The sequence below is a fragment of the Mycobacterium sp. NGS66 genome, assembly GCF_059812225.1.
This window is the reverse complement of the sequence record NZ_JCALCG010000013.1, coordinates 56,206-112,812: the sequence shown is the minus strand read 5'-3', so window position 1 is coordinate 112,812 and position 56,607 is coordinate 56,206. Positions and strand designations below refer to the sequence as shown.

At 66.3% G+C, this 56,607-nt stretch carries 51 protein-coding genes, 1 tRNA gene, 1 other RNA gene and 2 pseudogenes (2 of these 55 cut by a window edge); 25 read left to right on the top strand and 30 right to left on the bottom strand.

Going from position 1 to position 56,607, the window contains the following annotated elements:
* Both AC5Y2L_RS21675 and AC5Y2L_RS21670 read left to right on the top strand, forming a co-directional pair.
* A protein-coding gene (locus AC5Y2L_RS21675) for a hypothetical protein (RefSeq protein WP_499944548.1) crosses the window boundary here: on the top strand, positions 1-826 show its 3' portion. It extends 287 nt beyond the left edge of the window; 826 of the gene's 1,113 nt are visible here — the last part of the coding sequence; the start codon falls outside the window, past its left edge; its stop codon occupies positions 824-826.
* A gap of 59 nt (positions 827-885) precedes the next feature.
* Positions 886-1,113: pseudogene (locus tag AC5Y2L_RS21670) on the top strand (carotenoid oxygenase family protein); the annotation flags it as partial.
* Between the two features lie 154 nt (positions 1,114-1,267).
* Here AC5Y2L_RS21670 and AC5Y2L_RS21665 read toward each other — a convergent pair.
* Positions 1,268-1,489 (bottom strand): hypothetical protein, encoded by a 222-nt coding sequence (locus tag AC5Y2L_RS21665; RefSeq protein WP_067379617.1) that lies wholly within the window; start codon positions 1,487-1,489, stop codon positions 1,268-1,270.
* Positions 1,490-1,646: 157 nt separating this feature from the next.
* Here AC5Y2L_RS21665 and AC5Y2L_RS21660 point away from each other — a divergent pair, with 157 nt between their 5' ends.
* The gene (locus AC5Y2L_RS21660; protein ID WP_499931757.1) at positions 1,647-2,126 is read left to right on the top strand and encodes a hypothetical protein; all 480 of its coding nucleotides are present in this window, start codon (positions 1,647-1,649) and stop codon (positions 2,124-2,126) included.
* Positions 2,127-2,265: 139 nt separating this feature from the next.
* Here AC5Y2L_RS21660 and AC5Y2L_RS21655 read toward each other — a convergent pair whose 3' ends face one another.
* From AC5Y2L_RS21655 to AC5Y2L_RS21625, 7 genes are all read right to left on the bottom strand, one after another.
* Positions 2,266-3,123 carry a TIGR03619 family F420-dependent LLM class oxidoreductase gene (locus AC5Y2L_RS21655; protein WP_499931759.1) on the bottom strand — a complete coding sequence of 286 codons (858 nt, stop codon included), beginning with the start codon at positions 3,121-3,123 and terminating at the stop codon, positions 2,266-2,268.
* Positions 3,120-3,773: a PaaI family thioesterase gene (locus AC5Y2L_RS21650; RefSeq protein ID WP_499931762.1), complete on the bottom strand. Its 654-nt coding sequence runs from the start codon at positions 3,771-3,773 to the stop codon at positions 3,120-3,122. Before AC5Y2L_RS21650 ends, AC5Y2L_RS21655 begins: the two co-directional genes overlap by 4 nt.
* The gene (locus tag AC5Y2L_RS21645; RefSeq protein WP_499931765.1) at positions 3,770-6,751 is read right to left on the bottom strand and encodes a bifunctional [glutamine synthetase] adenylyltransferase/[glutamine synthetase]-adenylyl-L-tyrosine phosphorylase; all 2,982 of its coding nucleotides are present in this window, start codon (positions 6,749-6,751) and stop codon (positions 3,770-3,772) included. The genes AC5Y2L_RS21650 and AC5Y2L_RS21645 overlap by 4 nt, the downstream gene beginning before the upstream one ends.
* 17 nt (positions 6,752-6,768) lie before the next feature.
* On the bottom strand, positions 6,769-8,109 hold the full coding sequence (gene glnA, locus AC5Y2L_RS21640) for a type I glutamate--ammonia ligase (protein ID WP_499931767.1): 1,341 nt from the start codon (positions 8,107-8,109) through the stop codon (positions 6,769-6,771).
* Positions 8,110-8,323: 214 nt separating this feature from the next.
* Positions 8,324-9,889 (bottom strand): alpha/beta hydrolase, encoded by a 1,566-nt coding sequence (locus AC5Y2L_RS21635; RefSeq protein WP_499931770.1) that lies wholly within the window; start codon positions 9,887-9,889, stop codon positions 8,324-8,326.
* A gap of 100 nt (positions 9,890-9,989) precedes the next feature.
* A complete protein-coding gene (locus AC5Y2L_RS21630; protein ID WP_499931773.1) occupies positions 9,990-11,549 on the bottom strand; it encodes an alpha/beta hydrolase in 1,560 nt (519 codons plus the stop codon).
* Between the two features lie 31 nt (positions 11,550-11,580).
* Positions 11,581-12,972 carry a WS/DGAT/MGAT family O-acyltransferase gene (locus tag AC5Y2L_RS21625; RefSeq protein ID WP_499931775.1) on the bottom strand — a complete coding sequence of 464 codons (1,392 nt, stop codon included), beginning with the start codon at positions 12,970-12,972 and terminating at the stop codon, positions 11,581-11,583.
* A 136-nt stretch (positions 12,973-13,108) separates the two neighbouring features.
* Between AC5Y2L_RS21625 and panB the strand changes: the two genes are divergently transcribed.
* Positions 13,109-13,972, top strand: a complete 864-nt coding sequence (panB, locus tag AC5Y2L_RS21620) for a 3-methyl-2-oxobutanoate hydroxymethyltransferase (RefSeq protein ID WP_499931777.1) — start codon at positions 13,109-13,111, stop codon at positions 13,970-13,972.
* A gap of 1 nt (position 13,973) precedes the next feature.
* On the opposite strand, the gene AC5Y2L_RS21615 is transcribed toward panB, so the two are convergent.
* A complete protein-coding gene (locus AC5Y2L_RS21615; protein ID WP_499931779.1) occupies positions 13,974-14,897 on the bottom strand; it encodes an NADP-dependent oxidoreductase in 924 nt (307 codons plus the stop codon).
* Positions 14,898-15,067: 170 nt separating this feature from the next.
* Here AC5Y2L_RS21615 and AC5Y2L_RS21610 point away from each other — a divergent pair, with 170 nt between their 5' ends.
* A complete protein-coding gene (locus tag AC5Y2L_RS21610; protein WP_499931782.1) occupies positions 15,068-16,543 on the top strand; it encodes a CYTH and CHAD domain-containing protein in 1,476 nt (491 codons plus the stop codon).
* A 72-nt stretch (positions 16,544-16,615) separates the two neighbouring features.
* Here AC5Y2L_RS21610 and AC5Y2L_RS21605 read toward each other — a convergent pair whose 3' ends face one another.
* Complete coding sequence (locus AC5Y2L_RS21605) at positions 16,616-16,792, bottom strand: hypothetical protein (RefSeq protein ID WP_499931785.1); 177 nt, start codon at positions 16,790-16,792, stop codon at positions 16,616-16,618.
* Between the two features lie 172 nt (positions 16,793-16,964).
* Between AC5Y2L_RS21605 and AC5Y2L_RS21600 the strand changes: the two genes are divergently transcribed.
* On the top strand, positions 16,965-17,465 hold the full coding sequence (locus tag AC5Y2L_RS21600) for an Rv2253 family sensor-like surface protein (RefSeq protein ID WP_499931788.1): 501 nt from the start codon (positions 16,965-16,967) through the stop codon (positions 17,463-17,465).
* Between the two features lie 46 nt (positions 17,466-17,511).
* Here the strand turns inward: AC5Y2L_RS21600 and rnpB are convergent.
* Positions 17,512-17,931: RNase P RNA component class A (gene rnpB / locus AC5Y2L_RS21595), an RNA gene on the bottom strand.
* Between the two features lie 123 nt (positions 17,932-18,054).
* Between rnpB and AC5Y2L_RS21590 the strand changes: the two genes are divergently transcribed.
* Together AC5Y2L_RS21590 and AC5Y2L_RS21585 are read left to right on the top strand one after the other, a co-directional pair.
* Complete coding sequence (locus AC5Y2L_RS21590) at positions 18,055-18,765, top strand: 2OG-Fe(II) oxygenase (RefSeq protein ID WP_499931792.1); 711 nt, start codon at positions 18,055-18,057, stop codon at positions 18,763-18,765.
* A gap of 18 nt (positions 18,766-18,783) precedes the next feature.
* Entirely contained in the window at positions 18,784-19,722 is a 939-nt protein-coding gene (locus AC5Y2L_RS21585; protein ID WP_499931795.1) for an epimerase, read from the top strand.
* 105 nt (positions 19,723-19,827) lie between these two features.
* Here AC5Y2L_RS21585 and AC5Y2L_RS21580 read toward each other — a convergent pair.
* Both AC5Y2L_RS21580 and AC5Y2L_RS21575 read right to left on the bottom strand, forming a co-directional pair.
* Positions 19,828-20,188 (bottom strand): annotated as a pseudogene (locus AC5Y2L_RS21580) (winged helix-turn-helix domain-containing protein); the annotation flags it as partial.
* 300 nt (positions 20,189-20,488) lie between these two features.
* The gene (locus AC5Y2L_RS21575; RefSeq protein ID WP_499931797.1) at positions 20,489-20,863 is read right to left on the bottom strand and encodes a hypothetical protein; all 375 of its coding nucleotides are present in this window, start codon (positions 20,861-20,863) and stop codon (positions 20,489-20,491) included.
* Between the two features lie 328 nt (positions 20,864-21,191).
* Here AC5Y2L_RS21575 and AC5Y2L_RS21570 point away from each other — a divergent pair, with 328 nt between their 5' ends.
* Positions 21,192-22,715 carry a molybdopterin-dependent oxidoreductase gene (locus AC5Y2L_RS21570; protein WP_499931799.1) on the top strand — a complete coding sequence of 508 codons (1,524 nt, stop codon included), beginning with the start codon at positions 21,192-21,194 and terminating at the stop codon, positions 22,713-22,715.
* Positions 22,716-22,719: 4 nt separating this feature from the next.
* On the opposite strand, the gene AC5Y2L_RS21565 is transcribed toward AC5Y2L_RS21570, so the two are convergent.
* Positions 22,720-22,917, bottom strand: a complete 198-nt coding sequence (locus AC5Y2L_RS21565; protein WP_499931801.1) for a hypothetical protein — start codon at positions 22,915-22,917, stop codon at positions 22,720-22,722.
* Between the two features lie 79 nt (positions 22,918-22,996).
* Between AC5Y2L_RS21565 and AC5Y2L_RS21560 the strand changes: the two genes are divergently transcribed.
* Both AC5Y2L_RS21560 and AC5Y2L_RS21555 read left to right on the top strand, forming a co-directional pair.
* A complete protein-coding gene (locus AC5Y2L_RS21560; protein WP_499931804.1) occupies positions 22,997-24,136 on the top strand; it encodes an amidohydrolase family protein in 1,140 nt (379 codons plus the stop codon).
* 69 nt (positions 24,137-24,205) lie between these two features.
* Positions 24,206-25,462 carry an HNH endonuclease signature motif containing protein gene (locus AC5Y2L_RS21555; protein ID WP_499931806.1) on the top strand — a complete coding sequence of 419 codons (1,257 nt, stop codon included), beginning with the start codon at positions 24,206-24,208 and terminating at the stop codon, positions 25,460-25,462.
* A 17-nt stretch (positions 25,463-25,479) separates the two neighbouring features.
* On the opposite strand, the gene AC5Y2L_RS21550 is transcribed toward AC5Y2L_RS21555, so the two are convergent.
* The gene (locus tag AC5Y2L_RS21550; protein ID WP_499931810.1) at positions 25,480-28,089 is read right to left on the bottom strand and encodes a flavin-containing monooxygenase; all 2,610 of its coding nucleotides are present in this window, start codon (positions 28,087-28,089) and stop codon (positions 25,480-25,482) included.
* A gap of 79 nt (positions 28,090-28,168) precedes the next feature.
* A complete protein-coding gene (locus AC5Y2L_RS21545) occupies positions 28,169-28,555 on the bottom strand; it encodes an Mce/MlaD family protein (RefSeq protein WP_499931813.1) in 387 nt (128 codons plus the stop codon).
* A 74-nt stretch (positions 28,556-28,629) separates the two neighbouring features.
* Here AC5Y2L_RS21545 and AC5Y2L_RS21540 point away from each other — a divergent pair, with 74 nt between their 5' ends.
* Entirely contained in the window at positions 28,630-30,126 is a 1,497-nt protein-coding gene (locus AC5Y2L_RS21540; protein WP_499931817.1) for a flavin-containing monooxygenase, read from the top strand.
* A gap of 234 nt (positions 30,127-30,360) precedes the next feature.
* A complete protein-coding gene (locus AC5Y2L_RS21535; RefSeq protein ID WP_499931820.1) occupies positions 30,361-31,428 on the top strand; it encodes an alpha/beta hydrolase in 1,068 nt (355 codons plus the stop codon).
* 118 nt (positions 31,429-31,546) lie between these two features.
* Here AC5Y2L_RS21535 and AC5Y2L_RS21530 read toward each other — a convergent pair whose 3' ends face one another.
* Genes AC5Y2L_RS21530 through cobC form a run of 4 tightly spaced genes read right to left on the bottom strand, consistent with a single transcriptional unit; the run spans position 31,547 to position 35,535 of the window.
* Positions 31,547-32,662 carry a bifunctional RNase H/acid phosphatase gene (locus AC5Y2L_RS21530; protein ID WP_499931822.1) on the bottom strand — a complete coding sequence of 372 codons (1,116 nt, stop codon included), beginning with the start codon at positions 32,660-32,662 and terminating at the stop codon, positions 31,547-31,549.
* The gene (locus AC5Y2L_RS21525) at positions 32,659-33,396 is read right to left on the bottom strand and encodes a zinc ribbon domain-containing protein (protein WP_499931825.1); all 738 of its coding nucleotides are present in this window, start codon (positions 33,394-33,396) and stop codon (positions 32,659-32,661) included. Before AC5Y2L_RS21525 ends, AC5Y2L_RS21530 begins: the two co-directional genes overlap by 4 nt.
* Positions 33,386-34,519, bottom strand: coding sequence for a Nif3-like dinuclear metal center hexameric protein (locus tag AC5Y2L_RS21520; RefSeq protein WP_499931828.1), 1,134 nt, complete (start codon positions 34,517-34,519; stop codon positions 33,386-33,388). Before AC5Y2L_RS21520 ends, AC5Y2L_RS21525 begins: the two co-directional genes overlap by 11 nt.
* On the bottom strand, positions 34,516-35,535 hold the full coding sequence (cobC, locus tag AC5Y2L_RS21515) for an Rv2231c family histidinol phosphate aminotransferase CobC (protein ID WP_499931831.1): 1,020 nt from the start codon (positions 35,533-35,535) through the stop codon (positions 34,516-34,518). Before cobC ends, AC5Y2L_RS21520 begins: the two co-directional genes overlap by 4 nt.
* A 162-nt stretch (positions 35,536-35,697) precedes the next feature.
* On the opposite strand from cobC, the gene AC5Y2L_RS21510 reads away from it, so the two are divergent.
* From AC5Y2L_RS21510 to AC5Y2L_RS21500, 3 genes are read left to right on the top strand one after another with little or no spacing between them, the layout of a single operon-like run.
* Entirely contained in the window at positions 35,698-36,357 is a 660-nt protein-coding gene (locus AC5Y2L_RS21510; protein WP_499931833.1) for an HAD-IA family hydrolase, read from the top strand.
* Positions 36,350-36,856, top strand: coding sequence for a low molecular weight protein-tyrosine-phosphatase (locus AC5Y2L_RS21505; RefSeq protein ID WP_499931836.1), 507 nt, complete (start codon positions 36,350-36,352; stop codon positions 36,854-36,856). The genes AC5Y2L_RS21510 and AC5Y2L_RS21505 overlap by 8 nt, the downstream gene beginning before the upstream one ends.
* Entirely contained in the window at positions 36,844-37,671 is an 828-nt protein-coding gene (locus AC5Y2L_RS21500) for an SURF1 family cytochrome oxidase biogenesis protein (protein ID WP_499931838.1), read from the top strand. The genes AC5Y2L_RS21505 and AC5Y2L_RS21500 overlap by 13 nt, the downstream gene beginning before the upstream one ends.
* Before the next feature lie 98 nt (positions 37,672-37,769).
* Here AC5Y2L_RS21500 and AC5Y2L_RS21495 read toward each other — a convergent pair whose 3' ends face one another.
* Positions 37,770-38,729 carry a cobalamin biosynthesis protein gene (locus AC5Y2L_RS21495; protein ID WP_499931840.1) on the bottom strand — a complete coding sequence of 320 codons (960 nt, stop codon included), beginning with the start codon at positions 38,727-38,729 and terminating at the stop codon, positions 37,770-37,772.
* 62 nt (positions 38,730-38,791) lie between these two features.
* On the opposite strand from AC5Y2L_RS21495, the gene AC5Y2L_RS21490 reads away from it, so the two are divergent.
* Both AC5Y2L_RS21490 and AC5Y2L_RS21485 read left to right on the top strand, forming a co-directional pair.
* Positions 38,792-39,607, top strand: a complete 816-nt coding sequence (locus AC5Y2L_RS21490) for an oxygenase MpaB family protein (RefSeq protein ID WP_499931842.1) — start codon at positions 38,792-38,794, stop codon at positions 39,605-39,607.
* A gap of 111 nt (positions 39,608-39,718) precedes the next feature.
* Positions 39,719-40,111 carry a VOC family protein gene (locus tag AC5Y2L_RS21485; RefSeq protein WP_499931844.1) on the top strand — a complete coding sequence of 131 codons (393 nt, stop codon included), beginning with the start codon at positions 39,719-39,721 and terminating at the stop codon, positions 40,109-40,111.
* A 58-nt stretch (positions 40,112-40,169) separates the two neighbouring features.
* Here AC5Y2L_RS21485 and AC5Y2L_RS21480 read toward each other — a convergent pair whose 3' ends face one another.
* The 7 genes from AC5Y2L_RS21480 to AC5Y2L_RS21450 all read right to left on the bottom strand — a co-directional run bounded on the left by AC5Y2L_RS21480 (position 40,170) and on the right by AC5Y2L_RS21450 (position 44,823).
* Entirely contained in the window at positions 40,170-41,294 is a 1,125-nt protein-coding gene (locus tag AC5Y2L_RS21480; protein WP_499931846.1) for an epoxide hydrolase family protein, read from the bottom strand.
* 87 nt (positions 41,295-41,381) lie between these two features.
* Complete coding sequence (locus AC5Y2L_RS21475) at positions 41,382-42,092, bottom strand: sensor domain-containing protein (RefSeq protein ID WP_499931848.1); 711 nt, start codon at positions 42,090-42,092, stop codon at positions 41,382-41,384.
* Between the two features lie 310 nt (positions 42,093-42,402).
* Positions 42,403-43,032: a nitroreductase family protein gene (locus AC5Y2L_RS21470; RefSeq protein WP_499932397.1), complete on the bottom strand. Its 630-nt coding sequence runs from the start codon at positions 43,030-43,032 to the stop codon at positions 42,403-42,405.
* Between the two features lie 117 nt (positions 43,033-43,149).
* A tRNA-Val gene (locus AC5Y2L_RS21465) sits at positions 43,150-43,221 on the bottom strand.
* 49 nt (positions 43,222-43,270) lie between these two features.
* Entirely contained in the window at positions 43,271-43,732 is a 462-nt protein-coding gene (locus tag AC5Y2L_RS21460) for a peroxiredoxin (RefSeq protein WP_499931850.1), read from the bottom strand.
* Entirely contained in the window at positions 43,732-44,154 is a 423-nt protein-coding gene (locus tag AC5Y2L_RS21455; RefSeq protein ID WP_499932400.1) for a DUF3052 domain-containing protein, read from the bottom strand. The genes AC5Y2L_RS21460 and AC5Y2L_RS21455 overlap by 1 nt, the downstream gene beginning before the upstream one ends.
* An 81-nt stretch (positions 44,155-44,235) precedes the next feature.
* Positions 44,236-44,823, bottom strand: a complete 588-nt coding sequence (locus AC5Y2L_RS21450) for an Rv2240c family protein (protein ID WP_499931852.1) — start codon at positions 44,821-44,823, stop codon at positions 44,236-44,238.
* A 168-nt stretch (positions 44,824-44,991) separates the two neighbouring features.
* Here AC5Y2L_RS21450 and aceE point away from each other — a divergent pair, with 168 nt between their 5' ends.
* The 7 genes from aceE (at position 44,992) to AC5Y2L_RS21415 (ending at position 54,705) form a co-directional block, all read left to right on the top strand.
* Positions 44,992-47,784 carry a pyruvate dehydrogenase (acetyl-transferring), homodimeric type gene (gene aceE / locus AC5Y2L_RS21445; RefSeq protein WP_499931854.1) on the top strand — a complete coding sequence of 931 codons (2,793 nt, stop codon included), beginning with the start codon at positions 44,992-44,994 and terminating at the stop codon, positions 47,782-47,784.
* Between the two features lie 56 nt (positions 47,785-47,840).
* Positions 47,841-49,148 carry a PucR family transcriptional regulator gene (locus tag AC5Y2L_RS21440; RefSeq protein ID WP_499931856.1) on the top strand — a complete coding sequence of 436 codons (1,308 nt, stop codon included), beginning with the start codon at positions 47,841-47,843 and terminating at the stop codon, positions 49,146-49,148.
* Between the two features lie 140 nt (positions 49,149-49,288).
* Positions 49,289-50,206 carry an ACP S-malonyltransferase gene (locus AC5Y2L_RS21435; RefSeq protein ID WP_499931858.1) on the top strand — a complete coding sequence of 306 codons (918 nt, stop codon included), beginning with the start codon at positions 49,289-49,291 and terminating at the stop codon, positions 50,204-50,206.
* A gap of 69 nt (positions 50,207-50,275) precedes the next feature.
* Positions 50,276-50,623, top strand: coding sequence for a meromycolate extension acyl carrier protein AcpM (acpM, locus tag AC5Y2L_RS21430; protein ID WP_499931860.1), 348 nt, complete (start codon positions 50,276-50,278; stop codon positions 50,621-50,623).
* A complete protein-coding gene (gene kasA / locus AC5Y2L_RS21425) occupies positions 50,620-51,870 on the top strand; it encodes a 3-oxoacyl-ACP synthase KasA (protein ID WP_499931862.1) in 1,251 nt (416 codons plus the stop codon). The genes acpM and kasA overlap by 4 nt, the downstream gene beginning before the upstream one ends.
* A 74-nt stretch (positions 51,871-51,944) precedes the next feature.
* Entirely contained in the window at positions 51,945-53,198 is a 1,254-nt protein-coding gene (gene kasB, locus AC5Y2L_RS21420) for a 3-oxoacyl-ACP synthase KasB (RefSeq protein WP_499931864.1), read from the top strand.
* An 85-nt stretch (positions 53,199-53,283) separates the two neighbouring features.
* Complete coding sequence (locus AC5Y2L_RS21415; protein WP_499931866.1) at positions 53,284-54,705, top strand: acyl-CoA carboxylase subunit beta; 1,422 nt, start codon at positions 53,284-53,286, stop codon at positions 54,703-54,705.
* Between the two features lie 83 nt (positions 54,706-54,788).
* Here the strand turns inward: AC5Y2L_RS21415 and AC5Y2L_RS21410 are convergent, their stop codons facing one another.
* Both AC5Y2L_RS21410 and AC5Y2L_RS21405 read right to left on the bottom strand, forming a co-directional pair.
* Positions 54,789-56,366 carry an FAD-dependent monooxygenase gene (locus AC5Y2L_RS21410; protein ID WP_499931869.1) on the bottom strand — a complete coding sequence of 526 codons (1,578 nt, stop codon included), beginning with the start codon at positions 56,364-56,366 and terminating at the stop codon, positions 54,789-54,791.
* Positions 56,367-56,444: 78 nt separating this feature from the next.
* Positions 56,445-56,607: the 3' portion of a TetR/AcrR family transcriptional regulator gene (locus AC5Y2L_RS21405; protein WP_499932403.1), read on the bottom strand. It continues 464 nt past the right edge of the window; 163 of the gene's 627 nt are visible here — the last part of the coding sequence; its start codon lies off the right edge, out of view; it ends in the stop codon at positions 56,445-56,447.

Genomic DNA, 56,607 nt, shown 5'->3' with positions numbered 1-56,607 from the left:
TTGCGTCCTGGGATTCCTGATTTATCGGCGACTGATGAAGAAAAAGGTCGTCATTAGCGTTACCCCCACCGGCCTGACTGTCGACCAGCGGCCAGGTGACGTTTTCTCATTCCAGGACGCCCAGCTCGGTCAATGGAGTGCTGGGGGGCGCGGATCGGGCAGAGCGCTTGTCTTGGTAGCCGGCGCGCACCGATTTGTCCTGGGCGAAACCGGGTCTCGTGCCAGCGAAGCGCCGACCTCTGGGCCACAAGTGGACGTTTTAGATCTCGAGGCCTGGATAGACCCTCAAACCTTGAACGGGCTGCTCGCTGTCGTCGGCAAACGACAGGCGCGGGAGGTACGCGAGCCCGCACCGGCGCAGCGGGCCGATCAGACCACAACGAACGCTTCGCTGCAGACCAGGCGGCCGCTCAACTGGGCGGTGCTGATACTTGGCGGGTTCGGCCTGCTGGCGTTGGTGTGGGCCGGGCTCAACACCCTGCATGTTTATTGGGACTCGGCATATCAGTATGAGCTCGGCACCCCCACCACGGCGACCATCGACCACTGCCACCAATCGAGCAGTAAGGGACACCTCATTACCTGCACAGGTACCTGGACTGTCAACGGACACACCCAATCCGGCCCGATCGACAACGGCGTCTTCATGGGCAACAGGAAATTCGCCGCCGGATCATCCCTGGCCGTGCACGTCAAAGACGGCACCGCCTACACGTCCCACACGATTGGTTCATCGATCTTGCCTGTGGGTTTCTTCGGGTTAGCACTGATCGGAGGCTGCGCATTGTTTATTCGAGGTGTGTGGAGCGCGCGCAGGGCCCGGTAGGAAAGTCGGCTGGTGCGTAACGTTCCTCGGTTTTCCTGGCGCGGCCAGGTGTATCAGGACGCTCCTTCGGCCCCGAAAAGGCGTTGGGCGAGTTCGTATTCCACCCCTCATCACCCGATGCTGCCAAAGACGACGGGGTGCTGATGGGTTATGTGTATGACCGGCCTACCGACCGCAGCGAATTGGCGGTTCTGGACGCGCAAACGCTTCAGGACATCGCGCGGATTAAACTACCGCATCGAGTCCCTGCCGGCTTCCACGGCAACTGGGTGCCGAGCGTCAACTAAAGAAAGCGCCGAAAGTTGAGCGGCGCGCACACCGTCGGCGACCCAGTCGGCCCGCGCCGCACCGTGACACTTTAACCGCGCGCACCTGCAGCGGCGTGCCTTCAGTGTCGCGGGCCGTACGACCGCGCGCGGAGTTAGCCCCACCCCGCGAGTCCTACATTTTGGGGCGATGACCGATGATTCCCCGCGACATTCGCACCGGCGTCCCGTCGACCATCTCGACCACCTCCAGCCACGCGCCCGGAGCCACGTAGTGCCGGTTGATGTCCTCGCGCTTCATCTGAATGATCAATACGCCGGCATCGGTGACCTCGAAGCTGTCGAATGCGCCGTAGTCCCGCGTCTCGCCGTTGGCGAACACCACCGTAAACACCATGCGTTGCAGTATGCGTGCCCCCGCGAGCAGACGCAAAATCGCCCAAAACCGGCACGAACAATGGGATTTTGCGTCTGCTCGCCCAGTACTTGTCTACTCACCGGACTGCGCCCAGCATTATGGGGCGCTGACTCCTATCCGGTGAGACCATTTTGTAATGGACGACGACTATCCGGAAGACCGAATCGCCGATCTGGACCCGCATGGCGCCGAGGCGCGGCGAGGTATGAAAAGTAGCTCGGGCGGGAACCGGATCGGCGCACTTCTCTATCTGGCGCTCATGGTTGGTGGGTTCCTTTGGGGCGCATACGACTTCAACGAGTACCAGAACGGTACGCCGACGACCGCGACGGTCACTCAATGCACCCTCGGGGGCCGGGGCGGTCATTGCGAGGGCACCTGGAGCATCGGCGGAGCGTCGTATACCGGCAACATCAAACACGGGCGGCTCTTCGTCGCCCCGTCCGCGGGTTCAACGCTGGATGTTCATGCGAATGGCGGTACAGCCTATACGGCAGGGGCATCGCTCCCCGGGTTCGGGGTTGCAGCCCTGCTCGGCGGACCGGCGTTCGTCGCGCTCATCTGGTGGTTTCTCCAACGTCGGCCTGCGGGCCGACCCCCTGGGACGAGTTACTAGAGGTGCGTTCCTCCGCGAGATCAACCGGGCCGGCGGCCCAGGATTCCCCGCACCACGGCTGGCTCCGCGAGCAGACGCAAAATTACCCAAAACGGGCACGAGAATGGGGATTTTGCGTCTGCTCGCGCTACGGCTCGCGCTAGTCCAACGCGAGATCCTTGCGGAACCGTCGCATGCCGTCGATCTTGTCGGCCAAGGAAGAGCCCGGCCCGGCGTAGAACATCCACGGCATGGTGATGATGCCGGTGATACCGGCATCTGCGGCACGCTGGTAGTCGGCCGGGGTGAACGCGTCGGTCAGAGGCGTCAGCACCGTGAAATCGTCCATGGACAAACCATTTTCGGCCCGCAGTTCGCGTAGCCGACCAACCGCTTCGATGGCGCGGTCGGTCTTGATCAGGTCGCCGATCCAGCCGTCGTTGCGGGCGGCGCGGCGCAGTGCGACCTCACTGAGCCCACCGACGTACACCGGGATCGGCGGCGGCGTCGGCTGCATCTCTAACCGCGGAGCCTGAAAGAACTCGCCGTCGAACTGCGTCCAGCCCGGTTCCCACAGCGTCCGCATCAATTCGAGAATTTCATCCGTGCGTTTCCCGCGCGCCGCGAACTGCTCACCCATCAAGGCGAATTCTTCGCGGCACCAGCCCACCCCGATGCCCAGCTCCACCCGCCCGGACGCCAAAACTGCCGCGGTGCCAATGGCTTTCGCCGCCGAATAGGGATTGCGCATCGCTGGGATGTAAACCGTGGTGACGAATCGCAGCCGCTCGGTGACTTGGGCCAGCGCGCCGACCAGCACCCAGGGATCCGGCCAGTCAGTGAAGGGCTGCCAGCGCCGTTGCCCGTCTTTGGTATACGGATACGGGGTCTGCAGCGTCTCTAGGTTCACTACATGGTCGGGGATGCCGATGCCGTCGTATCCGAGTTCGTCTGCGGCCCTGGCGATTTCGATGATCTCGCGGGTGTTCAGAAAGGCGCTGCTGACGTAGAACTTCATTGCCCGCGTTGCCCGTCCCGTGCCCAGGCCGGCTCGATGAAGACTCCTTCGGCCTCGACGGTGACCCCGGCAGCATCCGAAATAGAGCCGCGGGCAAATACTTTCACGCCTTCCCTGCGCTCGATCCAGGCGTCAGAGCGCAGCGGCCCGAGCGGCGTGCCACGCAGGTACTTGACCGTGATGGTTCCGGTGAACCGCGGCTTGGACAAGCCTTCGCTGGCCGCCTCGCCCAGCATGTGGTCCAGCACCAGGGCGCTGACGCCGCCGTGCACCAGCTTGGGTGGACCCGCGTATGCCGTCCCGAGTACGAACTCGCTCCAGCAGCGTCCGCCGCCCAGATGATTGACGACGATCGGCGGGGCGATCGGGTTGCACACGCCGACGACGGCGTTACCCAGTGGCAGTGGGCGATCGTCCACGCGGTAACTCACCCCGACCGGGCGGGTGCGTCGGCGCAGTGACTGGGTGACCGCCTCTAGCGCGACCAGCGCCTGCGCGACGACGTCATCGTCGGCCTCGGTGCGGATGGTGGCGTCGATGAGTTCACGGACTGCGTCGGCCAAGGGAGCATAGAGTGCCGTCACCCGCTCGGCCTCTGCGGCGGTCAACACCTCGAACAGGGCGTCAAGCGCGCCGGCGTCCTGACTCAACTGCCGAAAACCTTGCGCACCACGGCTTTTGCCCGCCGAGTGACCCGCAGATAGTTGTCCAAGAACTCGCCTCCGTCGTCGTTGGGCCAGCCCGCGGCGACAGCGACCGCGTTGAGCTGACGGCCCGGTCCGGGCAGCTGATCGGTGGGCTTCCCGCGGACCAGCACCAGCGCATTGCGGGCCCGGGTAGCGGTCAGCCACGCCTGTCGTAGCAGGTCCACGTCCTCGGCCGGGACCAGCCCGGCCTCGGCGATCACGTTCAGCGATTGCAGCGTCGAGGTGTTGTGCAGCGCCGGAATCTCGTGGGCGTGCCGCAGCTGCAACAACTGCACGGTCCATTCGATGTCGGCCAGTCCCCCGCGGCCCAACTTGGTGTGCGTGTTGGGATCCGCGCCACGCGGCAGTCGCTCGGACTCCACACGCGCCTTCATCCGGCGAATCTCCCGCACCGCCTCGGCGGACACGCCGTCGGGCGGATAGCGCGTCTTGTCGGCCATCAGCAGGAAACGCTGACCCAGATCGGCATCACCGGCAACCGAATGAGCGCGCAGCAACGCCTGGATCTCCCATGGCTGCGCCCACTGCGCGTAGTAGGCCTCGTAGGAGGCCAGGGTGCGCACCAGTGGGCCGCTGCGGCCCTCGGGCCGTAGGTTGGCGTCGAGCTCTAAGGGCGGGTCGACGCTGGGGGTTCCGAGCAGCGCCCGAACCTGCTCGGCGATCGTCGTCGACCACCGGATCGCCACCGCGTCGTCGACGCCTGGTGTCGGCTCGCAGACGAACATCACGTCGGCGTCGGACCCATAGCCCAGTTCGGCGCCACCGAGCCGGCCCATGCCGATCACCGCGATCACCGCCGGAGCGTTGCCGTCCTCGGGCAGGTTGGTGCGAATGATCGCGTCCAGCGCGGCCTGCAGCACCGCCACCCATACCGACGTGAGCGCCTCGCACACCTCGGTGACCTGCAGCAGGCCGAGCAAATCGGCGGACCCGATGCGGGCCAACTCACGGCGGCGCAGGGAGCGAGCGGCGGCGATCGCCCGCACCGGGTCGCTGTGTCGGGCCGCCGACGTGATCAGCCCGCGCGCCACCGCCGCCGGGTCGGCTTCCAGCAGCTTCGGCCCGGCCGGCCCGTCGCCGTACTGCTGGATGACCTCGGGCGCACGCATCAGCAGGTCCGGCAGATACGCCGAGGTTCCCAGCACATGCATCAGCCTTTTGGCGACCGCGGGCTTGTCGCGCAGCGTCGACAGATACCAGGTCTGGGTTGCCAGCGCTTCACTGAGCCGCCGGTAGGCCAGCAGGCCGGCATCGGGGTCGGGGGCGTACGACATCCAGTCCAGCAGCCTGGGGAGGAGGACCGACTGCACCCGTCCGCGCCGTCCGCTCTGGTTGACCAGCGCAGACATGTGCTTGAGCGCGGTCTTGGGGCCTTCGTAGCCCAGCGCGGCGAGCTGGCGCTCCGCGGCCTCTGGCGTCATCCCGCCGCCGGCGATCACCAGGCCCGCCGGCCCGATCGACTCCAGCAGCGGCTGGTAGAAGAGCTTGGCGTGCAGGCGGGACACCCGCACGTTCTGGTTCTTGAGCTCCTCGCGCAGCACCCCCGCCGCGTCGTGGCGGCCGTCGGGCCGGATGTGGGCGGCCCGCGCCAGCCAGCGCACCGCTTCGTCGTCGTCGAATTCGGGCAATAGGTGGGTGCGTTTGAGGCGCTGCAGCTGCAGCCGATGCTCGAGCAGCCTCAGGAATTCATAGGACGCGGTCAGGTTGGCCGCGTCCTCGCGTCCGATGTAGCCGCCCTCACTCAACGCCTGCAGCGCGTCGACCGTGGACGCGACGTGCAGCGACTCGTCGCTGCGCCCGTGCACCAGTTGCAGCAGCTGCACGGCGAACTCCACGTCGCGCAGCCCGCCGGTGCCCAGCTTGAGCTCGCGGCCCCGGACGTCGGCGGGCACCAGCTGCTCGACCCGCCGGCGCATGGCTTGCACCTCGACCACGAAATCTTCGCGCTCGCACGCCACCCACACCATCGGCATCAACGCGTCCAGGTAGCGCCGGCCCAATTCGGCGTCGCCGACCGCCGCCCGGGCCTTCAACAGCGCCTGAAACTCCCAGGTCTTCGCCCAGCGCTTGTAGTACGCGACGTGCGACTCGACCGTGCGGACCAGCTCACCGCTGCGCCCTTCCGGTCGCAGCCCGGCGTCCACCTCGAAGAACGCGGCCGACGCCACCCGCATCATTTCGCTGGCGACCCGGGCCGTGAGCGCGTCGGCGCGCTCGGCGACGAAGATGACGTCGACGTCGCTGACGTAATTCAGTTCGCGCGCACCGCATTTGCCCATGGCCATGACGGCGAGCCGCGGCGGCGTGCCGTCACCGCACATGGTCGCCTCGGCAACTCGCAGCGCCGCCGACAGTGCCGCATCAGCGGTGTCCGACAGCTGCGCGGCCACCAGCGTGAACGGCAACACAGGTTCGTCCTCGACCGTGGCGGCCAGGTCCAGCGCGGCCAACACCAGCAGCTGGTCCCGATACAACGCGCTCAACCGAGGCACTACGGAATTCGGCGCGGCCAGTGCCTCGTCGACACACTCGTTGAACGCCTGGGCCAGCTGCTCGGGGGTGGGCAATATGCCCTTGCCGCGCAGCAGTTTCCAGGACTGCGGATGGGCCACCAGGTGATCCCCCAGCGCCAGCGACGAGCCCAGCACGGCGAACAACCGACCGCGCAGACTTCGGTCGGTGAGCAGGGCCGCGTTGAGCTCGTCCCAGTCGGTGTCCGGGTTTTCGAAGAGCCGGATCAGGGTTCGCAGGGCCGCGTCGGCGTCCGGGGCGCGCGACAGCGACCAGAGCCGCTCGACGTGCGCTTGGTCGTCATGCTCATACCAGCCCAGCTGGGCCAGACGCTCGCCGGCGCGGGGGTCGACCAGTCCGAGTCGCCCGGCACTGGGCAGCCTGGGTCGCTCCGTCGCGGGCTTGGTCATGGAACGACGGTAGCGCACTACAGCGACAGGTAAGTCCTCAGCTCATAAGGGGTGACGTGGCTGCGGTAGTTCGCCCACTCCCGGCGCTTGTTGCGCAGGAAGAAGTCAAACACGTGCTCCCCCAACGCTTCCGCGACCAGCTCGGAGGCCTCCATCGACCGCAGCGCGCTGTCCAGGCTGGACGGCAGCTCGCGGTAGCCCATCGCGCGGCGTTCCTCCGGCGTGAGGTCCCAGACGTTGTCCTCGGCCTGCGGTCCCAGCACGTAGCCCTTCTCCACCCCACGCAGTCCGGCAGCCAGCAGCACGGCGAACGCCAGGTAGGGGTTGCACGCCGAGTCCGGGCTGCGCACCTCGACCCGCCGCGACGAAGTCTTGTGCGGCGTGTACATCGGCACCCGCACCAGCGCCGACCGGTTGGCCGCCCCCCACGACGCGGCGGTGGGCGCCTCACCGCCGACCACCAGCCGCTTGTAGGAATTGACCCACTGATTTGTCACCGCGCTGATTTCAGAGGCGTGTTCGAGGATTCCGGCGATGAACGACTTGCCGACATCCGACAGCTGCAGCGGGTCGTCGTCGCTGTGGAAGGCGTTGACGTCGCCCTCGAACAGGCTCATGTGCGTGTGCATGGCCGAGCCGGGGTGCTGGCCGAACGGCTTGGGCATGAACGTCGCCCGTACGCCTTCTTCCAGCGCGACCTCTTTGATGACGTAGCGGAAGGTCATCACGTTGTCGGCCATCGACAAGGCGTCGGCGAACCGCAGGTCGATTTCCTGCTGGCCGGGCGCGCCTTCGTGGTGGCTGAACTCCACTGAGATGCCCATGAACTCCAGCGCCTCGATCGCGTGCCGACGGAATGTCGAGGCGGATTCGTGCACCGCTTGGTCGAAGTAGCCGGCGTTGTCGATCGGAACGGGCGACGAACCGTCGTCCGGGCCGGGCTCTAGCAGGAAGAACTCGATTTCCGGGTGTACGTAGCAGGAGAAGCCCAGGTCGTTGGCTTTGGCGAGCTGACGGCGCAGCACGTGCCGCGGGTCCGCCCAAGACGGCGAGCCGTCGGGCATGGTGATGTCGCAGAACATCCGCGCTGAGTGGTGATGGCCGGCGCTCGTGGTCCAGGGCAGCACCTGGAAGCTGGACGGATCCGGGTGGGCTACGGTGTCGGATTCGGATACTCGGGCGAAGCCCTCGATCGAGGAGCCGTCGAAGCCGATGCCTTCTTCGAACGCGCCTTCCAGTTCGGCCGGCGCGATCGCGACCGACTTGAGGTAGCCGAGCACGTCGGTGAACCACAGCCGCACGAAGCGGATGTCTCGCTCCTCGAGCGTGCGGAGGACGAATTCCTTCTGTCGATCCATACCCGAACAGTAGGCACCTTCTGTTAACAGTGTGTTACCGGTCCCCGGTCAGGCGCATTGCGCGCGTCGCGCGTGAACTGACGGCGTTGACGGTGAACTCAGGGCGTCGGCTGTGTATCCGGGGCGGGGAAAATCGCCAGAATCCGCCCTGCGCTCACGTCGAAAATCCTGCGCTCACACTCAAAACCGTTAGCTCACACTCAAAACCGCCGGCTCACGGCTGGCAGTGCAATGTCGGCGGCGGCACCGTCAGGTCGACGAAGTAGCGCGTCACCGCGCCGTCGACGCATGGGTTGCCGTTCAGCACCGCGGTGTGCTGGGTCCCGTCGTAGGTGATCAGCGGGGCGCCCAGTTGGTTGGCCAGGTTCACCCCGGCCTGGTACGGCGTGGCCGGGTCGTGTGTTGTCGACACCACCACCACCTTGCCGAACGGGACCCGGGGCGCGGCATGCGGCGCCGTCGTCGCCGGCACCGGCCACAACCCGCATAGGTCGCGCGGCGCGTGACCGGTGAACGGGCCATAGCTGAGAAACGGCGCGGCCTGGCGGATCTGCTGGTCGGCGGCCACCCAGCTGTCCGGGTCCGTCGGCGACGGCGCGTCCACGCACCGGATCGCGTTGAACGCGTCCTGGTCGTTGCTGTAGTGCCCGTGCTTGTCGCGGCCGTCGTAGTCGTCGGCCAGCATGAGCAGGTCGCCGGCGTCGGTATGACGCTGCAGCCCGAGCAGACCGCTGGTCAAGTACTTCCAGTGCGTCGGCGTGTAGAGCGCGTTGATGGTGCCGGTGGTCGCGTCGGCGTAGGACAGGCCGCGCGGATCCGAAGTCGGGCCGGGCTTGGCGACCAGCGGGTCGACCAGGGCGTGATAGCGGTTGACCCACTGGGCCGGGTCGGTGCCCAGCGGGCAGGCCGGCGAACGGGCACAGTCGGCGGCGTAGTCGTTGAACGCGGTCTGGAATCCCGCCATTTGCTTGATATTTTCCTCGATCGGGCCCACCGTCGGGTCGATGGCACCGTCGAGCACCATGGCCCGGACATGGTCGGCAAACCGCTCGAGGTAGGCGGTGCCCAGCTCGGTGCCGTAGCTGAAGCCCAGATAGTTGATCTGCTCATCGCCCAGCGCCTGACGCACCATGTCCATGTCGCGCGCGGCGGACGCGGTGCCGATGTTGGCCAGGAAGGCGGTGCCCATCTTGTCGGCGCACTCTTTGGCCAGCTGCTGGTAGACCTGCTCGATGTGCGCGACTCCGGCCGGGCTGTAGTCGACCATCGGATCCCGCCGGAAGGCGTCGAACTCGGCGTCGGTGCGGCAGCGCAGCGCCGGCGTGGAATGGCCCACCCCGCGCGGGTCGAAGCCCACCAGGTCGAAGTGGCTTCGTAGTTCGGTGCCGTCCAAGTCCGGTGCCAGGCCCGCGGCCATGTCGACGGCGGACGCCCCTGGGCCGCCGGGATTGACCAGCAACGACCCGATGCGCTGGCCGGTTGCCGGAATCCGGATCACGGCCAACTTCGCTTGGGCGCCACCGGGATTGGCGTAGTCGACGGGAACCGACACCGTCGCACATTTTGCGGTGGGGATGTCGTGGGTGTCGCCGAGGAACTCGCTGCAACTGCCCCAGTTCGGCTGCGTTACGGTCGGCGGCTGCGGGCTTTGCGTTTGGCCCGCACCGGGTCCCGGCTCGGGCGTGGCAGCGGCTAGCGGCTGGCCAGCGACCAGCATCGCCCCGGCGAACAATGAAAGAAGCGCCGAGCTCAACGGTCTGCGGCGCGACATGGCTGTCATCGTTGCAGCCACGGATTCCCGCCGCGACGCGAAATGGTCACGCCTTGATCACAGCGCTCGCAATGACATAACGGCACAACCACTCTCAGCACTTGCACTCTCAGCACTTGGCGCCGGCCGGTGGCGTGGCGCCGTCGATGAGGTATGCCGTGATGTAGTTGTCGACGCAGTTCTCGCCCTGGAAGACCACCGTGTGCTGAGTGCCGTCGTAGGTGAGCAGCGAGCCGTGTAGCTGGTTGGCCAGGTCCACCCCGGCCTGGTAGGGCGTGGCCGGGTCGTGCGTGGTGGAGACCACCACGGTCGGAGCCAGTCCGGGCGCCGAGACGGTATGCGGCTTGCTGGTGGGCGGTACCGGCCAGAACGCGCAGGTGCCCAGCGGGGCGTGTCCGGTGAACTGCCCGTAACTCATGAACGGCGCGAGCTCTCGGGAGCGGCGGTCTTCATCGATGACCTTGGCCCGGTCGGTAATCGGCGGCTGGTCGACGCAATTGATCGCCACCCGCGCGTCGGTGGCGTTGCTGTAGTGGCCCTTGGCGTCACGGCGCATGTACATGTCGGCCAGCGCCAGCAGGGTGTCGCCGTGTCCGTCTCGCAACTCGGTCAGGCCGTCGGTCAGGTGGTGCCACAGCGTCGGCGAGTACAGCGCCATGATGGTGCCGATGATCGCGTCGCTGTAGCTGAGCCCACGCGGGTCCTCGGTTTTTGCCGGCCTGCCGACCATCAAATTGTTCGGGTCGACCAGCGGGTCGACCAGGCTGTGGTAGACGTCGACGGCCTTGGCCGGGTCGGTGCCCAGCGGACAAGTCGGCTTTTTCGCGCAATCCGCGGCGTAGTCGTTGAAGGCGTCCTGGAATCCCTTGGCCTGACGCAGGTCTGCCTCGATGGGGTCGGCATTCGGGTCGACGGCGCCGTCGAGGATCATCGCCCGCACGTTCTGCGGGTAGGCCTCGGCGTAGGCAGAGCCGATCCGCGTGCCGTACGAGTAGCCCAGGTAGGTCAGCTTGGCGTCGCCCAGCGCCGCCCGGATGGCGTCCAGGTCCCGAGCGACGTTGACGGTCCCGACATTGCGCAGGAAGTTCAGCCCCATCTTGGTGATGCAACGGGCGACAAACTCCTTGGTTTCGTCCTCGCTGTGCTGCACGCCGGCCGGGCTGTAGTCGACCTGGGGCTCGGTCCGCAACCGGTCGTTGTCAGCATCGGAGTTGCACCAGATCGCCGGCCGCGACAAGCCCACTCCACGCGGGTCGAACCCGATGAGGTCGAACCGTTCGCGCACCTTGGGCGGCAACGTCTGGACGATGCCGAGTGCGGCCTGGACGCCGGACTCCCCCGGGCCGCCGGGATTGATGACCAGCGAACCGATCTTGTTTCCCGTCGCGGGAAAGCGAACCAGCCCGAGGACCGCGGCATCGCCGTTGAGGTGGTCGTAGTCGACCGGCACGGCGAGCTTGCCGCACACCGCCCCCGCGGGCAGCTTCCCCGGACCCGTGGTCCGACAAGCCGACCACGCAATCGGCTGACCAAGCCTGGGGCCGGCCATTACCGGGCGCCCGTCAACGACGCGGAGGCAGCCTCCGAGCAGCATCGCCACGGCAGCGATCGCCGCCCAGAGCAACAGCGTGCGCGCGATTTTTCCGCGGCGAGACAGGCACATGCCCACATATGCTGCCAGAGGACACGCAAGACGCCGGTTACCGGCTAGCTGCCAGCAGTTCTTCCATCGCGACGGCGAAGTCGTCGGCCATCTCCCACAAGTCCGGCAGCAGTTCCGGGCACGAAATCAGGCCCACATCCAGCGTCCCGTTCAGCGACATCACCGTCACGTTGAGACCGGCACCGTGGAAGATGGGCCCCAGCGGGTACATCGCCTTGACCTCGCAACCCAGCAGGTACAGCGGGTCTTGGGGTCCCGGCACGTTGGAAACCACCAGGTTGTGCACCGGCAGGCTCTCGGTAAGGCGTGTCCTGGCGAAGAGCCGCATCGCGATCCCGAACACGGCTGGCGCGGCGAATTGCGTCCAATCCTGCAACAGCGTGGCGCCGATGTCCGAATTATGTTCTTTGGCAACCGAATTCGCTTGGGCGATGGCTTTCAGCCGCTGTGCCGGGTCGGCGATGTGGGTTTCCAGGCTGCAGAACATTCCCGAAACCTGGTTGCGCCCAGCGCGATCCGATTTGCCGTGCACCGAGACCGGCACCGTGGCCACCAGCGACGTGGCCGGCAAGGCGTTGCGATCGGCCAGATAGTGCCGCAGCACGCCGGACACCAAGGCCATCACCACGTCGTTGACCTTGACACCGAAGTGGTTCTTCACCTTCTTCACGTCGTCGAGGTCCAGTTGGGCATACGCGACGTTGCGTCGGCCGGTGATGCTGGCGTTGAACATCGTCGGCGGTGCGGCGAAGGGACGCGCCATCGTCTGGCCGTCCAGCGCTCGCTTTATCGTCGTCACCACCGAGGACACCGTTTGCGGCATCACGTTGGCCAGCTGCAATGGGCGAGTGGCGAATCGGAGCAGTCCGCCCGCGGCGATCTGCCAACCGCTGCCGCCGCCGACGCCCTGTACCGGGTCAGGCGCGGGCGCATCGGCTTCGGTGGTGCACAGCGCAGCCATCAGGTTGGCGCCGGTCACCCCGTCCACCCCGGCGTGGTGCACCTTGGTCATCACCCCGAGGCGGCCCTTCTGATGGCAATCCGTCCCCGCCACGCCTTCGATGACCCACATCTCCCACAGCGGTCGCCGGCGATCCAGCGGCAAGGAGGCGATGTGCCCACAAATCTCCGATATCTCTGCTCTGCCGCCGGGTGCCGGCAAACCGATGCGGTGCAAGTGGCGGTCGATCTCGAAATTCTCGTCATCCACCCAGACCGGGTGGTCCAAGTTCAACGGACTGTCGGCAAGCTTTTCCCGGAACTGCGGCATCGCTTTGATCCGCAGCGACAACGCCTCGCGCAGCCGGTCAAACGTATAGCCACCCGGCATGGTCGACGTGTCGAGCTCCATCACCGAGCAAACATGCAAGGGCTGCGAGTCGGTCTCCAGGTACAAGAAGCTGGCGTCGAGTCCGCTGAGCCGCTGCATCCGACGATGGTATGTGTCACAGCGGCCCGGCGGTGACAGGGGCGGCTGTGAGATGGCAGACTGTGGTGGTCAGACGAACCCGGGGACCCACGCTAGGGCCACGAGGATCGACCGGACTACATCACTGGGGACAAAGATGTCTACTGAGCAACACGTCTATGGGGCTAACCCGTCCACTGCGCCCGATTCAGCGCCACCGGCGCCGCGAACCAAGATCCGCACCCACCACCTGCAGAAATGGAAGGCCGAAGGGCACAAGTGGGGCATGCTGACGGCCTACGACTACTCGACCGCCCGGGTCTTCGACGAGGCCGGCATCCCGGTACTGCTGGTCGGTGACTCCGCGGCCAACGTCGTGTACGGCTACGACACCACCGTGCCGGTTTCCATCGACGAGCTCATCCCGCTGGTCCGCGGCGTGGTGCGAGGCGCCAAGCACGCGCTGGTGGTCGCCGATCTGCCGTTCGGCAGCTACGAGGGCGGACCGGCCGCAGCGCTGGCGGCCGCGACACGCTTCATGAAGGAGGGCGGCGCGCACGCGGTCAAGCTCGAAGGCGGTGAGCGGGTAGCCGAGCAAATCGCGTTTCTGACCGCCGCCGGCATCCCGGTGATGGCGCACATCGGCTTCACGCCGCAAAGCGTCAACACGCTCGGTGGATTCCGGGTGCAGGGCCGTGGCGATGCCGCGGAGCAGACCATCGCCGACGCCATCGCGGTCGCCGAAGCCGGTGCGTTCTCCGTCGTCATGGAGATGGTGCCGGCCGAGCTGGCCACTCAGATCACCGGCAAGCTCACCATTCCTACCATCGGGATCGGAGCCGGCCCCAACTGCGACGGCCAGGTTCTGGTGTGGCAGGACATGGCCGGGCTCAGCAGCGGCAAGGCCGCCCGCTTCGTCAAGCGGTATGCCGACATCGCCGGTGAATTGCGCCGCGCCGCAACGCAATACGCAGAAGAGGTGGCCAGCGGAGTGTTCCCCGCCGAAGAGCACTGCTTCTGATTCACTCGACCTGCAGCACGATCTTGCCGCGCAGGTGCCCGGCTAGGCCCTGATCGAACGCGGCGCGCGTCTGAGCCAGTGGGAAGACCGATTGCACGAACGGGCGCAGTGCACCCGCGTCGATCAGCCCGGTCAGCTCGCGCAACTCCGAGCGGCTGGGCTGCACGATGAAGAACATGCCGGGCCGCTGGCCCGCGGGTGGCGGGCCCGGTTCCTCGACGATCGAGATCAGCCTGCCGGCGGCTGTCAGCACCGTCCAGGATCGGCTCAGTGTCTCCCCTCCGACGGTGTCCAACACCAAATCGACGTCGCGGACCACCGCTTCGAACGGCTCGGCGGTATAGTCGACGAACTGATCCACACCCAGCTCGCGCAGGAAGCTCTCGTGCCGCTGCGACGCCGTCACGATGACGTGCGCCCCCTTCCACCGGGCGAGCTGCACCGCCAAAGATCCCACGCCGCCGGCGGCGCCGTGGATCAGCACCCGCTGACCTGCTTGCAGTTGACCGTGCCGGAACAACGCCTGCCAGGCCGTCAGCCCGGACAGCGGCACCGCGGCCACTTCGACCGGATCGAGGGTTTTCGGTGCGGGCGCCAGGTCAGCCGCCGGGACTACGACGAATTCGGCGGCACAACCATCGCGGGGAAAGTCGATCAGCCCGTAGACGCGATCGCCCACCACGATGTCGTCCACTCCAGTGCCCACCGAGTCGACCACTCCGCATAACTCGTGGGCCGGAATGCTCGGCAGCCGCGAGTTCCCGCTGCGGTCCTGATAGGTCTCCGCCCAGGTGAGCTCGGTCGGCGTGATGCCGGCAGCCTGGACCCGCACCCGCACTTCCCCAGCCGTCGGCTCCGGCAGCGCCGCGTCTTCATACCTGAGCTGCTCGGGACCTCCCCGGGCATGCAAACGAATTGCCTTCAATCGCAAATCCCATCTTCAGCGGGTAGCCGGCTCGAGCGGTCACCGCGACCGCAAAACCATATGCGCTGTGCACATCACGCGTGGACGGAACAAGTAGCAACGGTCTTCGGGACTCCGTCGCTTTGATATGGCACGCTGTGGATGCTTCATCCTCGACCACGGAGCCAACGATGCCTGGAAATGCGCGCCATCTGGAGGTGGAACGCAAGTTCAACGTCGTCGAGTCGACGGTGTCGCCGTCGTTCGAGGGCATCGCCGCGGTGGCTCGAGTCGAGAAGTCGCCGGTCAAGTCGTTGGATGCGATCTACTTCGATACCCCGACACAGGACTTGGCACGCCACAAGATCACGCTGCGGCGCCGCACCGGTGGCTCCGATGCCGGCTGGCATCTGAAGCTGCCGGCCGGGCCGGACGCGCGCACCGAGATCCACGCCCCGCTGACCGCCGGCAACGGTGTGCCCGACGAGCTGCTCGACGTCGTGTTGGCGATCGTTCGCGACCGTCCGGTGGAGCCGGTCGCGCGGATCACCACCCAGCGCGAAAGCCAAGTGCTGTACAACGCGGACGGCGAGGCACTCGCGGAGTTCAGCAACGACCACGTGACAGCGTGGACCATCAGCGACGCAGCCGATAACGGCCCGGCTCAACAAGAGTGGCGCGAGTGGGAAGTGGAGCTCGTCAACGGCGCCGCCGACAGCGAATTGTTGAACCGGCTGAGCAATCGACTGCTTGATGCCGGAGCCGCGCCGGCCGGTCACGGCTCCAAGCTGGCGCGGGTGCTGGCCGCCACGTTGGAGCGCAACGGCAGCCGGCCGCCCGCCGACCCGGTGCACCGCGCGATGGCCGAGCAGGTCGACGAGCTGCTGGTCTGGGATCGCGCCGTGCGCGCCGACGTCGACGACGCCGTTCACCAAATGCGGGTGACCACCCGCAAAATCCGCAGCCTGCTGCGGGATGCCCACGATTCGTTCGGGTTGACCGAGGGCGCGTGGATACTCGACGAACTGCGCGAGCTGGCGGGCATTTTGGGCGTGGCGCGCGACGCCGAGGTGCTCGCCGAGCGCTACCAGCGTCAACTGGACCAGCTCGCGCCCGAATTGGTGCGCGGACCCATCCGGCAGCGTCTGGTCGAGGGAGCACGACGGCGGTATCAGACCGGTCTGCGTCGGTCGCTGATCGCGATGCGCTCACCGCGATATTTCCGGCTGCTGGACGCCCTCGACGCGATGGTCGACGAGATCCCGGCCAGCCAGTCAGACGCCGAAGCGGAGCCGGTGACCATCGACGCGGCGTACAAACGAGTCCGCAAAGCTGCCAAAGCGGCCGCGGCCCAACTGACCCCCCACGAGCGCGACGAGGCGCTGCACCGAATCCGCAAGCGTGCCAAGCGACTTCGCTATACCGCGGCGGCAACCGGGGCGGAGCAGGTGTCCGAACGGGCCAAGGCCATCCAGGCGCTGCTCGGCGATCACCAGGACAGTGTGGTGAGCCGCGAGCACCTGAGCCACCAGGCCATGGTTGCGCATACCGCGGGCGAGGACACGTTCACCTACGGCGTGCTCTATCAACAGGAAAGCGATTTGGCAGAGAGTTGCCGTCAACAACTCGACGACGCGTTACGCAAGCTCCACAAGGCGGTGCGTTAAGGCTGCCGAGCAGACGCAAAATCCCCCTTTCTGCGCCCGGAATGGGGGACTTTGCGTCTGCTCGCCGTGGAATCAGTTGCGGTCAGAGGGATACTCCCAAATGTTCGTGTGATTCAACTCGTGGTGGTGCGCGCACACCATCACCTTGCCCTGTCCGTCCGTGACGGGCGGTGCGCCCAGCGGACACTGGTCACCCGGCGCGGGCGCCAGCGGTGCCACCATCAGCGCGACAATCATTGCGTATTTCATCGTTGCGCTCCTTCTCGCTGCCAATAACACGATGCGACCACCACCAGAGTTCGCCGTTAGCAGTCGTTAATTGATGCGCCCGCGTGCGCTCGGAGAAAGCGGGTTCCGGCATTGTGGGCGATGCAAAGGCATAACAGTATGAAGAAAGGGGATACGGACCCAGGAGGAACTGATGGCCTCAGACAGGGCGGGCAATCTGGCCGGTTTATGCGTCGCGTCGCTGGCGCTGGCGCTAGTGCTTGCCCCAATTGCCTCGGCCGATGCTGCGTCCTGGAACGGCCAATACGCGATCACGTTCATTGTCGGCCCGAAGGATGGGACGAGCGTGGCGGCCTCTCAGCCGGAAGTGCAGTACACCGATGTCTACACATTCCATTCGAGCTGTGCGAGCGGGAAGTGCATCGCGACGATCGTTGGCGGCCCTCCGCCGAGAAACCCGACGGTTCCACAACCGGTTCAATTCACCTGGGACGGGTCGTCATGGACGCAAACCAGCGATTTCCAATGGGACTGCATGATGCCCGACACCTCTATCGAATGGAGCCCGGCCCGAGGCACGACCCGCTACACGCCCCAACCCAACGGGTCACTTGCGGGCACCATGCACACCGAAATCCTGAGCGGTGCGTGCCAGGGCACCCTTGACATCAACATGACGGCCGAGCGCGTGTGACCGCCCGTGCGCCTTCGCACCCGGCGTGCAGCTCAGGAAGTTTGCTGGGACGAGTTGGCCTGTAAGCCGGATTCTGTTCCTCACCGCCACGGCGTAAGCAACGGCGGCAAGGCGGCGACCATCCATCTGGACACACCGTTGCCGGGTGCCTCGAGCGGTCTACCCGCAGGCATCGGGCGAGCAACCCTCGAACGCCTGCGCGGCTACACCTTCCGGCGCAACCTTCTTGACCTTGCTTCGGGTGGGGTTTGCCTAGCCATCCCGGTCACCCGGAATGCTGGTGCGCTCTTACCGCACCGTTTCACCCTTACCACCGCGGGGGTGGCGGTCTGTTTTCTGTGGCACTTTCCCGCGAGTCACCTCGGATTGCCGTTAGCAATCACCCTGCTCTGTGAAGTCCGGACTTTCCTCGACCCGACGCCGGATCTCTCGAACCGGTGCGAGCCGCGGCCGCCCAGCCAACTCGTCCGCGACGGACAGGGTACTCGCTGCGGCGTACGGCGGCCACTAGCCGAGAAAGAACGGCCCGTCGGTTTTCACCGGATTTGGCCCTCCTGGTAGAACAGCCACAGACAGGACTGGAGTATTGATGGGCCAGTGGGAAAAGCGCGTCGACTCCGGCGATTGGGACGCCATCACCGCAGCGGTCAACGAATACGGCGGCGCCCTGCTGCCCAAGCTGATCACCACCAGCGAAGCGACGCGGCTGCGCAAGCTCTACACCGACGACAGCTTGTTCCGCTCGACCATCGACATGGCGCCCAAGCGGTACGGCGCCGGACAGTACCGCTACTTTCAGGCGCCCCACCCTGAGCCGATCGAGCGCCTCAAGCAGGCCCTGTATCCGCGACTGCTGCCGATAGCGCGCGACTGGTGGGCCAAGCTGCGCCGCGACCCGCCCTGGCCGGACACGCTGGACGAGTGGCTGGCGAAATGCCATGCCGCCGGCCAAACCAGGTCGACTGCCCTGATGCTGAAGTACGGCACCGACGACTGGAATGCCCTGCACCGGGACCTTTACGGCGATCTGGTGTTCCCGCTGCAGGTGGTGATCAACCTCAGCGATCCCACCCGCGACTACACCGGCGGCGAGTTCCTACTCGTGGAGCAACGGCCCCGGGCCCAATCTCGGGGTACCGCAATGCAATTGCCGCAGGGGCACGGGTTCGTGTTCACCACCCGGGAGCGGCCACTGCAGTCCAAGCGGGGCTGGTCGGCGGCGCCGGTGCGGCACGGCCTTTCGACGGTCCGCTCCGGAGAGCGCTATGCCATGGGGCTGATTTTCCACGACGCCGCCTGACGACTATCGTCGCGGGGCGTGAACACTCCCCCGGAACGCTTGAAGGTCGTGCTGGCCGGCGGCAGCGGATCGTTGGGCCGGCGCATCGCAGCCGACCTCGGAGGCCGCGGCCACGACGTGGTCGTGCTGACCCGCCGTGTCAATCCGGCATTGGACGTGCGCCAACTGCCATGGGACGGGCGCACTCTCGGCGACTGGGCCAGCGAACTGGACGCACCCAACACCGCCGTCGTCAACTTGGCCGGCAAGCTGGTGGACTGCCGGCCCACCAGCCGCAACATTGCTGAGCTCAGGGACAGCCGGGTGCTGGCCACCAGAGCGCTCGTCGAGGCCAGCCGGCAACTCGAACATCCACTCGCACACTGGGTTCAGGCCAGCACCACCGCAATCTGGTCGGACGCCGGCGAAACCCGCTGCGACGAAGCCACACCGCTGCCGACCGGGCTACCGCAGATGACCGGGGTGGCCGAACCCTGGGAACGGTCCTTCGACGGAGCCAACACACAGCATGGCGTGATCCTGCGAACGGCGGTGGTGCTCGACCGCGACTCCCCCGCGCTGGCGCGTCTGGTCGGCCTCACCAAGTACGGCTTGGGCGGACGAGTCGGTAACGGGCGCCAATGGTTTTCTTGGATTCACTTGTCGGACTGGCTGGCAATCGTGCGCGCGTGCCTGGGCCTGACGCCCGGCGTGACCATTCCGCCCGGGGTGCTCGTCGCCGCCGCCGATCATCCGGTGCGCAACCGCGACCTGATGGCCACCATGCGGCGGCAACTGCACCGACCGGCGGCACCGCCCACCCCGGCGGCGCTGGTGAAGCTCGGAGCGGTGGTGTTGCGTACCGATCCCGCGCTCGGGCTGACCGGACGCCATGCGACCTCGAAAGTATTGCCGGGCACCGGGTTTGAGTTCGAATTTCCGACGCTCGACGACGCACTAGCCGATCTGTTGAGTTAGCCGAAGTGGCCGCAACTCAAGCTCCTCGACCGCTGCCGGTTGCCCGCAGTACCACCGCTCTCATCCGGCGTCCAGTTCGGCTCGCGCCCGGTCGATCTGGTCAATCTCCAGCATCGAGAACCGTGTGCGCCCCGCCGACCGGTCGGCCACCAGCAGCGATTTACGCACCAACGCATCGAGCCGATCCAGGATGGCGTATTCGTCGTCGTGGTCGAATCCTTCTACGGGCACAAGCGCTTTCGAGGTCGAAGCCACCGGCGAATACCGAACACCGATGCAACAGCACCTTTTCCGCGCTCTCGAGCAGGTCATAAGACCACGACACCGCGTGGCGCAATGTCTGGTGGCGTTCCAGCCCGCGCCGTGACCCGACCAGCAGCCGAAAACGATGATCCAGACGATCGCGTACTTCGCTGGCGGTCATCGACGTCATTCGCGATGCCGCCAGCTCGATAGCCAACGGAATGGGCCTCGATGGCCGCGTCGACGGCGGACTGTGGTGATGCGAACGCAGCGGCCACGTCATCACCGGAATGACTGAACACAAATCCACCGTGGTCCTCAATCGCCGAGTGCAGGACCTTGTTGTGCGCGGCCAGTGCCGACCGCATCGCGTCCGCGTCCGACTCCCACCGACGGGTCGAACCCTCGATATCGGTGAACAGGAAGGTCACCGCCCCCGAAGGGGGCATCCCTGCGGACACCCGATCAGGATGTCACAGAAGTCCCACGTCAATAGGGGTTTCGCGACCGAGTTTGACGGTCGCTAGCGGGCGCTGAGCCACCACGCATATAAAGAGGCGAGGTCTGGGCCGTCCACGTTCACCACCACCAGATCCGCGGTCCTGGTCCATGTCAGCATGGACAGGCTCTGCTGCGGGTAGAAGCCGTGTCCGCACTTCACCAGTCCGCCCTGCCAGGCGACCGGCCCCGGATCGGTCGTTCCAGGGCATGGGATCGAAGCACCGTAGTGATCGAAAGTTGTATTGAGGTCGGCCATATTTCCGTACAGCGAATAAGTGGCCGCATTGGGTCCGCCCGGCCGAGTGTTGCGGCCGCAGCCGAGCCGCGCGAGGAAGGGGTCCTCGGGGTATTGCTTGCTAGCCCGGCAGTCGGCCGGCGTGTAGCCGCCCGACAGCAACGCGAACAGTTTGTCGTTATTGGCTTGGTTGTCTGGTTCGGCGGTCGCCGTGGTTGACGAGCCTAGTGATCCAATCAGAAATACGCATACCGCAGTTATTGCTCTTGCCCCCCGCATTAAGGCGTGCATCGCAACTCCACTGCCGGTAGTTCGGCGACCGGACAGCCGAAATGATATGCCTTCGCCGGTGCGTGCACATCAAGTTTCAACATAGCCGGAACGCCTACCCTGCTGATTAGCTGAGCGATCGCCTCGACGCATTGCGCAACTTCCCCTGTGCTGCAAGGTGTTTGCGCTCAGAGGTCGCCAAACGAGTACAGTGGCTCCGATGGCTGTCCCTCCGTCGAATGAGCGAATGATCGCAGGCGTTGCCGCCGCGTCGGTCTCGCTCGGGGTAGCCCAACTGGTGGGCATCCCGTTCGGTGCGCGGGCGGACGCGCGCACCGCGATCAGCTCCGCCGTCGTCGACCTGACCCCAGGTCCGATCAAAGAGTGGGCAATTCAGACCCTGGGCTCGATGGACAAGCTTTTCCTGGCCGTCGCCGTGCTGGTCGTGATCGCCGTAATCGCGGCAATCGCGGGGACCCTTGAGACCCTGCGCCGTCCGGTCGGCAGTGCGATGATCGCTGCAGCGGCCGTCCTCGGTTGTATCGCAGTGCTGTCGCGGCAGGGTGCGACGACGCTGGACACCATCCCCACCATCGCTGGCGCCGTCTGCGGCGTCGCGACCCTGCGCCTGTTCACCCGACGGTACTGGTACGGCCAGAGAGACGAGCCGAAGGCCGACCGGCGCCGCTTGGTAATACTCGGGTTGCTCGGCTTCGGAGTGGTCAGTGGCGTAGCGGGTGCGGTCATTACCCGCTTGGTCCATTCCGTATCCGCTGACCGCAACAGCGTCGCGCTCCCCCGGCCCCGCACGCCGGCGCCGCCGATACCTGCCGATGTGCAACCGAACGGCGTTGCGCTACCAAGCTTTATCACGTCGGCCGCCGACTTTTACCGGGTGGATACCGCACTGATTATTCCTCAGCTCAGCCGTCGCGACTGGCGACTGCGCATCCACGGCATGGTGGACCACGAAGTCACCTACAGCTTCGACGACCTCGCCAAGTTCGACGTCGTCGAAAAAGCGGTTACGTTAACCTGCGTCTCGAATCCCGTTGGCGGGAACCTGATTTCGACCGGTATGTGGACGGGCTACCGGATGGCGGACTTGCTGGCGGCGGCCGGTGTGCACACCGACGCCGACATGGTGCTGTCGACGTCGATCGACGGGTTCACCGCCGGCACCCCGGTGCAGGCGCTCACCGACTGCCGCGAGGCCCTCCTAGCGGTTGGCCTCAACGGTCAGCCGCTACCGATCGAGCATGGTTATCCGGCCCGGCTGGTGGTACCGGGGCTCTACGGATATGTGTCAGCCACGAAGTGGGTGGTCGAGATGGAGCTGACCCGCTTCGACAAAGCCAAGGCCTACTGGACGCGACAGGGCTGGGCCGCGCGCGCGCCCATCAAAACCGAGTCGCGGATCGATGTGCCCAAAGGTGGTCAGAAGGTGCCGATCGGACCCGTGGTATTTGGCGGAATCGCGTGGGCCCAAAATCGCGGCGTGCGAGCCGTGGAGGTTTCTATCGACAACGACGGATGGCAGCCCGCTGAACAGGGCGCGAGCTATTCCAACGAGACGTGGCGGTTGTGGAGGTTCCCCTGGCAAGCGAAAAGTCTTGGGAGACATACGATCACCGTGCGAGCCACCGATAACACCGGGGCGGTCCAAACCGCCGATCAGGTCGGCAGCGTCCCAGACGGCGCCACCGGTTGGCACACCGTGGATTTCACCGTGGTGCAAAGATGAAGCGCTAGCTCGAGAGCTTCCGCCAGCTGAATACCGCAATTCCGACGCCTATCAGCGCGGTGATCGGACCGATGACCGACCAGGTCGTGGTGTTGCTCATCGGGCTCCCTTGAAGCACTCCAAAGCCCTGCAACGCCCAGATCAGACCGAACACCGCGAGGAGCAACCCGACGGCGAAGGTAACGACGAAAGTCCTTCTCATACCGGGATGCTATGTGCTGGAAAGCGCGCAACGCACGGGCACCTTGACGCAGCCCAGTGCCGGTGGGACAACTGGCGGTGTGACTCCCATCATCGACTCGGACCAGCACCTCTACGAGAGCCGAACCCTGTGGGCCGATCACATCGAGCCCGCTGCACGCGACGATGCGCTCAGCCTCGTCGACGACGAACTCGGCTACACCTGGCTCAGCTGGCACGGCGTCCATCTCGCCCTCGCCGACGTCCACCTTCCCGGCAACACCGCGTCCTGCGGGGAACACCGCAACCGTCAACGGGCCGGCAAACCCCCGTCCTACGGGTACGACGAAGCGTTGCCGGCCGCCTACTGGGAACCCGCGTCGCGGCTTCGCTGGCTGGACGAAGCCGGACTCGACGAGGCGGTCGTGTTCCCAAATTTCGGCCTGCTCTGGGAGCGCCGGCTGTCGCCGTCGCTACCGGCGATGACCGCCAACATGACCGCGTGGAACCGATGGTGCGCAGCCGTGCAAGCCGACGGAGCTGGACGGCTGCATCCCGTCGCACATCTGACGTTGCGCGACCCGGAATGGCTTGAGGCCGAGCTGAATACGCTGGCCGACGCCGGAGTCAGACTGGCCATGATCGGCGCCGGCCCGGTGGACGGCCGGGAACTGTCGCACCCGCAGCACGACCGGATCTGGTCGGCATTCGTCGACCACGCCGTCACGCCGGTGTTCCATGTCGCCGATCAGGTGCGCGTCTTCGACGATTGCTGGTATCCGGACGACCAAAGGGGTGACTTGGCGGCTACCACCGAAGCGGTATTTCTCTGGGTGCCGCCCGCACTGGCGTTGTCCGACCTGATCCTGCACGGAGTTTTCGACCGTCATCCAGGTCTGCGCTTTGGCGTGGTCGAGCTCAGCTCCGCGTGGGTGCCACAGTTTCTCATGATGTTGGACGGTGCATCCGCCTTCACCTCCATGCTCAACGGCGAGCCGGTGGCCAAACTGTCCCGACGCCCGAGTGAGTACTTTCTCGACCATGTCCGGGTGTCCTCCTTCTCGTACGAGAACCCCAAGCAGCTGGCCAAGATGACCGGCGACGTGTTCATGTTCTGCAGCGACTATCCACACTCCGAGGGAACCGCGACGCCGCTGGCTGACTATCGGCAAATGGGTTGCGAGGCAGAACAAATGCCCGGACTCTTCCACACCAACGTCGACTCGTTGCTCAACCGATAGCCGGGCGGCATATCCGCTGGTGCGGCTTGATAGCCCGGATTTGTCGTACCCAACTGTCATGATGCGGGTATGTCTTCGACCGCTTCGGCTGGCGCCGCGAAATTGCTTCCTGGTGAGCGGCTTGATGCGTTGTTTGAGGAGCTGGCGGAGTTGACCGGTCAGCGCAATGCGATTGATGGGCGCATTGTGCAGATCATCGCGCAGGTGGATCGCGAGCAGTTGTGGGGGTCGACCGGGGTGCGGTCGGTGCCGGCGTTGGTGGCCTGGAAGACCGGGGTGTCGTTGGCCAACGCCCACACCATCGCCGCGGTGGCCGATCGGCTGGAGGAGTTTCCGCGCTGCGTGGCGGGCCTGGTCGAGGGTCGGCTGTCGCTGGATCAGGTCGGGCTGATCGCGCAGCGCGCCGCCGAGGGATCCGATGAGCACTATGCCCAGCTGGCCGCGGTGGCCACGGTCAGCCAGTTGCGCACCGCGCTGAAGTTGGCACCGCGACCCGCGCCCGAGCCGCGCCCCGACGAGCCGGAACGCTCGATCGTCAAGACCGGCGATGAGCGGTCCACATCGTGGCGGATCAAACTTCCGCCCCTCGATGCCGCGAAATTCGACGCGGCCCTGGCCTCGCATCGGGATGCGCTCATAGCGCAGTGGAAACGCGACCACGGCGAGGCTCAGCCCCGCGGCGAATCGGATCAGCGGCCGCCGTTGCCGACCACCGCCGATGCGTTCATGAGTCTGGTCGAGGCCGGGTGGGACACCGAGGCGGCGCGTCGCCCCCATGGCCAGCACACCACCGTGGTGGTGCATCTGGACGTCAAAGAGCGACTCGCCGCGCTGCATCTAGGTCCGCTGCTTTCCGACGCCGATCGCCACTATCTGACCTGCGATGCCACCGCCGAGGTGTGGTTCGAACGCGACGGACACGTCATCGGCGCCGGGCGCAGCACCCGCCAGATCAACCGGCGGCTGCGCCGCGCGCTCGAGCACCGCCATCCCAGCTGCGCGGTTCCCGGCTGCGGAGCCACCCGCGGGCTGCACGCCCACCACATCCGGCATTGGGAAGACGGCGGGAAAACCGACCTGGACAACCTCATCCTGGTCTGCCCGTACCACCATCGGCTACACCACCGCGGCCTGATCACCATCACCGGACCCGCCGACGCTCTGGTCGTCACCGACAGCGACGGCCGAACCCTGACCAACGCCTCACTAGCCCGACCACCCACCCAACCCCCGCCCAACGTCCCACCGTGTCCCGGACCCACCGGCGAACGCGCCGACTGGTGGTGGTACGACCCATACCAACCACCACCACCGGCCAACAACTAGGCCGGGCCTAGAACTCCTTAGGCGGCGGGCTCGGGTGTGCGCACGGTCACGAAAAACCCGCGCAGCGCATCCGCCATCCGCGCCCGGACCGGCGCACCCGAGATGATCACGTCGACCATCCCTATCGACTGATGGATGTGGCCACGCGCGCGGACGTGCTCCGTCGGGACCCCGGCAGCATCGAGCGCAGCGGCGTATGCCTCGCCGTCGTCGCGCAGCGGGTCGAACTCGGCGGTCACCACGATCGCCGGCGGCAGCCCCGATAGATCAACAGCACGCAAGGGTGCGACACGTGGATCGGCCCGATCCGCCGCATCGACGTAGTGGTCGTAGAACCACCGCATCATCGGCGTGGTCAGGCCGTAACCGTCCGCATTCTCGATGAAGGATGCACTCGTCGTGTCGCCGGACGTCGTCGGCGTCAACAACGCCTGCCCGACGATGTTCGGCCCACCCAGGTCTCGCGCCAGCTGGCATACCACCGCCGCGAGCCCACCGCCGGCACTCCAGCCACACACCGCGAGTTGTCCCGGCCTGCCGCCCAGCGCGTCGGCATTGTCGGCAACCCACTGCACCGCCGCCATGGCGTCACCTACCGCCGCCGGGAACCGGTGCTCGGGCGCGTGGCGGTAGTCCGCCGAGACGACCACCGCGTCGCTGCGCACGCAAAGGTCGCGGCACAGCGGGTCATCCGAGATGGCGTCGCCCAGAACGTAGCCGCCGGCATGGAAGTACACGACGATCGGATGCGGGCCCGGAGTCGACGGCCGATAGAGCCGGTATGCCAAATCGCCTGCGGCGCCGGGCAATAGGCCGTCGAAGATCTCGCCGACCTCCGGCCCCGGCGGGCGAACCGTTGCCATCTGGTTGTATTGGGCGCGGGCCTCCGCCACCGACATCGATTCCATTGGCGGCAGATTCATCGCAGCCACCTCGTTGAGGAACATCTCGACGTCGGGTTGCAACCGGCGCACCACTCCGTCGTTGCATTGTGAGCCGCCGGGTCCGGACAGCGTGAAGCCCAGATAGTCGCGCGCGACCACCTCCTGACAACTGAGCTGGTAGAAGTCGAGGCCGGCACAGTAGGGCAGGAAATACCGTGGCTTGCCTGGCACATTGGCGCCCATGTACCACGAGTTCGCGGTCGGGTACAGGGTGATGTCGGCGCAGTCGTTGACGTGTTGCGTCCATCCGGCCTCGGCCATTTCGGTGGGCTCGATGACATCGAAACCCGAGGCTTTCAGGTGATCGAGGCAGTCGAGCACCCAGTCCGCGTGTTGTTCGATCGACACGGCCATGTTCGACAGTACCGAGGGACTGCCGGGACCGGTGATGAGAAACAGGTTGGGAAATCCGGCCGTTGTCAACCCGAGATAGGTCCGCGGGCCCTCCGCCCATTTCTCCTTGAGCGCCAAGCTGTTTCGGCCCCTGATGTCGACAGCGGTGATTGCGCCGGTCACCGCGTCGAAACCGGTGGCGAACACGATTGCGTCGAAGGTGAACGACTCGTCGACGGTGTCGATACCCGTTTCGGTGACTTGTCGGATCGGATGTTTCCGGACGTTGACCAGGCGCACGTGCGGCAGGTTGTAGGTGGCGTAGTAATCCGTGTCCAGGCAAGGCCTTTTCGTTCCGATGGGGTGATCAGTGGGACACAGATCGGCCGCGGTCTGCGGGTCGTGGACGATGGACCGAATCTTGTTGCGGACGAACTCGGCGAACTCATGGTTGGCCGCTGGATTGGTCCCCACGTCGGAGAAAACGGTCAGCGTCTCAAACAATAAGCCGCTCTCCCAGGCGCGCTCATAGCGGGCTTGTCGCTCGGTCTCCGAGACGCTGAAAGTCGGGATGATGCTGCGGGCCATATTCGCGATACCGCCGAACGAAACCCGGGCCGCCGCACGGTATTCCGCCTCGTTCGCCAGCTGCGCGAGCTTCTCGGGCGACAACGGACCATTGCGCGCCGGGATGGAGAAATTCGGAGTACGCTGAAATACCACCAGCTCTCCCGCTTCCCGCGCAATCATCGGAATCGATTGCACCCCAGAAGATCCCGTACCGATGACCGCTACCCGCTTGCCGGTGAAGTCGACCGGTTCCCGTGGCCACCGGCTGGTGAAGTAAACATCACCGGTGAACCGCTCGAGTCCGTCGACCTCGGCGGGCTTGGGCATGGACAGACAGCCGGTGGCCATCACGACGAAACGGGCGGTGACGTCGTCGCCGCGGTCGGTGCACACCCGCCACCTCGACGCATCGTCGTCCCAGGCTGCACCCTGGACTCGCGTCGAGAAGGTGATGTGGCGCCGCAGGTCGTGCTTGTCGGCGACATGGTTCAGGTAGCGGAGGATCTCGGGCTGGGTGGCGTACTTCTCCGTCCATTGCCAGTCCCGGCGCCAGTCCGGATCGAAGCTGTACATGTAGTCCACGCTGGGCACGTCGACCCGGGCACCGGGATACCGGTTCCAGTACCAGGTACCGCCAAGGTCGTCGCCCGCCTCGAATACACGCAGGCGGTATCCGGCTCTGCCGAGGCGGTAGGCAAGATACAGACCGGCAATGCCGGCGCCTACGACGATGACGTCGACGTCCGGCGTCGACCTGTCTGTACTGGCGGGATCGCTCATCAATCGATCATCGCGCTGCGCCGGGCGGTTGTCCTGAGTACGGCAATACTCGATTGCCATGGACCCGGCAATACGCCGATCATTGGGCCTGGATCAGCTGGCCGGCGCGCAGGCGCTGTGGTGACGGCATCGCGGGAACGATCAGCTGCACGGCCGTCGGGGCCGTTATCTTTGCCAGCACATTGCTCGGAATGAGGTGCACCTGGGACGTTTCGATCTCCAGGTGCAGGCCGGTCTGCCGTTCGGACACCGCCTCGACGGAGACGACCTTGCCCACCTCGACAGGCTTGCCGGCTTCGGACCCCAGCAACGTCACCGGGGCGTTCTTGTTCATCACCAGACCGGCCTGCGACGACACCACGGTCACCGGCGTGGTGTCGATGAAATTGCGGTGGCACGCACCAACGCCGAGGGCGACCAGCACCACGATCGCGACAAGCCGTGCCGGTATTGCACCAGTCGTCATGACATCGCCTCCGCCCATTTCATGTGGCCGTGGGTCATGAGGGTATTCGCGCTGACCGTGGCTATCGTGGTGACATGCGGGCCGAGTACTTCGACGTACTGATCGTCGGCGCCGGGTTTTCGGGCATCGGCGCCGCTTACCGCATCCATGAGCGCAACCCGTGGCTGAGCTATGCGGTGCTGGAACGCCGCGGGCGACTTGGCGGGACGTGGGACCTGTTCCGCTATCCGGGCGTCCGTTCCGACAGCGATATCTACACTCTGTGCTTTCCGTGGGAGCCGTGGACCCGAGACGAGATGATCGTCGAGGGTGATCAGATCTGGCAGTACCTGGACGAGACCGCGCGCAAGCATCACATCGACAAGCACATTCGACTCAACACCTACGTGCGGTCCGCAGACTGGGATTCCGATACCGACACCTGGACAGTTCACACCCGGCAGGACGGCGCCGAGAAGACCTACCGGTGCCGGTTCCTGTTCTTCGGGACTGGCTACTACGACTACGACAATCCCTATTACCCGACGTTTCCGGGAATCGAGGACTTCGCCGGGAACGTGATACATCCGCAGCACTGGCCGGAATCATTCGACTACACGGGAAAGCGGATCGTGGTCATCGGCAGCGGCGCGACGGCGGTCAGCCTCATCCCGACGTTGGCCAAAAAAGCGGCGCACGTGACGATGCTGCAGCGCACGCCGTCCTACATGATGTCTGCGCCGAAGGTGGAGCCGACGGCCAATGCAATACGGAAAGCGTTGCCGCTGCGGCTCGCTCACTGGATCGTCCGCTGGCGCAACGCGTTTGTCGCTCAGCTCATGTGGGTCGTCGCGCGGAAGGCCCCGAAGTTCAGTAAACGGCTGCTGCGTCGGATCGCGGAGCGCAATCTGCCCGAGAACTTTCCGATCGACACCCACTTTGCGCCGCCATACGACCCGTGGGATCAGCGCCTGTGCTTCATCGTGGACGCCGATTTGTACAAGGCGATCGGTGACGGCAGCGTCGAAATGGTCACCGACCACATCGACCACGTCGATGTCACCGGTATCGCACTGAACTCTGGCCGGCGTATCGACGCCGACGTGATTATCGCTGCGACGGGGCTGCAATTGCAGGCGCTAGGGGGCATCGCCGTCAGCGTCGACGGCAAGAAGATCGACCCCCACGAGCACTTCCTATACAAGCGGCACATGTTCTCCGGCGTTCCTAATATGGCCTGGAGCTTCGGCTACATCAATGCATCGTGGACGCTGGGCGCCGACCTGACAGCGCAGTCTGTCGCAAAACTGTTGCAGTACATGAACTCTCACGGTTACACCCACGCATACCCGCACCTGGGTGAAACGGAGATGCCCGAGCAGCCGACATTCCACCTGGAGTCGGGTTACGTGCAGCGTGGCCGGCATGTACATCCCAAATCCGGGACCCGCAGGCCGTGGAAGGTCAGCCACAACTTCTTGAGCGACGCGCTCATTCGGCCCTTCGATCGCGTCGACGACTCGATGGTGTTCGGCCGCGCCCATGACGGTCAAGTGCGAGAGATTGAGGCGACGCGCTCGGTTAGTGGGTGAATCCCGTCAATGCGTGCTATCGCCGGCGGTATCGGATTCCGCAATCAGATGTCACCCCCGGCGGTGCTGATGTGACGCCTGTGACCGCAGAACCACGGCGTTGACACCGGCCAAAAACTGACCATAGTCAACAGGTATGGCGCTGCTGCCGGATCCCGATCCTCGGCAGCGCCAGCACGTCGTCTCGGTCGACGACCACGTCATCGAGCCACCGGACCAGTTCACCGGGTCTCGATGAGGCGCCTGTTCGGGTTAGCCAGCGCGGTGCTGGTCGCGGCCGGAATCGGGGCATGCGCCTCGCACCGCACGACGTCTCCGTCGGGGACCGGATCCGCGGCGCCACCGTCCTGGGTGGAGGACGCGATCAGCTTCCGGGTGGGCGAAATGACGGTTTACGGCACGTTCCGTCACCCGACCGGCCAGGGCCGCCCGGTGCCCGGCGGTCTGCTGATCGCCGGTAGCGGGCCGACGGATCGCAACGGGGACTCAGCGATCATGCCCGGCCGAATCGACAGTCTGCGCAACGTCGCTAAAGCCTTGTCCGACAACGGCGTCGCCAGCTTGCGGTACGACAAGCTCGGCACCGGCGAGACCGGCCTCGGACCTTACGCGACCGACCCGGCAAGGCTCGATCTGGCGGTGTTTCAAGATGAAACGAAAGCAGCACTCGAGTTCCTGGCCGGCCAATCCGGCGTCGACCGCGGTCATCTGATGGTGATCGGCCACAGCGAGGGCGCCCTGTACGCGCTGTTGTTGGCCACCGGCGCGCTGCCGGTGCGGGCGCTGGGTTTGCTGGAACCGCAGAGCCGTCGCATCCTCGACCACGTATCCCTGCAGGCGCACGCGCAGGCCGACGCCGCTGTCAAGGCCCGACAGCTCACCGCGGCGCAGGCCGCCGAAAGCACAGCGGCGATCGACCGGGCCATTGCGGAGTTCCGCGCCACCGGAAACGTCCCATCCGACGAACCCCCTGGCCTCACGCCGATCATCAACGCCGTCAATGCCCGGTTTCTTCAGCAGGAAGATGCGATCGATCCGGCCGACGTGGCCGCCAAGCTGCCCCGCGGCATGCCGGTCCTGGTCACCTGCAGTGACGCGGACACCCAGGTCAGCTGCGACGACGTCGACCACCTGATGTCCGGCCTGGCCAATGCCCGCACCGATTACGTGCACCTGACCGGCGTGAGTCATGTCCTCAAGGAGGATTCGAGCCGAATACCGGGCAACTACACCAAGCCGCTGCCGTTCTCTACTCAACTCGCCACCGCACTGGCGTCGTTCGTCAAACAGAACCTCGCGTGAAACGTTGGCGATGGGTGTGAATCGTTGGCGTTGAAAGTGAAACCCGGGCGGGAAAATCGCCCAGAACCCGCCCTCGCTTCACCCTGAAACCCGTGGCTTCACAACCAAAGCCGTGCTTTCACACTCGACCGCCCGGAACGCCCGACAGATAACCGGTCTGGTTCACCAGCCGCACCGATGATGCTCCGTCGGAATAGAATTCGGCGATACTGAGCGACGCCAGGTCGAGGTGCAGCCGATAGAGGATGCCCGGGCCGGCGTCCAGCGCGAGCCGCAGCAGCATCTTGATCGGCGTGACGTGTGATACCACCAGTACGGTCGCACCCTGGTACGCGTCCATGATCCGTACGCGGGCGCGCTGCACCCGCACCAGCGCGGCGTCGAAGCTTTCCCCGCCGGGCGGCTCCGTGCTGGTGTCCCGCAGCCAGCGACGATGCAGCTCCGGATCGCGTTCCGCGGCCTCGGCGAACGTCAGCCCTTCCCAGGCGCCGAAGTCGGTCTCGATCAAATCGTCGTCGACGGTCACGTCCAGGCCGAGCGCCTTGGCCGCCGTCGCGGCGGTGTCGTAAGCGCGTTGCAACGGCGAGGAAATCACCGCGGCGATGCCGCCGCGCGCCGCCAGATAGCGCGCGGCGGCCTGGGCCTGCTGCCGTCCCAGTTCGGTGAGCGCGGGGTTGCCGCGTCCCGAGTAGCGGCGTTGCACCGACAGCTCGGTCTGCCCATGCCGCAACAGCAGCAACCTGGTCGGTGTTCCCCGAGCACCGGTCCATCCCGGCGGCGCAGCGGTGCTCGCCGGTTCAGCCACCGGGACCGCAGTATCGCCGGCCAGGGTTGCGGCGGCGTCCATCGCCTCGTTCGCCAACCGGTCGGCGTGCGAGTTGCGCTCCCGCGGAATCCACGTGTAGCTGATCCGGTCGAATCGCGATGCCAACGCCTGCGCCTGCGCATAAAGCGCCGCCAGCTCGGGATGCTTGACTTTCCACCGCCCGGACATTTGCTCCACGACCAGTTTGGAGTCCATGAAGACCGCTGCCTCGGTGGCACCCAGCTGCACGGCGTCGCCCAAACCCGCCAGCAGGCCGCGGTATTCGGCCACGTTGTTGGTCGCGCGGCCGATGGCCTCTTTCGTCTCGGCCAGCACGGCGCTGCCGTCCGCACTCCGTACCACCGCGCCGTATCCCGCCGGCCCGGGGTTGCCGCGCGATCCCCCGTCGGCCTCGATGACCACCTTCACTGCTGAAATTCCTTGACCCGCAGCAGGATAGCGCCACATTCCGGGCATCGAACCACGTCGTCTTCGGCGGCCGCGGTGATGCGGGCCAGCTCGCCGCGGCCGATCTCGATCCGGCACGCACCGCAGCGATGTCCCTGCAACCGGCCGGCACCCGGTCCGCCTCGGGCACGTTGGCGTTCGTAAAGGGCGGAAAGGGCGGGGTCCAGCGCCGCCGTCAGCTGGTCGCGTCGCGACGAATGTTGCTGGCGGGCTTGGTCGATATCGGCGACCACGGCGTCGAGCGCCTGCTGGGCGCCGGCCAGGTCGGCCTGCAGCGCCTCGAGCGCCGCCAGCTCGGCGGCCAGCTGCTCCTGTAGCTCTTCGCGGTGCTCCATCACCTCCAGCAGGGAATCTTCCAGGCTGGTCTGACGGCGTTGCAAGGTCTCCAGCTCGTGCTGTAGATCCCCCAATTGCTTGGCGTCCGTAGCGCCGGACTTGAGCAGCAGCCGGTCCCGGTCTTCGCGCTGACGCACCGCGTCGATCTCGGCCTCGAAGCGTGCCACCTGAGCGTCCAAGTCCTCCAACGCGATTCGCATGGCGCCCAGCCGATCGCTGGCTGCGGCATGTTCGGCGCGCAACCGCTCGAACGCCTCCCGCTGCGGCAGATGGCTGGCGCGGTGCTCGATGCGGGACAGCTCAGCATCCAGCTCTGTCAATTCCAACAGCGAACGTTGCTGCGCTACTTCAGCTTTCATCGGCTTCCCACCTCAAGTTCCACGGGTCGGTGCGAATGGTGCTCACCCGCACCGGCAGTGCATCACCGAACTTCTGCCGCAGCAGGTCGGCGGCCTGGCCGCACCATGGGAACTCGCTTGCCCAGTGCGCGACGTCGATCAGCGCGACCTCCGAAGACCGTAGATGCTCGTCGGCCGGATGGTGCCGCAGATCGGACGTGACGTAGGCCTGGACATCGGCGCCGGCCGCGGCTCGCAGCAGCGAGTCACCGGCACCGCCGCACACCGCAACCCGAGATACCGGCATGTCGGGGTCTCCCCCGGCGCGCACTCCCCAGGACGTCTTAGGCAGCGCGGCATGTACCCGGGACACGAAGGCGCGCAATGGTTCTGGCTGCGAGAGGGTACCGATGCGACCAAGTCCGGCGCCGGACGGCGGCGGCACCAGGGCGTAGATGTCGAACGCCGGCTCCTCGTACGGATGCGCGGCGCGCATCGCCGACAGGACCGCCGCCCGCGCCCGCGCCGGTGCAACCACTTCGAACCGGTCTTCGGCGACCCGCTCGACGGCGCCGACGCTGCCGATCGCCGGCGACGCCCCCTCCTGCGGCAGGAACTGCCCGATGCCGCTGACGCTCCAGCTGCAGTGCGAATAGTCGCCGATGTGACCGGCGCCGGCCTCGAAGACGGCCTCCTGGACGGCTTCGGTGTTCTCGCGAGGCACGTAGATGACCCACTTGTCCAGGTCGTCCCCGCCCGACGACGGCTCCAGCGGCCCTTCGACGGTCAGGCCGAGCGCGGCCGCCAGCGCGTCGGACACGCCGGGCGACGCCGAGTCGGCGTTGGTGTGGGCAGTGAAAAGTGAACGGCCGGAACGGATCAGGCGGTGTATCAACGCCCCCTTGGCGGTGCTGGCCGCGACGGTGTCGACGCCGCGCAGCAACAGCGGGTGATGGGCCAGCAGCAGGCCGCCGGCGGGAACTTCGTCGACCACCGCCGCCGTCGCGTCCACCGCGACGGTCACCGAGTCCAGCACGTCGTCGGGGTCACCGCACACCAGGCCCACCGAATCCCACGACTCGGCGAGCCGAGGCGGGTATGCCTCGTCGAGCACGTCGATGACCTCGGCCAGCCGCACGCTCATCGCGGCTCGCCGGTGATCGCATCCTCGATGCCGCGGGCCAGCAGCGGCCACTCCGGGCGCACCGCCGCCCGCAGATACCGCTCGTCCAGGCCGACGAACGTGTCGCAGCGGCGGACGGCAATACCCTTGTCATGCAGGGCTTTTCGTATCGTCTCGGCGCCCGGCAGGCTGAACAGGAGGAACGGAGCGCGGCCGTCGACCACGTCGGCACCCACCGATGCCAGACCGGCCGCCATCTGGTCTCGCAACGCGGCCAGTCGCACCGCATCGTTCGCGGCGTGGGCGACCGCTTCGGCGGCCGAACACGCCGCTATCGCCGTGAGTTGCAGCGTGCCCAGCGGCCAGTGCGCGCGTCGCGCGGCCAGTCGGGAAAGCACCTGCGGCGCGCCGAGGGCGTAGCCCACCCGCAGCCCGGCCAGCGACCACGTCTTGGTCAGGCTGCGCAGCACCAGCACGTCGGGTAGCGAATCGCCGGCCAGCGATTCGGGCTCGCCGGGAACCGAGTCGGCGAACGCCTCGTCGACCACCACGATGCGCCCGGGCCGTCGCAGCCTGAGCACCTGCTCGCGGGTGTGCAGCACCGCGGTCGGGTTGGTCGGATTGCCGACCACCACGAGGTCGGCATCTTCTGGCACATCCGCGTCGGCCAGGCGGAACGGTGGCCGCAGCACCACCTGGTGCACCGGTATCCCCGCCGCGGTCAGCGCCAGCGTCGGCTCGGTGAACGACGGCGCGATGATGGCCGCCCGCGCCGGGGCCAGGTTGGGCAACAGCGCGAACCCTTCGGCCGCCCCGGCCAGTGGCAGGACCTCGTCACGAGAACGGCCATGCCGCTCGGCAACCGCGTCGCAGGCCTCGCTGACGTCCCCGGCGCTGGGATAGCGCGCCAAGTCCGGCAGCCGCGCCGCCAGCCGTTGCAGCAGCCATTGCGGCGGTTGGATATCGCGGACGTTGACGGCGAAGTCCAGCATGCCCGGCATGACGGCCTGATCGCCGTGGTAGCGCAGACTCGCCATCCCCGCAACATTAGTGCGCCGCCGCGGGGCATTTATAGGTCGGCTAGCCAAATCTGTCCGCGAGAGCGCCGTCACCGACGCGGCCTCTCGACAAACGTGTCGCTGGTGGCACTTACCCGGGCTCGGAGTTGGTGCCCTCGCCGGATCGCCCACAATGGAACCGTGACTGACCCGACGCCCACCGCGCCGCAACTGGTCGTCTTCGACCTGGACGGCACCCTGACCGACTCCGCGGAGGGGATCGTCGCCAGCTTCCTGCACGCCCTTGGCCACGTCGGCGCGCCGGTGCCCGAGGGTGACCTGGCCGCCCGCATCGTCGGCCCGCCCATGGACGAAACGTTCCACGCGATGGACCTCGACGGGCGCGCCGAGGACGCGATCGCAGCCTTCCGCGCCGAGTACGGCAGCCGGGGCTGGGCGATGAACACCCTGTTCGACGGGATCGCCACCTTGCTGGCCGATCTGCGCGCAGCGGGCGTTCGGCTGGCCGTCGCCACCTCCAAGTTGGAGCCGACGGCGCGGCGCATCCTCGCCCACTTCGACCTCGACCAGCATTTCGAGGTCATCGCCGGGGCCAGCCCCGACGGGTCACGCAAGACCAAGGAAGAGGTGCTGGCGCATGCGCTGGCGCAGCTGCAGCCGCTGCCGGAACGGGTGCTCATGGTCGGCGATCGCAGCCACGACGTCCACGGCGCGGCCGCCCACGGTATCGACACCGTAGTGGTGGGCTGGGGCTACGGTCAGGCAGACTTCGCTGACGGATCGGTCGCAGCGACGCACGCCGCGACCGTCGACGATCTGCGGAGGGCGCTCGGTGTCTGACCATCCGCTGCACGTCACCTTCGTCTGCACCGGCAACATCTGCCGATCGCCGATGGCCGAGAAGATGTTCGCACACCAGATCAGCGAGCGCGGGCTGGCCGACGCGGTGCGGGTGACCAGTGCGGGGACCGGTGACTGGCATGTCGGCAGCGGCGCCGACGTGCGGGCGGCGCGAGTGCTGCACGCCCACGGCTATCCGACCGAGCATCGTGCCGTCCAGGTCGGCGACGACCATCTGGGCGCCGATCTGGTGGTGGCCTTGGGCCGCAACCATGTTCGTCTGCTGCGCCAACTCGGGGTCGACGAAGAACGGATACGGATGCTGCGCTCATTCGACCCCCGCTCGGGGGCCTTTGCCCTGGACGTCGACGATCCCTATTACGGCGATCACGACGACTTCGAGGAGGTTTTCGAAGTCATCGAGGCCGCCCTGCCCGGTCTGCACGCCTGGGTCGACGAGCGACTCGCGCAGAACGGACACGGTAGATGCCCAAGCTGACGCGGGGACTGGCGTTCCTGCTACGGCCAGGCTGGATAGCGCTGATCCTGGTGGTCATCGCGTTCACCTATCTGTGCTTCACGGTGCTCGCACCGTGGCAGCTGGGCAAGAACACCAGGACATCGCGGGAGAACCGCCAAATCGAGACGTCGCTCAACACCCCGCCGGTAGCCCTGAAAACCCTGCTGCCACAGCAGGATTCGTCAGCACCGAACCAGCAGTGGCGCAGGGTCACGGCGACGGGGCACTACCTGCCCGACCTGCAGATCCTGGCCCGGCTGCGAGTGGTCGAGGGCGACCAGGCATTCGAGGTGCTCGTGCCCTTCGCCGTCGACGACGGACCGACCGTTCTCGTCGACCGTGGCTACGTGCGTCCGGAGCAGGGCTCGCATGTCCCGCCGATTCCCCGCCCGCCGACCGGCACGGTGAGCATCACCGCGCGGCTGCGGGACTCCGAACCACTGGTCAAAGACAAAGCACCGTTCTCCAGAGACGGTGTGCAGCAGGTGTATTCGATCAACACCGAACAGATCGCCGACTTGACCAAAGTTCCGCTGGCCGGGTCGTATCTGCAGTTGGTCGACAATCAACCCGGCGGCCTCGGCGTGATCGGGGTGCCGCACCTGGACGCGGGCCCGTTCCTGTCCTACGGCATCCAGTGGATCTCGTTCGGCATCCTGGCGCCGATCGGGCTCGGCTATTTCGCCTACTCCGAGCTGCGGGTCCGCCGACAAGAAAAGCAGCAGGCGCCGAAGCCCGACGCTCCGATGACCGTCGAGCAGAAACTCGCCGATCGCTACGGCCGCCGACGGTGAGTATCCGGCTGGCCTTTGACGACTTCCCGTGTGTAACTGCGGCTTTCAGTGTGTAGCTACGGTGCGAAATCCGCGATTTTTCCGCCGTACATGCACTTTCAACGCCGACGATGCACACTCAACGCGCGACGGCCGGCCCCCCGACGGTAAGCCAACGCAGCGGCCAACACCGCCGCGGCCGCCTGTACCACCTGCGACAGCCGCAGCGCGCGGCGTAGGTCGACCACCGTGGGCGCCCGCCCGTCACCCAGCCTCGGCCGGATTTGCAGCTCATGGTGGTAATGAGTAGGCCCGCCAAGCCGCAACCCGAGTGCCCCAGCGAAGGCCGCCTCGACGACGCCGGCGTTCGGGCTGGGATGACGGGCCGCGTCACGCCGCCAGGCGCGCACCGCCCCGGACGGGGATCCCCCGACGACCGGCGCGCAGATCACCACCAGCGCCGCAGTGACCCGGGCGCCGACATAGTTGGCTGCGTCGTCCAACCTTGCTGCAGCCCAACCGAATCGCGCATACCGCGGTGAACGGTGACCAATCATCGAGTCGAGCGTATTGATGGCGCGATAACAGAGCGCGCCCGGCGCGCCGCCCAGCGCCGCCCACAGCAGCGGCGCCACCTGAGCGTCGGACGTGTTCTCGGCGACGGACTCCAGCGCCGCGCGGGTCAGGCCGGGCCCGTCCAGCCGGGCAGGGTCGCGCCCGCACAGCGACGGCAGCAGCCGTCGGGCAGCCTCGAGGTCACCATCCTCCAGCAGTTCCCCCATCACCGTGCCGGTGCGCAGCAATGACTTTCCGCCCAGCGCTACCCAGGTGGCCAGCGCAGGGGCCGCGACGGTCGAACGGCGCTGCAGCGCCACACCCAGCAGTCCCACCGCACCCACCAGCACGCCGACGTGCGCGACCCCGGCTGCTTTGCTGTCGCGGTAGCTGATCCGCTCCACTTGAGTCGCCGCGAGACCGAACACCGCCACCGGATGTCCGGTGGCAGGGTCACCCAGGGCAAGGTCGGCCAGGTAGCCGGCCACAACGCCGACGACGGGCTGTCGCATCGAGGCGAGCATCCCGGCAGCGTCTCATACATCAACTACGCTCGACCCATGACGTCAACTGGCGGGAGCCCGCAATGAAGCGGCCCGCGACCCGGGTCGCCGACCTGTTGAACCCGGCGGCGACGCTGTTGCCGGCCGCCAACGTGATCATGCAGCTGTCGTTGCCCGGCGTCGGGTACGGCGTACTGGAGAGCCCGGTCGACAGCGGCAATGTCTACAAGCACCCGTTCAAGCGGGCCCGTACCACCGGCACCTATCTGGCGGTGGCGACCATCGGGACCGAGTCCGACCGGGCGCTGATCCGCGGGGCGGTGGACGTCGCCCATCGCCAGGTCCGGTCCAAGCCGTCAAGCCCGGTGTCCTACAACGCGTTTGACCCGAAGCTGCAGCTGTGGGTGGCCGCGTGCCTGTACCGCTACTTCGTCGACCAGCACGAGTTCCTGCACGGCCCGCTTGACGACGCCAGCGCCGACGCCGTCTATCGCGACGCCAAGCGGCTGGGCACCACCCTGCAAGTACCGGAACGCATGTGGCCCCCGGACCGGGTCGCATTCGACGAGTATTGGAAGCGCTCGCTCGACGAGCTGCAGATCGACCCGCCGGTCCGGGACCACTTGCACGGAGTCGCCTCGATGGCGTTCCTGCCCTGGCCGCTGCGAAAGCTGGGCGGACCGCTGAATCTGTTCGCGACGACCGGGTTCTTGGCTCCCGAGTTCCGGGCGCTGATGCAGCTGGAGTGGTCGGAGTCTCAGCAGCGCCGCTTCGAGTGGCTGCTGTCCGCGCTGCGGCTGGCCGACCGGCTGATTCCGCACCGCGCCTGGATTTTCGGCTACCAGCTCTACCTCTGGGACATGCGCTCACGCGCGCGTCGTGGCCGACGGATCGTCTAGCGCCGGCTTGGTCGGTGACGCCAACTGTGCAATCTACGACGCGTCGCCGGCGTGTCGCATCGTGAAATTCGCGCTCGGCGTGGCCGGCTAAGCGGACTATCGTGTCCACCCATGACCTTCCCGGCGCTCAACCACGTCGCTGTCACCGTTCGCGACATCGAGATCAGCGGCCCCTGGTACCGCAAGCTGCTTGGCGAACCGGTGGTTGACGAACACACCGACGCCGGCTTCCGGCATCTGGTGTGGTTGCTGGACGGCCGCACGTTATTCGGTATCCATCAGCACGACCGCCCGGCGGCCGACGAGAAGTTCAGCGAGTTCCGGGTAGGCCTGGACCATGTCGGTTTCGGCTGCGCCAACCGGGCCGAGCTGCAGCAGTGGGTCACCCGACTCGACGAGCTGGGCATCGAACACGGCGGCATTGTGGACGCGTCCTACGGCTCGGGGTTGAGCTTCCGCGACCCCGACGGCATTGCCCTGGAGTTCTTCGCCCCTCCCGGCTAATGCCGAACAGACGCAAACTCCCCCAATTTCCGTCGAAATCGGGGGACTTTGCGTCTGCTCACCGCACCGTCGCGAAGAACGCGCGCAAGTCGTCGACAAACAGCTCGGGTTGTTCGAACGCCGCGAAATGCCCGCCGCGCGGCATGCTCGTCCAGTGCGTGATGTTGTAGACGGGCTCGCACCATCGCCGCGGCGCCTTGAGTAGCTCGCCGGGGAAAGCCGCTACGCCGGTGGGTAATTCGACGCGGTCCATCTGACCCCACACCTTGAAGCTTTCCCAGTACAAGCGAGCCGAGGAAGCGGCCGTGCCGGTCACCCAATACAGCATCACGTTGTCGAGCAGCTCGTCGCGGGTGAGCACGTTCTCCGGGTTGCCGTCGCAGTCCATCCATGCGTGGAACTTCTCGACAATCCAAGCCAGTTGTCCCACTGGCGAATCGACCAAACCATAGCCCAACGTCTGCGGCCGGGTGGACTGCTGCTTGGAATACCCGGTGCCCCACTGCCGGTGCTTGGCCAATTCGGCCAGGGCGTACTGCTCCTCCTCGGTCGGGTCGGCCATCGCTTCGGCGGTCGGCCTGCCGATCGGCATGTTCAGATGAATGGCTGCGCAGTGACCGCGATTGCGGCCCATCTGAGTAGTGACCGCGGCGCCCCAGTCACCACCCTGGGCGCCGTAGCGCTCATAGCCGAGCCGCAGCATCAGCGTCTCCCAGGCCTGCGCGATCCGCTCGACTCCCCAACCCGTCCGAGTTGGCTTGCCCGAGAACCCATATCCCGGCAGCGACGGGCACACCACATGAAAGGCGTCCTCGGCGCGGCCGCCGTAAGCAGCCGGATCCGTCAGCGGCTCAATCACCTTGTGGAACTCCACAATTGAGCCCGGCCAGCCATGCGTGATCACTAGCGGGAAAGCATCATCATGCGGGGAGCGCTGATGAATGAAATGAATATCGAGCCCGTCGATTTCGGTGACGAACTGGTCGAACCGGTTCAGCGCGGCTTCACGCGAACGCCAGTCATAACCGTCGGCCCAATACCCGGCCAACTCGCGCGTATAGCCCAGCGGAATGCCCTGGCTCCAGTCGTCGACACATTCGGCCTCCGGCCATCGGGTCCGCGCCAAGCGGGAGCGCAAATCGTCAAGAACATCGTCGGGAACGTCAATGCGAAACGGTTTCACCCGTTCATAGTGCCGCTTACCCCGCCGAGCGTCCCTAAAATGCCGGCCAAAGCGGCTTTTCGGTGTACATATGCGGACGTTCGCGGGTTATAACTTGGCCACCTTGTCCGCGATCTGGCGGGCGATGTTGACCGCGGCGCCAGCCGCCGGGTTGGTGGCGCATGCGGCGATGTCAACGACGACGTTGTTGCTTGCGGTCAGTGCCCGCTGGCAGGCCCAGCCGTTACCGTCCTGCAGCGTGTCGGTCGTGCTCAGCACGCTACCGGTGTTGTCGATCGGCCCCATGGTGAAGATCTTGTCCGGCCCACCCGGCGACAACACGTGGTATTCGTGGTTGGCGCACAGCGGCCAGAATTGCGCAGACGCCTTGAAGAAATTCGCCGCGGTCTTGGCGTCCGGAAAATACACGACCGCCTGGATGACGTGATGAGCGAAGTTGGGCACCGGCTCCTGCAACTCCTGCGAGCGCACGGCCTTCCACCCGCTGTTGGCGTAAATGCTGGACTCCGCCGGCTGGGTGAATCGGCAGTTCTTGTCGGGCTTTCCGGCGCTGGTGTCCGACATCTGGGTCAGCGTCGTCTTGACCGGTACCTCGCCGTCGGCTGCCATCGCGGTACCGATCTCGGCCGGGCTGAGTAACAGCCCGTCGAGGGCGTCCACCGCGACCGGCGGGCGCGCTGGCGACGTCGTAGATGTGGTGCTGGGCCCCGTGGAATTTCCGCCGCCGCCACAGCCGGCGAGCAGAACGACGGCGGCGGCTGCCAAACCCCACTGCCGGAGTGCCGCCGGTCGATTCACGTCACCGACCTTGCCACACCCTTTTTAACTGGGCAAACACCGGCGCCGAACCGGTATGACGGACGACGCACCTACGCATGCGCCAACCGCAACTACCGGCGATTTTGCCGATGATACGGAGCACTAGGTCACCGGATGCTGGCTAGCATGAGCCGAAACGAGCTGGAGCGACCCAGACACCGCCCGCCGATTGTGCGTCCAGCCGCACGTTGGCGGCCGAGCGTGCGCCCAGCCGCACACACTCGCGACGACGGCGAGCGGGTCGGGTCGTGCAGTGCGCGCCTTCGTCAGTCGAATTCGATACGGATGCCTACAGAAACGCTCGGTTGCCGTACCGATCAAGGGAAACGAATTCCCCCACCGGTTTGCGCGTCGTGGGACCGTATTTGCCCCTCGGCCAGCCGAGCGGGATTACCGCGCACGGAGTGACATTCCACGGCAGGCCCAGGGCTCGCTTCGCCGCAAACGTGTTCCACAACGGCATGGTGATCAAGGCCGCGCCCAACCCGGCCGCGCGTGCAGCCAACAACAGGTTTTGCACCGCGGGGTAAATGGACCCCCAAGCACTGCTTGCAGCGACCGTCGGATACGGCGGAATGACACCTTTGAGGCATGCCACCACGACGACGGGCACGTCGTCGAAGTGATCCGCCTGCCATCGCACAGCCTTCTCGATCCGAAGCATCTTGTCGTCCATACGCTTTCCCAGCGCGCGCTTGTAAATCGGCCCGAAGTTGTTCAACGCGAAGCGATTCAAGCGGCCAAGCTTCGCGACGACATCGCGGTCCTTCACGACGATGAACTCCCAGTTCTGCGCGTTCGAACCGGTGGGCGCCTTCATGGCCAATTCGAGGATGTGCAGTACCAGTGAGTCGTCGACTGGGTCACTCTTGAGACGACGGATGGCGCGCTGTGTCCGCATCGCCTCTTCGAGGGGCATGTTCAAGGGTTCATGGCTCATGAAAATGATTCCAACACAGCCAGTCCGACTCCGGATCGCGGCCTAACCGCCGCGAGCGGTGTTGGGCCGGGGGCACTCACCTGCCTGAAGTGTGAGTGGGCGCGGACGGGATCGAACCGCCGACCGCTGGTGTGTAAAACCAGAGCTCTACCACTGAGCTACGCGCCCCATACCCGCCGGGCAGGCTACACGCCCGAAGGCCAACCGCCCAAAACGCTCACGCCCGCAACGCCGCCAAAGCCTGAGTCCACAGCCGCTGGTCGCGGGCCTCTCCGGGCTGCTTCATCTCGGCGAACTGAATGATCCCGGACCGATCGACGACGAAAGTCCCGCGGTTGGAGTAACCGGCCTGCTCGTTGAACACCCCGTAGGCCTGGCTGACCTGGCCGTGCGGCCAGAAGTCCGACAAAACCGGGAAGGTGAAGCCACTCTGGACCGCCCAGATCTTGTGGGTCGGCGGCGGCCCCACCGAGATGGCCAGCACCGCGCTCTCGTCGTTCTCGAACTCGGGCAGGTGATCGCGCAACTGGTCGAGTTCGCCCTGGCAGATCCCGGTGAAGGCGAGCGGGAAGAACACCAGCAGGACGTTGTGGGAGCCGCGGTAGTCGCCGAGGCTGATGGGTTGGTGGTTCTGGTCGCGCAGGGTGAATTCGGGGGCTGTGGTCCCAACAGCCAGCATCAGCGCTTACCGGTCCGCGATCTGGGCTGTACCAACCGGCTGGCGCTCCAGTTACCGAGGTTGACCGACGACGTCGGCATCAGGCCCGCGGTGGGGGCGGCTTCGGCGATTTCGGCGGGCAGGACGTGCCCGGGCCGGCCGGTCTTGGGCGTCAGCACCCAGATCACACCGTCTTCCGCCAGTGCAGAGATCGCGTCCATCAGGGTATCCACCAGGTCGCCGTCACCATCTCGCCACCACAGCAACACAACGTCGATTACCTCGTCGGTATCTTCGTCGAGCAACTCACCGCCGCAGGCTTCCTCGACCGCCGCGCGGATGTCGTCATCGGTGTCTTCGTCCCAGCCCCACTCCTGGACCACTTGGTCTCGTTGGATGCCCAGCTTGCGAGCGTAGCTCGGGGCGTGATCCGCCGCGACCACCGTGGGACCTCCTTCAGCCATGCACGTAGCGTGCGATGGGCTTAATCGTCGCACATGCAGCGGACGTCGAACATGCCCGCCTCAGGAGGCCACGCACAGTTTCAGGGCCTTGGTCTTCGCCGCGTTGAGCCGGTCGACCCGTCGGTTGAACTCCGCCGTCCCGACATGGGTGGCGATGGCGTTGGCAACTCCGCGCACGGCGTCGACGTATTCGCGGAATGCGTCCTGCATCTCCTGTGACAACGGCGGTCCGATGCTGCTTTCCACAGTGCTACCGCTGTTGTTGCTGGCATCTATGGCCGGCCCCTCGGTCGGGCCGGTGTTGCGCCCCGCATTGAACGCCGCCACGAAGGCGTTCACCTTGTCGATGGCGTCCTTGCTGGTGGTGGACAGCCCGTCGCAGGCGCTGCGGATCGCGCGAGTCGTCAGCGACTGTTGCCGTTGGGTCTCCCGCATACTCGATGACGCCGCCGAGGCCGACACCGACAACGACACCGACGAGCGGTAGGCCGGGGCCAGGCTGCTGTTGGCCTTACCGGCGCCGTTGGTGACCTTGGTACAGCCCACGATCCCGATCACAGCGACCGCGACACAACCGACCGCGAGAGCACCTCGCCTGGGGAACTCCCCCACGCGCCTGCGAGGGTAGGCACGCCATCCGATGAGCACGGCTTCAGACGTTACCGGGTCTCGATTGCCGCCGCCGTGGAGTACCGAATTTGCGGGCATGTCGCGTCGCACACGTGACCGGCCGGTAGCTACCGTCCCGGCACACCGGTGCGGCACGATAGGGGGAAGATCGCCAAGCAGATACCCCGCCAAGTACAGGAGCGGAAGTTGACCACCGAGTTCGCGCGTCCCGATCTGGCCAAAACCCCAAGCAGCGCAAGCGAACCCGACCGGGTTCGGGTGATTCGCGAAGGTGTCGCGTCCTACTTGCCCGACATCGACCCCGAGGAGACGTCGGAGTGGCTGGAGTCCTTCGACCAACTGCTCGAGCGTTCCGGGCCCGCGCGGGCGCGCTACCTGATGTTGCGGCTGCTGGAACGGGCCGGCGAGCAGCGGGTGGCCATCCCCGCGCTGACGTCGACCGACTACGTCAACACCATCCCCACCGAGCTCGAGCCGTGGTTTCCCGGCGACGAGGACGTCGAACGTCGCTATCGGACCTGGATCAGGTGGAACGCCGCGATCATGGTGCACCGGGCGCAGCGGCCCGGGGTGGGCGTCGGCGGTCACATCTCGACGTATGCGTCGTCGGCCGCCCTCTACGAGGTGGGCTTCAACCACTTCTTCCGCGGCAAATCGCATCCGGGCGGCGGGGACCAGATCTTCATCCAGGGCCACGCCTCGCCGGGGATCTACGCCCGCGCCTTCCTGGAAGGTCGCCTCAGCGCGGATCAGCTCGACGGATTCCGTCAGGAACACAGCCATCCCGGCGGCGGCCTGCCGTCCTATCCGCACCCGAGGTTGATGCCGGACTTCTGGGAATTCCCAACGGTCTCAATGGGTTTGGGTCCGATGAACGCGATCTACCAGGCCCGGTTCAATCACTACCTGCACGATCGCGGCATCAAGGACACCTCCGACCAACACGTGTGGTGCTTCCTGGGCGACGGCGAGATGGACGAGCCGGAGAGCCGCGGCCTGCTGCACCTCGGCGCGCTGGACGGCCTGGACAACCTGACCTTCGTCATCAACTGCAACCTGCAGCGCCTCGACGGGCCGGTACGCGGCAACGGCAAGATCATCCAGGAGCTGGAGTCCTTCTTCCGCGGCGCCGGGTGGAACGTCATCAAGGTGGTGTGGGGACGCGAATGGGACGCGCTGCTGCACGCCGACAAGGACGGCGCGCTGGTCAACCTGATGAACGTCACCCCCGACGGTGACTACCAGACGTACAAGGCCAACGACGGGGCCTACGTGCGCGACCACTTCTTCGGTCGCGATCCGCGCACCAAGGCGCTGGTGGCGGACATGACCGACGACGAGATCTGGAATCTCAAGCGCGGCGGGCACGACTACCGCAAGGTCTACGCCGCCTACCGGGCCGCCATCGACCACAAGGGGCAGCCGACGGTGATCCTGGCCAAGACCATCAAGGGCTACTCGCTGGGCGCGCACTTCCAGGGCCGCAACGCCACGCACCAGATGAAAAAGCTTGCGCTGGCTGACCTCAAGTATTTCCGCGACGCCATGCGCATCCCGATCAGCGACGCCCAGATCGACGAAGACCCCTACCTGCCGCCGTACTACCACCCCGGCCCGGACGCTCCGGAGATCCGTTATCTGCTCGACCGGCGCCGCACCCTCGGCGGCTTCATCCCCGAGCGGCGCACCAAGAGCAAGGCGCTTGCGCTGCCCGGCCGCGACACCTACAAGGCGCTCAAGAAGGGGTCGGGACAACAGGAAGTCGCCACCACCATGGCGACGGTGCGCACATTCAAAGAAGTGTTGCGCGACAAGGAAATTGGTTCACGGATCGTCCCGATCATTCCCGACGAGGCGCGCACCTTCGGCATGGACTCGTGGTTCCCGAACCTCAAGATCTACAACCGCAACGGCCAGCTGTACACCGCCGTCGACGCCGAACTGATGCTGGCTTACAAGGAGAGCGAAGTCGGTCAGATCCTGCACGAGGGCATCAACGAAGCGGGGTCGGTGGCCTGCTTCACCGCGGTCGGCACGTCGTATGCCACGCACAACGAGCCCATGATCCCGATCTACATCTTCTATTCGATGTTCGGGTTCCAGCGCACCGGCGACGGGTTCTGGGCGGCGTCCGATCAGATGGCGCGCGGCTTCGTGCTCGGGGCGACCGCCGGGCGCACCACCCTGACCGGCGAGGGGCTGCAACACGCCGACGGCCATTCGCTGCTGCTCGCAGCGACCAATCCGGCGGTGGTGTCCTACGACCCGGCGTTTGCCTACGAGATCGCCTACATCATCGAAAGCGGGCTCGCCCGCATGTACGGCGAGAACCCGGAGAACGTGTACTTCTACATCACCGTGTACAACGAGCCCTACGTGCAGCCGCCCGAGCCGGAGAACTTCGACCCCGACGGCGTGCTGCGCGGCATCTACCGCTACCAGGCAGCCAAGGAGAAGCGCGCCAACACGGCGCAACTCCTGGCCTCCGGGGTCTCGATGCCGGCGGCATTGAAGGCAGCGGAGATGTTGGCCGCCGAGTGGGATGTCGCCGCAGATGTGTGGTCGGTGACCAGTTGGGGCGAGCTGAATCGCGACGGCGTCGCCATCGAGCGGGCCAAACTGCGCCACCCCGAGCAGCAGGCCGGCGTGCCGTACGTCACGCAAGCGCTGGCCGAGGCCAGCGGGCCCGTCGTCGCCGTCTCGGACTGGATGCGGGCGGTTCCCGAGCAGATCCGGCCGTGGGTGCCCGCCACCTACGTCACGCTGGGCACCGACGGCTTCGGCTTTTCCGACACCCGGCCCGCCGCGCGCCGCTACTTCAACACCGACGCCGAGTCGCAGGTGGTCGCGGTGCTGGAGGCGCTGGCGCGCGACGGGGAGATTGACCCGTCGGTGCCGGTGGCCGCCGCGCGGCAGTACCGGATCGACGACGTGCTGGCCGCGCCGGCGCAGACGTCCGATCCCGGGCCGGGCGCTTAGCGCTAGCGCCGGATAGGTTGGCGGAAACATCCAGAAATCTCGCGTAGCTTTTAGGGATGAACGACAACCAGTTCGTCCGGCCGAAATCGCCGCTCGAGCTCCTGGACACCGTGCCGGACTCGCTGCTGCGGCGGTTGAAGCAGTATTCGGGCCGGCTGGCCACCGAGGCGGTCTCGGCGATGCAAGAGCGCCTGCCGTTCTTCGCCGAGCTGGAAGCGTCCCAACGCGCCAGCGTCGCGCTGGTGGTGCAGACGGCCGTCGTCAACTTCGTCGAGTGGATGCAAGACCCGCACAGCAACGTCAGCTACACCGCCCAGGCCTTCGAGCTGGTTCCCCAGGACCTGACCCGACGGATCGCATTGCGCCACAGCGTGGAGATGGTGCGCGTCACGATGGAGTTCTTCGAGGAGGTGGTGCCGCTGCTGGCGCGCTCCGAAGAGCAGCTGACGGCCCTCACGGTGGGCATCCTGAAGTACAGCCGCGACCTGGCGTTCACCGCCGCCACGGCGTACGCCGACGCGGCCGAGGCGCGCGGCACCTGGGACAGCCGGATGGAGGCCAGCGTCGTCGACGCGGTGGTGCGCGGCGACACCGGCCCCGAGCTGCTGTCCCGCGCCGCCACCCTGAACTGGGACACCACCTCGCCGGCGACGGTGGTGGTGGGAACGCCAGCGCCCAGCCGCGGCGGCCCCAACGAGTTGGACAGCGAGCGCGCCAGCCAGGACGTCCGCGATATCGCCGCTCGGCACGGTCGGGCCGCGCTCACCGACGTGCACGGCACCTGGCTGGTGGCCATCGTTTCGGGCCAGCTGTCGCCGACCGAGAAGTTCCTGGGCGACCTGCTGGAGGCGTTCTCGGACGGCCCCGTGGTCATCGGGCCGACGGCACCCATGTTGACCGCGGCCTACCACAGCGCAAGCGAGGCGATCTCGGGGATGAACGCGGTAGCCGGCTGGAGCGGTGCGCCACGGCCGGTGCTGGCCAGGGAACTGCTGCCGGAACGAGCCCTGATGGGCGATGCGTCGGCGCTCGTGGCCCTGCATACCGACGTGATGCGCCCGCTGGCCGACGCCGGACCGACGCTCACCGAAACCCTTAACGCTTATTTAGATTGTGGGGGCGCGATTGAGGCCTGCGCGCGCAAGTTGTTCGTTCATCCAAACACCGTGCGCTATCGATTGAAGCGGATCGCCGACTTCACCGGCCGCGATCCCACCGACCCCCGCGACGCATATGTCCTGCGGGTAGCGGCCACGGTCGGCCAACTGAACTATCCCGTGCATCAGTCCAGTGCCGCCAACAACGCACTGATCCCGGTTCCCGCGCCGGTCAGGGGCACTGTGATCGGCGCGTCGGATCGATAGTGACCCAGATGACAGATCGCGGGACGATATCAAACGGGTAGCTTACCGAGCGGTTTTGTAGGGTGTATACAAAAACCTAAGATAAGGTTCATAATCTGTTACACCCGCTAAAACCGTTTCCACAGTGTTCTCTTAGACACGTGATTGCGTTGCTTGCACCCGGACAGGGTTCCCAGACCGAGGGGATGCTGTCGCCTTGGCTGGAACTACCCGGCGCAGCAGACCAGATCGCATCATGGTCGCAGGCCAGTGGCCTGGACCTGACGCGGCTGGGTACCACCGCGTCGATGGAGGAGATCACCGACACCGCGGTCGCCCAACCCTTGATCGTTGCGACCACCTTGCTGGCGTACCAGGAGGTCACCCGGCGCGGCCTGCTCGACGGCAGGGAACTTGTGGTCGCCGGCCACTCCGTCGGGGAGATCGCCGCCTATGCGATTGCCGGGGTGCTGGCCGCCGATGACGCCGTCGCCCTGGCCGCCACCCGCGGCGCCGAGATGGCCAAGGCCTGCGCCATCGAGCCGACCGGCATGTCCGCCGTGCTCGGCGGCGACGAGGCCGACGTACTGGGCCGGCTAGAGCAGCTCGACCTGGTGCCTGCGAACCGCAACGCCGCCGGCCAGATCGTCGCCGCTGGTGCGCTGACCGCGCTGGACAAGCTCGCCGAAGACCCGCCGGCCAAGGCCCGGGTCCGCCCGCTGGGCGTAGCCGGTGCGTTCCACACCCGGTTCATGGCGCCGGCTCTCGACGGCTTCGCCGCCGCGGCGGCCGGCATCGCGACCGCCGAGCCCACCACCACGCTGTTGTCCAACCATGACGGGCAGCCGGTAGCCTCGGCCGCGGCGGCGATGGACACCCTTGTCGCCCAGCTCACCAAGCCGGTGCGCTGGGACCTGTGCACCGCAACGCTGCGCGAGCACCCCGACTACCAAGTCACCGCGATCGTCGAGTTCCCGCCCGCGGGCACCCTGAGCGGTATCGCCAAACGAGAACTTCGGGGAGTGCCGGCCCGTGCCGTCAAATCGCCCGCAGACCTGGACGAGCTGGCCAACCTCTAGTGCCGGCACGTTCAGTAAACGCACGTCAATTCCATTTGCACACAACACATTACGAAGGGAAGCAAGAACGTGGCCGTAACCCAGGAAGAAATCATCGCCGGTATCGCCGAGATCATCGAAGAGGTGACCGGTATCGAGCCTTCCGAGATCACCCCGGAGAAGTCGTTCGTCGACGACCTGGACATCGACTCGCTGTCGATGGTCGAGATCGCGGTGCAGACCGAGGACAAGTACGGCGTGAAGATCCCCGACGAGGACCTCGCCGGTCTGCGTACCGTCGGTGACGTCGTCGCCTACATCCAGAAGCTCGAGGAAGAGAACCCCGAGGCCGCCGAGGCGCTGCGGGCCAAGCTCGAGACCGAGAACCCCGAGGCTGTTGCCAACGTCAAGGCGAGGCTGGAAGCGGAAAGCAAGTGACCAAGCCTTCCACTGCTAATGGCGGTTACCCCAGCGTTGTGGTGACCGCCGTCACAGCGACGACGTCGATCTCGCCGGACATCGAAAGCACGTGGAAGGGTTTGTTGGCCGGCGAGAGCGGCATCCACGTACTCGAGGACGAGTTCGTCACCAAATGGGACCTGCCCGTCAAGATCGGTGGGCACCTGAAGGAGCCCGTCGACAACCACATGGGCCGGCTGGACCTGCGACGCATGTCTTACGTCCAGCGGATGAGCAAGCTGCTCAGCGGCCAGTTGTGGGAGTCAGCCGGCAGCCCGGAGGTCGACCCTGACCGGTTCACCGTCGTGGTGGGCACCGGTCTGGGTGGCGCCGAGCGGATCGTGGAGAGCTACGACCTGATGAACGAGGGCGGGCCCCGCAAGGTGTCCCCGCTGGCCGTTCAAATGATCATGCCCAACGGCGCCGCGGCGACCGTCGGGCTGCAGCTGGGGGCACGGGCCGGGGTGATCACCCCGGTGTCGGCCTGTTCGTCGGGCTCGGAGGCAATCGCCCACGCATGGCGTCAGATCGTCATGGGTGATGCGGACGTCGCCGTGTGCGGCGGCGTCGAAGGCCCCATCGAGGCGCTGCCCATCGCGGCGTTCTCGATGATGCGGGCCATGTCGACCCGCAACGACGAGCCGGAGCGGGCTTCGCGGCCGTTCGACAAGGACCGCGACGGCTTCGTGTTCGGTGAGGCCGGTGCGCTCATGCTGATCGAGACCGAAGAGCACGCCAAGGCCCGCGGCGCCACGCCGTTGGCCCGGCTGATGGGTGCCGGTATCACCTCGGACGCCTTCCACATGGTGGCGCCCGCGGCCGACGGTGTCCGGGCCGGCCGAGCCATGACGCGCTCGATGGAGTTGGCGGGCCTGTCCCCCAAGGACATCGACCACGTCAACGCGCACGGAACGGCCACGCCGATCGGCGATACCGCCGAGGCCAACGCGATCCGGGTCGCCGGTTGCGAACATGCCGCGGTGTACGCGCCGAAGTCGGCGCTGGGCCACTCCATCGGAGCGGTCGGCGCGCTCGAATCCGTACTGACGGTGTTGACCCTTCGGGACGGCGTCATTCCACCGACTCTGAACTACGAAACCCCCGACCCCGAGATCGATCTGGATGTTGTTGCGGGCGAACCGCGCTACGGCGACTACCGCTATGCGATCAACAACTCCTTCGGGTTCGGCGGCCACAACGTGGCGCTCGCATTTGGGCGTTACTAGGCACCTCGTCCGACCGCGCGGGCCCCAACCGGCCCGCGTAAGCGGACAGCACGGAAGGAACATTCGCTAGACCAATGGCCAAGTTGACTACGGGAAACGGCTTCCCCGACGTGGTCGTCACCGGCATCGCCATGACGACGGCGCTTGCCACCGACGCGGAGAACACCTGGAAGCTGTTGCTCGACGGGCAAAGCGGCATCCGCACGCTGGAGGACCCGTTCGTCGAGGAGTTCGACCTCCCGGTCCGAATCGGCGGACACCTTTTGGAGGAGTTCGACAGCAACCTGACGCGTATCGAGCTGCGCCGGCTGTCCTACCTGCAGCGGATGTCCACCGTGCTGGGCCGGCGGGTGTGGGAGAACGCCGGGTCGCCGGAGGTCGACACCACTCGTCTGATGGTGTGCATCGGCACCGGAATGGGCTCCACCGAGGAACTCATCTGGGGTTACGACGAACTGCGCGAGCGCGGCACCAAGGCCTTCAACCCGTTGGGCGTGCAGAAATACATGCCCAACGGCGCGGCCGCGGCCGTCGGGCTGGAGCGGCATGCCAAGGCCGGGGTCAGCGCCCCGGTGTCGGCGTGCGCGTCGGGCGCCGAAGGCATCGCCCAGGCCTGGCGGCACATCGTGCTCGGCGAGGCCGACATGGCGATCTGCGGTGGCGTGGAGACCAAGATCGAAGCGGTGCCGATCGCGGCGTTCGCGGCCATGCGCATCGTGCTGTCGACCAACAACGAAGACCCCGCCGGCGCCTGTCGCCCGTTCGACAAGGACCGCACCGGCTTCGTGTTCGGCGAGGCCGGTGCGCTGATGGTGATCGAAACCGAGGAGCACGCCAAAGCCCGTGGGGCCAACATCCTGGGCCGGATCATGGGCGCCAGCATCACCTCCGACGGCTTCCACATGGTGGCTCCGGACCCCAACGGCGAGCGGGCCGGGCACGCGATCGCGCGGGCCGTCGAGCTCGCCGGGCTGACCCCCAGCGACATCGACCACGTCAACGCGCATGCCACCGGCACCCAGGTCGGTGACCTGGCCGAGGGCAAGGCCATCAACAACGCCCTGGGCAGCAACCGGCCGGCGGTGTACGCGCCCAAGTCTGCTCTCGGCCACTCGGTGGGTGCGGTCGGTGCGGTCGAGTCGATCCTGACCGTCCTCGCGTTGCGCGACCAGGTGGTCCCGCCGACACTGAATCTGGAAAATCTCGACCCCGAGATCGACCTGGATGTGGTGGCGGGTAAGCCGCGGCCGGGCGACTACCGGTACGCGGTCAACAACTCGTTCGGCTTCGGCGGACACAACGTGGCGATCGCCTTCGGACGCTACTAGAGGACGCCCTTTAGACGGCGCTTTTAGAAAATGCCAAGGATCATCGACTACACCAGAGCATCACTGGCGAACTAGGAGACCTGCGATGACAATCATGGCCCCCGAGGCGGTTGGCGAGTCGCTCGACCCTCGAGATCCGCTGTTGCGTCTGAGCAATTTTTTCGACGACGACAGCGTGGAGCTGCTGCACGAGCGTGACCGCTCCGGCGTGCTTTCCGCGGCCGGCACCGTGAACGGTGTTCGGACCATCGCGTTCTGCACCGACGGGACCGTGATGGGCGGGGCCATGGGTGTCGAGGGCTGCGCGCACATCGTCAACGCCTACGACACCGCCATCGAAGAGCAGAGCCCCATCGTCGGGATCTGGCACTCGGGTGGGGCTCGGCTCGCCGAGGGCGTGCGGGCGCTGCACGCGGTGGGACAGGTTTTCGAGGCCATGATCCGCGCGTCGGGCTACGTTCCGCAGATCTCGGTGGTCGTCGGCTTCGCCGCCGGCGGCGCGGCCTACGGGCCGGCGCTGACCGACGTCGTCGTGATGGCGCCGGAAAGCCGGGTGTTCGTCACCGGGCCGGATGTCGTGCGCAGCGTCACCGGCGAGGACGTCGACATGGCCTCGCTGGGTGGCCCGGAGACCCACCACAAGAAGTCCGGGGTGTGCCACATCGTCGCCGACGACGAGCTCGACGCCTATGAGCGCAGCCGCCGCCTGGTCGGGTTGTTCTGCCAGCAAGGGCATTTCGACCGCAGCAAGGCCGAGGCCGGGGACACCGACATTCACGCCCTGCTACCCGAGTCGGCTCGGCGTGCCTACGACGTGCGTCCCATCGTGACCGCGATCTTGGACGAGGAAACGCCTTTCGACGAATTCCAGGCCAACTGGGCGCCGTCGATGGTGGTCGGGCTGGGCCGGCTGTCCGGCCGCACGGTCGGTGTGCTGGCGAACAACCCGCTGCGCCTGGGCGGCTGCCTGAACTCCGAAAGTGCCGAGAAGGCAGCGCGTTTCGTGCGGCTCTGCGACGCGTTCGGCATTCCGCTGGTCGTGATCGTCGACGTCCCCGGCTACCTGCCCGGTGTGGACCAGGAGTGGGGTGGCGTGGTGCGCCGCGGCGCCAAACTGCTGCACGCGTTCGGCGAGTGCACCGTTCCGCGGGTCACACTGGTCACCCGAAAGACCTACGGCGGGGCCTACATTGCGATGAACTCCCGCTCGTTGAACGCCACCAAGGTGTTCGCCTGGCCGGACGCCGAGGTTGCGGTGATGGGGGCCAAGGCGGCGGTCGGTATCCTGCACAAGAAGAAGCTGGCCGCGGCACCGGACGACGAGCGCGAAGCGTTGCACGACCAGCTGGCCGCCGAGCACGAGCGGATCGCCGGCGGCGTGGACAGCGCCATCGACATCGGTGTCGTCGACGAGAAGATCGACCCGGCACACACCCGCAGCAAGCTCACCGAAGCGCTGGCCCAAGCGCCGGCGCGCCGCGGCCGCCACAAGAACATCCCGCTTTAATAGCGCGAGCAGACGCAAAATCCCCCGAACGCACGGCGTGTCGGGGGATTTTGCGTTCCCCAGCTGGCGCGCGTGGGCCCAGCTCACCCGCGGCACAGGATCGTCGAAAGCGCTTGGTGTAGTTGGGCTTCCGGGTCGGAAGGCACTCGCTCGGCACGCCACCCGACGAAATCGTCCGGGCGGATCAACAGCGCACCATCAGGCGCGAGTCCGGTGACTGCGGCCCACTCGTCACCAGGTACGCGCTGCACGGTAACCGGAACGCCGAGCGCCGCCGACGCCGAAGACGCAGCGCTGCACCAGCGTTCGTCCCCGGTGAATACGGTGAACCCGGCACCGAGCAGGTCGAGCGTCGACACCCGCTCGCCGTCACGCTGCAGCCACACATGCGGCACCCGGGTGCCGGGTTGCCCGCGCAACTCCTCCACCAGCGCTACCTCGTCAGCGTCCGGCTGGCCGTCGACAATTGCGGCCGACCGGTAGCGGTATCCGATCAGCAGAGCGAACATCGGCGCTTCCTCGTCCGCCGGCAACCCCGGCCCTCGATCTTTCAGCCCCAGGAACGCCAGCGACGGTCCGATCAGCGACTGACGTGCGTTGAAACGTCCAACCGGGTGCCGTTCGGTGTGGAAGGTAGTCAGCAACGCGGGATCGGCGTTACCTTGCAGCACCATGGCCAGCTTCCAGGCCAGGTTGTGTGCGCTCTGGATGGCCGTGTTGGCTCCGCCACCCTTGAACGGCGGCATGGTGTGCGCCGAGTCGCCGACGAGAAAGACTCGGCCGCTTTGGAATTGGTCGGCCACCCGCTCGTACGGCTGCCATGGCGCCACGTCGATGATTTCCACATCGATCGGTTCACCCACTGCCTTGCAGATCAGCTCACGGCAATGCTGCGGCGTGAACTGAGCGGCGGTCTGCCCGTCGTTAGGAAAGTAGGTAGTGATGAACATGCCCAAGTCGTCATGCACCGGCAAGAAGATCCCGTTTACGTCTGCGTTGTCGACTTGCACGGCATCACCGTCGCCGAGCTCAGGGATGAACTTTCGCCACGGCGCCCGGAAATAGATGAAGACCACATAGATGGGCAGTGCTCCGTAGCCGGAGGTCGTCACGCCCAGTGCCTCACGGATCGGGCTGTGCACGCCGTCGGCGGCCACCAGGTAGTCGGCGTGCACAGTTTCGGAGGATCCCGAATCACGGTCGCGCACTGTGGCTTTCACACCGGTGTCGTCCTGCTCGAACGAGCACAGTTCGGTGTTGTAGCGCGCTTGATTGCCGGACCGCCGTATGTGGTCGAGCAGGATCGGTTCCAACGCGCTCTGTGGGCAATATTGCCCGCCGGGCTCAGGACTCAGGCTTTCGAAGGGCGAGAAAATGGCGTCGACGTCGAGCGCCTGCTTCTGTTCGGTGCTGTTCAGCGTCGGCTTGCTCACCAAGTCCGAAACTCCGTCGGCGATCGCGTGGACCTCCTCGGCGAGGCCCAGCCCGCGCAGGATCTCCAGGCTGCGGAAGCTCAGATTGCGCGCTTTCGGGTAGATGAACACCTCTCGGCGCTTCTCCACCAGCAGTGAGTCGACGCCATGTTTGGCGAGCAGTGCCGACGTGGTCAGGCCGGCCGCGCCGGCGCCGACGATGAGCACGGGGACGTGTTTGACGTTCATCGCCATCTCCCTTCTAGACGGAACTGATCAGTTCCGTATTAGCCCATGCTGGCACTCACGAGGGGCACACGCAACTCGCTACCCGGCCGACGCGCCGGCGAGCGGCAAGATCACGTCCTCCAGCACCCGGCGGACATAGACGCGATCGATCGGTCGGCCGGTCAGCATCCGCAGCACGTTGAGGCCCAGGGCGACGTCGGGGATCAAGCTCAGATCGCGCCCGGCCGGGATTTCCCCGCGA

Excerpts from the sequence above, each read along its gene's own strand:
- AC5Y2L_RS21665 (WP_067379617.1), bottom strand. The coding sequence starts at position 1,489 with ATGGTGTTTACGGTGGTGTTCGCCAACGGCGAGACGCGGGACTACGGC.
- AC5Y2L_RS21660 (WP_499931757.1), top strand. The coding sequence starts at position 1,647 with ATGGACGACGACTATCCGGAAGACCGAATCGCCGATCTGGACCCGCAT.
- AC5Y2L_RS21655 (WP_499931759.1), bottom strand. The coding sequence starts at position 3,123 with ATGAAGTTCTACGTCAGCAGCGCCTTTCTGAACACCCGCGAGATCATC.
- AC5Y2L_RS21645 (WP_499931765.1), bottom strand. The coding sequence starts at position 6,751 with ATGACCAAGCCCGCGACGGAGCGACCCAGGCTGCCCAGTGCCGGGCGA.
- glnA (WP_499931767.1), bottom strand. The coding sequence starts at position 8,109 with ATGGATCGACAGAAGGAATTCGTCCTCCGCACGCTCGAGGAGCGAGAC.
- AC5Y2L_RS21635 (WP_499931770.1), bottom strand. The coding sequence starts at position 9,889 with ATGACAGCCATGTCGCGCCGCAGACCGTTGAGCTCGGCGCTTCTTTCA.
- AC5Y2L_RS21625 (WP_499931775.1), bottom strand. The coding sequence starts at position 12,972 with ATGCAGCGGCTCAGCGGACTCGACGCCAGCTTCTTGTACCTGGAGACC.
- panB (WP_499931777.1), top strand. The coding sequence starts at position 13,109 with ATGTCTACTGAGCAACACGTCTATGGGGCTAACCCGTCCACTGCGCCC.
- AC5Y2L_RS21610 (WP_499931782.1), top strand. The coding sequence starts at position 15,068 with ATGCCTGGAAATGCGCGCCATCTGGAGGTGGAACGCAAGTTCAACGTC.
- AC5Y2L_RS21605 (WP_499931785.1), bottom strand. The coding sequence starts at position 16,792 with ATGAAATACGCAATGATTGTCGCGCTGATGGTGGCACCGCTGGCGCCC.
- AC5Y2L_RS21600 (WP_499931788.1), top strand. The coding sequence starts at position 16,965 with ATGGCCTCAGACAGGGCGGGCAATCTGGCCGGTTTATGCGTCGCGTCG.
- AC5Y2L_RS21590 (WP_499931792.1), top strand. The coding sequence starts at position 18,055 with ATGGGCCAGTGGGAAAAGCGCGTCGACTCCGGCGATTGGGACGCCATC.
- AC5Y2L_RS21570 (WP_499931799.1), top strand. The coding sequence starts at position 21,192 with ATGGCTGTCCCTCCGTCGAATGAGCGAATGATCGCAGGCGTTGCCGCC.
- AC5Y2L_RS21565 (WP_499931801.1), bottom strand. The coding sequence starts at position 22,917 with ATGAGAAGGACTTTCGTCGTTACCTTCGCCGTCGGGTTGCTCCTCGCG.
- AC5Y2L_RS21555 (WP_499931806.1), top strand. The coding sequence starts at position 24,206 with ATGTCTTCGACCGCTTCGGCTGGCGCCGCGAAATTGCTTCCTGGTGAG.
- AC5Y2L_RS21550 (WP_499931810.1), bottom strand. The coding sequence starts at position 28,089 with ATGAGCGATCCCGCCAGTACAGACAGGTCGACGCCGGACGTCGACGTC.
- AC5Y2L_RS21545 (WP_499931813.1), bottom strand. The coding sequence starts at position 28,555 with ATGACGACTGGTGCAATACCGGCACGGCTTGTCGCGATCGTGGTGCTG.
- AC5Y2L_RS21540 (WP_499931817.1), top strand. The coding sequence starts at position 28,630 with ATGCGGGCCGAGTACTTCGACGTACTGATCGTCGGCGCCGGGTTTTCG.
- AC5Y2L_RS21535 (WP_499931820.1), top strand. The coding sequence starts at position 30,361 with ATGAGGCGCCTGTTCGGGTTAGCCAGCGCGGTGCTGGTCGCGGCCGGA.
- AC5Y2L_RS21525 (WP_499931825.1), bottom strand. The coding sequence starts at position 33,396 with ATGAAAGCTGAAGTAGCGCAGCAACGTTCGCTGTTGGAATTGACAGAG.
- AC5Y2L_RS21520 (WP_499931828.1), bottom strand. The coding sequence starts at position 34,519 with ATGAGCGTGCGGCTGGCCGAGGTCATCGACGTGCTCGACGAGGCATAC.
- cobC (WP_499931831.1), bottom strand. The coding sequence starts at position 35,535 with ATGGCGAGTCTGCGCTACCACGGCGATCAGGCCGTCATGCCGGGCATG.
- AC5Y2L_RS21500 (WP_499931838.1), top strand. The coding sequence starts at position 36,844 with ATGCCCAAGCTGACGCGGGGACTGGCGTTCCTGCTACGGCCAGGCTGG.
- AC5Y2L_RS21495 (WP_499931840.1), bottom strand. The coding sequence starts at position 38,729 with ATGCTCGCCTCGATGCGACAGCCCGTCGTCGGCGTTGTGGCCGGCTAC.
- AC5Y2L_RS21490 (WP_499931842.1), top strand. The coding sequence starts at position 38,792 with ATGAAGCGGCCCGCGACCCGGGTCGCCGACCTGTTGAACCCGGCGGCG.
- AC5Y2L_RS21485 (WP_499931844.1), top strand. The coding sequence starts at position 39,719 with ATGACCTTCCCGGCGCTCAACCACGTCGCTGTCACCGTTCGCGACATC.
- AC5Y2L_RS21470 (WP_499932397.1), bottom strand. The coding sequence starts at position 43,032 with ATGCCCCTCGAAGAGGCGATGCGGACACAGCGCGCCATCCGTCGTCTC.
- AC5Y2L_RS21460 (WP_499931850.1), bottom strand. The coding sequence starts at position 43,732 with ATGCTGGCTGTTGGGACCACAGCCCCCGAATTCACCCTGCGCGACCAG.
- AC5Y2L_RS21440 (WP_499931856.1), top strand. The coding sequence starts at position 47,841 with ATGAACGACAACCAGTTCGTCCGGCCGAAATCGCCGCTCGAGCTCCTG.
- kasB (WP_499931864.1), top strand. The coding sequence starts at position 51,945 with ATGGCCAAGTTGACTACGGGAAACGGCTTCCCCGACGTGGTCGTCACC.
- AC5Y2L_RS21415 (WP_499931866.1), top strand. The coding sequence starts at position 53,284 with ATGACAATCATGGCCCCCGAGGCGGTTGGCGAGTCGCTCGACCCTCGA.
- AC5Y2L_RS21410 (WP_499931869.1), bottom strand. The coding sequence starts at position 56,366 with ATGAACGTCAAACACGTCCCCGTGCTCATCGTCGGCGCCGGCGCGGCC.